Source organism: Aquamicrobium defluvii, from assembly GCF_004363725.1.
Lineage (GTDB): Bacteria > Pseudomonadota > Alphaproteobacteria > Rhizobiales > Rhizobiaceae > Mesorhizobium > Mesorhizobium defluvii.
Genome location: NZ_SNZF01000011.1, coordinates 92,492 through 139,734 on the forward strand (window position 1 = coordinate 92,492; position 47,243 = coordinate 139,734).

Below are 47,243 nucleotides of genomic sequence, written 5' to 3' on the forward strand. Positions count from 1 at the left end.
TGATCGTGCCGATCGCCATGGAAGAGCGCCTGCGTTTCGCTATTCGTGAGGGTGGTCGCACCGTCGGCGCCGGCATCGTCGCTGAAATCGTCGAATAAGAACAAACAATCGATCTGTCGCGGGCGGGTAAACGCCCGCGCCGCGCCAGAACAAGGAATAGACGAATGAACGGACAGAATATCCGCATACGCCTGAAAGCGTTCGACCATCGCGTGCTCGATGCTTCGACGCGTGAGATCGTTTCGACGGCCAAGCGCACCGGCGCCAATGTCCGCGGCCCGATCCCGCTGCCGACCCGCATCGAGAAGTTCACGGTCAACCGCTCGCCGCATGTGGACAAGAAGAGCCGCGAGCAGTTCGAGATGCGCACCCACAAGCGTCTTCTCGACATCGTGGACCCGACCCCGCAGACGGTCGACGCGCTGATGAAGCTCGATCTGGCCGCAGGTGTGGACGTCGAAATCAAGCTCTGAGAGCTGAAACATGAGCTCCCTGGGGCCACCCGGAGCTCCTCTGAAGGAAAATGAACCGATGCGTTCAGGTGTAATTGCACAGAAGCTGGGAATGACCCGCATCTACAACGATGCCGGCGAGCATGTCCCCGTTACGGTTCTCCGCATGGAGAACTGCCAGGTCGTCGCACAGCGTACGCAGGAAAAGAACGGCTACACGGCCGTTCAGCTCGGCGTCGGGCTTGCCAAGGTCAAGAACACGTCGAAGGCTATGCGCGGCCATTTCGCCGCCGCTTCCGTGGAGCCCAAGGCCCGGCTGGCCGAGTTCCGCGTCTCCGACGACAACCTGCTCGACATCGGTGTCGAGATCACTGCCGATCACTTCGTTCCCGGCCAGAAGGTCGACGTGACCGGCACCTCGACCGGTAAGGGTTTTCAGGGCGTCATGAAGCGCCATAACTTCGGTGGCGGTCGTGCCACGCACGGTAACTCCGTGTCGCACCGTTCGCACGGCTCGACCGGTCAGCGCCAGGACCCCGGCAAGGTGTTCAAGGGCAAGAAGATGGCCGGCCACATGGGTGCCACCCGCGTCACCACGCAGAATGTCGAGGTTGTTTCGACCGACGTCGAGCGTGGCCTTATCCTGATCCGCGGCGCCGTTCCCGGCACCAAGGGCGCCTGGATACTGGTGCGCGACGCCGTGAAGGCGGCTCTGCCCGAGAACGCTCCGAAGCCGGCCGCTTTCCGCGCCGCTGCCAAGGCTGCTGAAAAGAACGAAGCTCCGGCCAATGAGGGAGCGGAATAATGGACATCAACATCAAAACGCTCGCCGGCAAGGACGCCGGCAAGGTCGAACTCTCCGACGAGATTTTCGGTCTTGACCCGCGCGAAGACATCCTCCAGCGCGTCGTGCGCTGGCAGCTTGCCAAGAAGCAGCAGGGCACCCATCAGGCCAAGGGCCGTGCGGACATCGCGCGCACCGGCGCCAAGATGTACAAGCAGAAGGGTACGGGCCGCGCCCGCCACCATTCGGCCCGGGCTCCCCAGTTCCGCGGCGGTGGCAAGGCCCATGGTCCGGTTGCCCGCAGCCATGAGCACGACCTGCCCAAGAAGGTCCGCGCGCTCGGCCTCAAGCATGCCCTGTCCGCCAAGGCAAAGGCATCGTCCATCATCGTCATCGACGAGCTGAAGCTTGAAGAGGCGAAGACGAAGTCGCTGATCGCCAATCTGAAGTCGCTGGGCCTGACTAACGCGCTGGTCATTGGCGGTGCGGAGCTGGATGCCAACTTCAAGCTGGCGGCCACCAACATTCCGAACATCGACGTGCTGCCGGTTCAGGGCATCAACGTCTACGACATTCTGCGCCGCGGCACGCTGGTCCTTTCGAAGGCCGCCGTCGAGGCTCTCGAGGAGCGCTTCAAATGACCGACCTTCGTCATTACGATGTGATCGTCTCGCCGGCGATCACCGAAAAGTCGACCATCGCTTCCGAGCAGAACCAGGTCGTGTTCAACGTGGCCAAGAAGGCGACGAAGCCGGAAATCAAGGCTGCTGTCGAGGCGCTGTTCGGCGTCAAGGTTTCGGCCGTGAACACACTTGTCCGCAAGGGCAAGGTCAAGCGCTTCCGCGGCACGATCGGTCGCCAGGGTGATGTCAAGAAGGCGGTCGTGACGCTGGTCGACGGTCACTCCATCGACGTCGCGACGGGCCTGTGAGCGAAGCGGCGAGGACAAGAAAATGGCACTGAAACACTATAATCCGATCACGCCGGGCACGCGCCAGCTGGTCATCGTTGACCGCTCCGGCCTTCACAAGGGAAAGCCGGTCAAGGGTCTGACCGAAGGCCTCACCAAGTCCGGCGGTCGCAACAATGCCGGCCGTGTTACCGCCCGCTTCATCGGTGGCGGTCACAAGCGCACCTACCGTATCATCGACTTCAAGCGTCGCAAGCTTGACGTCGTCGGCACGGTCGAGCGTCTGGAATACGATCCGAACCGCACCGCCTTCATCGCCCTGGTGAAGTACGAGGACGGCGAGCTGAACTACATCCTGGCCCCGCAGCGTCTCGCTGCCGGCGACAAGGTTGTTGCCGGCGAATCCGTCGACGTCAAGCCGGGCAATGCGATGCCGCTGTCGGCCATGCCGGTCGGCACCATCGTGCACAACATCGAGCTGAAGCCCGGCAAGGGTGGGCAGATCGCCCGTTCCGCCGGTGCCTATGGCCAGCTCGTCGGCCGCGACCAGGGCATGGCGATCCTTCGCCTGAACTCGGGCGAGCAACGCATCGTGCACGGCTCGTGCTTCGCGACCGTCGGTGCTGTCTCCAACCCGGAACACGCCAACATCAAGGACGGCAAGGCCGGCCGCACGCGCTGGAGGGGCAAGCGTCCCCACAACCGCGGTGTTACGATGAACCCTGTCGACCACCCCCACGGTGGTGGTGAGGGCCGCACATCCGGTGGTCGCCACCCGGTGACCCCGTGGGGCAAGCCCACCAAGGGCAAGAAGACGCGGTCCAACAAGGCGACCGACAAGTTCATCGTGCGCTCGCGTCATCAGCGCAAGAGCTAATAAGAGGTAAGCCCCTGTGACTCGTTCTGTTTGGAAAGGCCCCTTCATCGACGGCTACCTTCTGAAGAAGGCAGACAAGGTTCGTGAAGGCGGTCGCAATGAGGTGATCAAGATGTGGAGCCGCCGCTCCACCATCCTGCCGCAGTTCGTCGGCCTCACCTTCGGTGTTTACAATGGCCAGAAGCATGTTCCCGTTTCGGTGAACGAAGACATGGTCGGCCATAAGTTCGGTGAATTTGCCCCGACCCGTACCTATTACGGTCACGGAGCGGACAAGAAGGCGAAGAGGAAGTAACGATGGGCAAGGCCAAAGCTCCGCGCAGGCTTGCTGACAACGAGGCGCGCGCCGTCCTGCGCACGATCCGCGTCAGCCCGCAGAAGCTCAATCTGGTTGCCGCGCTCATCCGTGGCAAGAAGGTTCAGACTGCGCTCAACGATCTGGAATTCTCGCGCAAGCGTATTTCCGAGACGGTGAAGAAAACACTGGAATCGGCGATCGCAAACGCAGAGAACAACCACGATCTCGACGTTGATTCGCTGATCGTCGCGGAAGCCTACGTCGGCAAGTCGATCATCATGAAGCGTTTCCACGCCCGTGGCCGGGGTCGCGCCAGCCGGATCGAAAAGCCGTTTTCGCACCTCACGATCGTCGTTCGTGAAGTGGAAGAGAAAGGGGAGGCCGCATAATGGGCCAGAAAATCAATCCGATCGGTCTCCGCCTCGGCATCAACCGGACCTGGGATTCGCGCTGGTACGCGAACACCGGAGAGTACGGCAAGCTGCTGCACGAGGACCTGAAGATCCGTGAATACCTGGAGAAGGAGCTGAAGCAGGCTGCCATTTCCAAGGTGGTGATCGAGCGTCCGCACAAGAAGTGCCGCGTGACCATTCACGCCGCCCGTCCGGGCCTCATCATCGGCAAGAAGGGCGCCGACATCGAGAAGCTTCGCAAGAAGCTGACCGAGATGACGCAGTCGGAGACGCATCTGAACATCGTCGAGGTGCGCAAGCCCGAGACCGACGCAACCCTGGTCGCGCAGTCCATCGCGCAGCAGCTCGAGCGCCGTATCGCGTTCCGCCGCGCCATGAAGCGCGCCGTCCAGTCGGCCATGCGCCTGGGCGCCGAAGGCATCCGCATCAACTGCTCGGGCCGTCTCGGTGGCGCTGAAATCGCTCGCATGGAATGGTACCGCGAAGGACGCGTTCCGCTTCACACGCTGCGTGCCGACGTGGACTACGGCACCGCCGAAGCGCAGACCGCCTATGGCATCTGCGGCGTCAAGGTGTGGGTGTTCAAGGGCGAGATCCTCGAGCATGACCCGATGGCGTCCGAGCGTCGCGCGACCGAAGGCGAGGCCAATACCGGCGATCGTGGCGGCCAGCGTCGTCGCGAAAACGCCTGATAATTGAGAATTTGGAGCAAGTAAGATGCTGCAGCCAAAGCGCACAAAGTTCCGCAAGCAGTTCAAGGGCCGTATCCACGGCACCGCCAAGGGCGGCACCGATCTGAATTTCGGTGGTTTCGGACTGAAGGCGCTGGAGCCGAACCGCGTCACCGCGCGTGAGATCGAGGCGGCCCGCCGTGCGATCACCCGTGAAATGAAGCGCGCCGGCCGCGTGTGGATCCGTATTTTCCCGGATCTGCCCGTGACGAGCAAGCCCACCGAAGTCCGCATGGGCAAGGGCAAGGGCTCGGTCGACTACTGGGCGGCACGGGTGAAGCCCGGCCGCATCATGTTCGAGATCGACGGCGTTCCGGAAGATGTCGCGCGTGAGGCGCTGCGTCTGGGTGCGGCCAAGCTTTCGGTGCGCACGCGTTTCGTGCAGCGCATTGCTGAATAAGGAAGAGCAGAGATGAAAGCTTCAGATATCCGCTCGAAGACGCAGGATCAGCTCTCTGACGAACTGGCTTCCCTGAAGAAGGAGCAGTTCAACCTGCGCTTCCAGAAGGCCACCGGCCAGCTTGAGAAGACCGCCCGCGTAAAGCAGGTCCGCAAGGACATCGCTCGCATCAAGACCATCGCCGCGGAAAAAGCCGCGGCCAAGAAGGCATAAGGAAAAAACCATGCCGAAGCGTATTCTGCAGGGCGTCGTCGTCAGCGACAAGAATGACAAGACCGTCGTCGTGAAGGTGGAGCGCCGCTTCACCCATCCGGTGATGAAGAAGGTCGTGCGCATGTCGAAGAAGTACAAGGCGCATGATGAGAACAACGTCCACAAGGTTGGCGATACCGTCCTGATTCAGGAATCGGCGCCGATCTCCAAGGATAAGCGCTGGGTCGTCGTGGCCCAGGACCAGGCTTGATTGGGCGTTTAGCGAATTTTGGACAGACCGGGGAGGGGCAGGGCCTCTCCCAATAGAGAAGAAAAAGGCGGCCAGTCATGATTCAGATGCAAACAAACCTCGACGTGGCGGATAACTCCGGCGCCCGTCGTGTCATGTGCATCAAGGTGCTGGGCGGTTCGAAGCGGAAGTACGCCTCCGTGGGCGACATCATCGTGGTGTCGATCAAGGAAGCCATTCCGCGCGGCCGCGTTAAGAAGGGCGATGTGATGAAGGCGGTCGTGGTTCGCACGGCCAAGGACATCCGCCGTCCCGACGGCAGCGTGATCCGGTTCGACAAGAACGCAGCGGTTCTGGTCGACAACAAGAAAGAGCCGGTCGGCACGCGTATCTTCGGGCCGGTTCCGCGCGAGCTTCGCGCGAAGAACCACATGAAGATCATTTCGCTTGCGCCTGAAGTGCTGTAAGGAGCCGCAACCATGCAGAAGATCCGTAAAGGCGACAAGGTTGTCGTTCTGGCCGGCAAGGACAAGGGCCGCTCCGGCGAGGTCCTCTCCGTACAGCCGAAGGAAGACACCGCCATCGTGCGTGGCGTGAACCTCATCCGCCGCCACCAGAGGCAGACCCAGTCTCAGGAAGGCGGCATCATCACCAAAGAGGCGCCGATTCATCTGTCGAATCTCGCGCTGGCCGATCCCAAGGATGGCAAGCCGACCCGCGTTGGCTTCCGCGTCGAGCAGGACGGCAAGAAAGTGCGCTTCGCCAAGCGCTCGGGAGAAACGATCAATGGCTAAGGCAGCACAGGCAGAAGCCAAGAACACGCCGCGCCTGAAGAAGGTCTACAACGAGACCATCCGCAAGTCGCTTCAGGACCAGTTCAACTACTCGAACGAAATGCAGGTTCCGCGCATCGAGAAGATCGTGCTGAACATGGGCGTCGGCGAAGCGACTGCGGATTCCAAGAAGCCCTCCGTCGCTGCCGAGGATCTTGCGCTCATCACCGGCCAGAAGGCTGTCGTGACCCGCGCGCGCAAGTCGATCGCCGGCTTCAAGGTTCGCGAAAACATGCCGATCGGCGCGAAGGTTACCCTCCGCAATGAGAAGATGTATGAGTTCCTGGATCGTCTCGTGAACATCGCGCTTCCGCGCGTTCGCGACTTCCGCGGCCTCAACCCGAAGAGCTTTGACGGCCGTGGCAACTATGCCATGGGCCTCAAGGAGCACATCGTGTTCCCCGAGATCAACTACGACAAGGTTGATCAGATGTGGGGCATGGACATCATCGTTTGTACGACTGCGAAGACGGACGACGAAGCCCGGGCACTGCTCAAGGCTTTCAACTTCCCCTTCCGCCAGTAACGGCAGCGAGCAAAGGAAAATCTGAAATGGCAAAGACCAGCTCAGTCGAGAAGAATAACAGGCGCCGTAAGCTTGTCGACCAGTACGCAGCCAGGCGTAAGGCGCTGAAGGACATCGTGATGGACCAGTCGCTGCCGCTTGAGGAGCGCTTCCGCGCCCAGCTCAAGCTGTCGGCCCTGCCGCGCAATTCGGCGAAGGTCCGTATCCGCAACCGTTGCGAAGTCACCGGCCGCCCGCGCGCCTTCTATCGCAAGCTTAAGCTTTCGCGTGTCGCGCTGCGCGATCTGGGCAACACGGGCAAGATCCCGGGCCTGGTCAAGTCGAGCTGGTAAGGAGTAGACGAGATGTCCCTGAGCGATCCTCTCGGCGATATGCTGACCCGTATCCGTAACGCCTACGGCCGCAAGAAGAACAGCGTTTCGACGCCGGCTTCTCGCCTCCGCGCCCGCGTCCTCGACGTGCTGAAGGCGGAAGGCTACATTCGCGACTACAGCCAGACCGACTTCGGCAACGGCAAGTCCGAGCTCGAGATCGAGCTGAAGTATTTCGATGGCAGCCCGGTTGTGCGCGAGATTTCGCGCGTTTCGAAGCCCGGCCGCCGCGTCTATGTTTCGGCGAAGTCGATCCCGCAGGTTGCCAACGGCCTTGGCATCGCCATTCTTTCGACGCCCAAGGGCGTTATGGCCGATCACGAGGCCCGTGAGCAGAATGTCGGCGGGGAAGTTCTCTGCCAGGTCTTCTGATCCCGTAACCGTTCCGATAGGAATTGCCGGTGAGACACGGTTCTCCCGACGAGACCTGAAACAATAAGAGTGACGAGGACAACACCATGTCTCGTATTGGTAAGAAGCCCCTGTCCGTACCGCAGGGCGTCACCGCGACCATCGATGGTCAGACCGTGACGGCGAAGGGTCCGAAGGGCGAACTGAAGTTCGTCGTCAACGACGAGGTTCTGGTCAAGCTTGAGAATGGCGAGATCAGCGTCGAGCCGCGCGACGGGTCCAAGGACGCGCGTTCGAAGTGGGGCATGTCCCGCTCGCAGATCGAGAACATCCTGGTGGGCGTCAAGGACGGCTTCGAGCGCAAGCTCGAAATCCAGGGCGTCGGTTATCGTGCCGCCATGCAGGGCAGGAACATCCAGCTTTCGCTGGGCTTCAGCCATGAGGTGGTCTACGAGGCCCCCGAGGGCATCACGCTTGCCTGCCCGAAGCCGACCGAGATCAGCATCACCGGCATCGACAAGCAGAAGGTTGGCCAGGTTGCCGCCGAGATCCGCGAATATCGCCAGCCGGAGCCCTACAAGGGCAAGGGTGTGCGCTACGCGGGCGAAAAGGTCTTCCGCAAGGAAGGCAAGAAGAAGTAATAACGTCAACGCCACGGGAAGATGCCGCGGGAGACATGGTCTACCGCACAGGGTATCTCCCGTTTTACAAGGCAGGAAATACCAATGGCTTCCAAGGAATCCACCCAGCGCCGCGCGGCGCGCGTTCGCCGCCAGCTCAAGGCCGTCTCCAACGGGCGTCCGCGCCTTTCGGTTCATCGCACTTCCAAGAACATCTATGTTCAGGTGATCGATGACGCGCAGGGCCGCACGCTGGCCGCTGCCTCGACCCTTGAAAAGGAATTCAGGGCTTCGAAGAAGACGGGCGCCGACACCGCTGCTGCCGCTGAAGTCGGCAAGCTGATCGCCGAGCGCGCCGTCAAGGCCGGCGTCAAGGAAGTGGTGTTCGACCGCGGCGCCTACATCTACCACGGCCGCATCAAGGCTCTGGCTGAGGCTGCCCGCGAGGGTGGACTGAGCTTCTAGGACGTTTCGGGAGAAGTCGGCGACAAAAAAGTTGCTGACTTTTTCGCTCGGATCGTTCACAGGAGACGTGAATTTCGCCGCCGGCATCCCAGAACAGGGCTGCCGGCATTCAGCAATCCGTGCTTCCGGAAAAAAACAAGGATCAGGATATGGCACAGGAACGTAGGGAAGGCGGCCGCGATCGCAATCGTGACCGCGAAGAGCGCGACGACGGCATTGTCGACAAGCTCGTTCATATCAATCGCGTCGCCAAGGTGGTGAAGGGCGGCCGTCGCTTCGGTTTCGCCGCGCTCGTCGTCGTCGGCGACCAGAAGGGCCGCGTCGGCTTCGGCCACGGCAAGGCGCGCGAAGTGCCGGAAGCCATTCGCAAGGCTACCGAGTCCGCCAAGCGCGACATGATCTTCGTGCCGCTGCGTTCGGGCCGCACCCTCCATCACGACGTGGAAGGCCGTCATGGCGCCGGCCGCGTTCTGCTGCGCACCGCCAAGCAGGGTACCGGCATCATCGCCGGCGGTCCGATGCGCGCTGTGTTCGAGACGCTCGGCATGCATGACGTCGTCGCCAAGTCGATGGGCTCGTCGAATCCGTACAACATGATCCGCGCCACGTTCGATGCGCTCAAGAAGCAGATGCATCCCAAGGACGTGGCCGCCGCTCGTGGCATCAAGTACTCGACCCTCCAGGCTCGTCGCGGCACTGCCGTGGCTGCCGAGGAATAGTCGGCGCTGACGAGGGACCATCATCATGGCAAAGAAAGCTACCAAGACCATCACCGTTGAGCAGATCGGCTCGCCGATCCGCCGTCCGAAGGAACAGCGCGCGACGCTGGTCGGCCTCGGCCTCAACAAGATGCACAAGCAGCGTACGCTGGAAGATACGCCTTCCGTGCGCGGCATGATCGCTTCCGTCTCGCATCTCGTCCGCATTGTGGACGAGGGCTGAGCGACAGCGCAGGAGACTGGACATGAAACTCAACGAACTGCGTGATAACGAAGGCGCAACGCCCTCGAAGAAGCGCGTGGGCCGTGGTATCGGCTCGGGCCTCGGCAAGACCGGCGGCCGCGGCGTGAAGGGTCAGAAGTCGCGTTCCGGCGTGGCCATCAATGGCTTCGAAGGCGGCCAGATGCCGCTTTACCGTCGCCTGCCCAAGCGCGGCTTCAAGAATATCTTCGCCAAGAGCTTTAATGCCGTGTCGCTCGCCCGCATCCAGGCGGCGATCGATGCCAAGAAGCTCGACTCCAAGGAGACCGTGACGGTCGAGACGCTGGTCAAGGCCGGTATCGTGCGTCGCCCCAAGGACGGTGTCCGCATTCTGTCCGACGGCGAACTGAAGGCGAAAGTGTCCTTCGACGTTGCCGGAGCTTCCAAGGCTGCGATCGAGAAGATCGAGAAGGCCGGCGGCTCCGTCAAGCTGCCCGAAGCTGCGGCAGCGGAATAATACCGGAATAATGAAGCGGCCGCGTCAATGCGGCCGCTTGCATCTTGGCCACGCCGGGCCTATCTCGGGTCTTCGGTGATACGCGCCGCCCGAAGCGGGCCCCCGCGTCGTCCAGCGGAGAAATTTGCATGGCTTCGGCTGCTGAACAACTGGCATCCAATCTCAATTTTGCGGCCTTTGCCAAGGCCGAGGATCTCAAGAAGCGCATCTGGTTCACGCTCGGTGCGCTCTTTGTGTATCGACTTGGCACCTATATTCCCCTGCCGGGTATCAACCCCGACGCTTTCGCGCAGGCTTTCCAGCAGCAGAGCGGCGGCGTGCTCGGCATGTTCAACATGTTTGCCGGCGGTGCCGTGGAGCGCATGGCGATCTTTGCGCTGGGCATCATGCCCTACATTTCAGCATCGATCATCATGCAGTTGATGACGTCCGTGATTCCCACGCTCGAGGCCCTGAAGAAGGAAGGCGAGCAGGGGCGGAAGATCATCAACCAGTACACCCGCTACGGCACTGTGCTTCTCGCTCTGGTGCAGTCGTACGGCATCGCCGTGGGCTTGCAGGGCGGCAACAACATCGTCACCAATCCGGGCCTTTTCTTCCAGATTTCCACGGTCATCACGCTGACCGGCGGCACCATGTTCCTGATGTGGCTGGGCGAACAGATCACCGCCCGCGGCATCGGCAACGGTATCTCCCTGATCATCTTTGCCGGTATCGTCGCCGGCATGCCCGCCGCCATCAGCGGTACTCTGGAACTCAGCCGCACCGGCGCTCTCTCGACGGGTCTTGTGCTCGCCATCATGGTGCTGGCGGTCGTCGTGATCGCGATCATCGTCTTCGTGGAACGAGCCCAGCGCCGGCTCCTGATCCAGTATCCGAAGCGCCAGGTTGGCAACCGCATGTTCCAGGGCGATACCTCGCACCTGCCGCTGAAGCTCAACACGGCCGGTGTCATCCCGCCGATCTTCGCGTCCTCGCTGCTGCTGTTGCCGGCCACGCTTGCAGGCTTCTCGAACACGCAGAACCTGCCGTCCTGGGCGTCGACGATTCTGACCGCGCTTGGTCACGGACAGCCGATCTACATGTTCCTGTACGGCGCGATGATCGTGTTCTTTGCCTTCTTTTACACCGCCATCGTCTTCAATCCCAAGGATACCGCGGACCAGCTCAAGAAGCATTCCGGCTTCATTCCCGGTTACCGCCCGGGTGAACGCACCGCGGAATACATCGACTATGTGCTTACCCGCATCACGGTGATCGGTGCCATCTATCTTGTCGCCATCTGCCTCTTGCCGGAATATCTGATTGCGGCGACGGGCGTTCCGTTCTACCTCGGCGGCACCTCGCTTCTGATCGTTGTCAGTGTGACGCTTGATACTGTCGCGCAAATCCAGGGCCATCTGATCGCGCACCAGTACGAGGGGTTGATCAAGAAGTCGAAGCTGCGTGGAGGAAAGAGGGGACGATGAGGCTTATTCTGCTGGGCCCGCCGGGGGCGGGCAAGGGGACGCAGGCTCAGAGGCTTGTAAGCAAGTATGGCATCCCGCAGCTTTCCACGGGGGACATGCTGCGTGCCGCCGTTGCCGCGCAAACGCCGGTCGGCCAGCAGGCCAAGGCTATCATGGATGCGGGCGAGCTCGTTTCCGACGCGATCGTCAATGCGATCGTCGCGGAACGAATCGATCAGCCGGATTGCGCCCGTGGCTTCATTCTCGATGGCTATCCGCGCACGCTTGCGCAGGCCGATGCGGTCGAGACCATGCTCCGGGAGCGCGGCCTGAAGCTGGATGCGGTGATCGAGCTGGTTGTCGATGACAGGGCGCTTGTCGGCCGCATCGTCAAGCGTGCAGAAGAGGCAGCGGCCGCTGGCGAGCCGGTTCGCAAGGACGACAATCCCGAGGTTTTCGAGGAGCGTCTGCGCGAATACTACAAGAAAACCGCTCCGCTGATTGGCTACTATCACGCCAAGGGCATGCTCAGGGGCGTTGACGGCATGGCTGCGATGGACGAAGTGACGGCCCAGATCGGGGCGCTGCTGCCGGAGACCGTTGGCTGAAACTTCCTGACCTTCACTTGACGGCAGCGGTCATGTGGAGTATGGCGACCCCTCATTCCCACAAGGCGTGAGGTGGGCGTGCTTTTTTGGCGCGTCTGCTGAATTCTGAGTAAACACCCGCAGGGGCCGGCCTCCACCGGACGCGGGTAATTGCAACAGCGCCGGCTATGGCCGGCCCACATGGAGAACTGAAGATGGCTCGTATAGCCGGCGTTAATATCCCGACCAACAAGCGCGTCGTCATCGCGCTTCAGTACATTCACGGCATCGGCAAGAAGTTTGCCCAGGAAATCGTTGACAAGGTCGGTATCCCGGCTGAGCGTCGCGTCAACCAGCTCACCGACGCCGAAGTTCTGGCCATCCGTGAGACCATCGACCGCGATTATCAGGTCGAGGGCGACCTGCGCCGCGAAGTTTCGATGAACATCAAGCGCCTGATGGACCTCGGCTGCTACCGTGGTCTGCGTCATCGCCGCTCGCTACCGGTTCGCGGCCAGCGCACGCACACCAATGCCCGCACCCGCAAGGGTCCGGCCAAGGCGATTGCCGGCAAGAAGAAGTAATTTTTGGAACGTGTGGGCGAGGGCGGCGGCGCTTGGCGCTGTCCTGTAACTTAGCCGCATGGCTCAAAAGGTGTAGCCGCTGGCATTACGGCGGTGCAGAGATCAACGGAAAGGACAAAAATGGCCAAGGAAGCCGCTCGCGTTCGCCGCCGCGAACGTAAAAACATTTCGTCGGGTGTCGCTCACGTCAACTCGACCTTCAACAACACCATGATCACCATCTCCGACGCGCAGGGCAATGCTATCGCCTGGTCGTCGGCTGGTGCCCGGGGCTTCAAGGGCTCGCGCAAGTCGACCCCGTTCGCCGCCCAGATGGCTGCTGAAGACGCCGCGAAGAAGGCGCAGGAGCATGGCATGCGCACGCTCGAGGTCGAGGTTTGCGGTCCCGGTTCCGGCCGTGAGTCGGCTCTGCGCGCGCTTCAGGCTGCCGGTTTCACCATCACCTCGATCCGTGATGTGACGCCGATCCCGCACAATGGCTGCCGCCCGCGCAAGAAGCGTCGCGTCTGACATTTCATTTCTCTCCGCTTGAGCGCCCACGGGCGCTTTTGCGGTTTTCCAGGTCGCCCGCCACGATTGGATGGTGGTGGGGAAACGGAAGGAAGGCAATATGATCCAGAAAAACTGGCAGGAACTGATCAAGCCGAACAAGGTGGAGTTCTCGTCAAGGAACAAGACGGTGACCACGCTGGTCGCCGAGCCTCTGGAGCGCGGTTTCGGTCTTACGCTGGGCAACGCCCTGCGCCGTGTTCTGCTGTCGTCGCTGCGCGGCGCCGCCGTTACGGCTGTCCAGATCGATGGCGTTCTGCATGAGTTCTCGTCGATCGCCGGCGTTCGCGAGGATGTGACCGACATCGTCCTCAACATCAAGGAAATCGCCATCAAGATGGAAGGCGATGGACCCAAGCGCATGGTCGTTCGCAAGCAGGGCCCGGGTGCGGTGCTCGCCGGCGACATCCAGACTGTGGGCGACGTCGAGATTCTGAACCCCGACCATGTCATCTGCACCCTCGACGAGGGCGCCGAGATTCGCATGGAGTTCACTGTCGACACCGGCAAGGGCTATGTGCCTGCCGAGCGTAACCGCGCCGAGGATGCCCCGATCGGTCTCATTCCGGTCGACAGCCTCTACTCTCCGGTCAAGAAGGTCTCCTACAAGGTCGAGAACACCCGCCACGGCGAGGAGCTCGACAAGGACAAGCTGACCATGACCATCGAAACCGATGGGTCGGTTACCGGCGAGGACGCGGTGGCTTTCGCTGCCCGCATCCTGCAGGACCAGCTTGCCCTGTTCGTCAACTTCGAGGAGCCGCAGAAGGAAGCCGCCGCCGAGCAGGTGACGGAACTCGCCTTCAACCCGGCGCTTCTGAAGAAGGTGGACGAGCTGGAGCTTTCGGTCCGTTCGGCCAATTGCCTTAAGAACGACAACATCGTCTACATCGGCGACCTTATCCAGAAGACCGAGGCGGAAATGCTCCGCACTCCGAACTTCGGCCGCAAGTCGCTGAACGAGATCAAGGAAGTTCTGGCTTCCATGGGTCTGCACCTCGGCATGGAGGTTCAGGACTGGCCGCCGGAGAACATCGAAGATCTCGCCAAGCGTTACGAAGACCAGTACTGAGCCTGAATAGAGCATGGTACCAAGGACCGGGTCGCCCGGTCCGACGGCCATGCGGAAAACCATCGGAGGCCGTGGCCTCCTGAACATCTGAAGAAGGAAAGAGCCATGCGCCACGGTTTCAAAGGCCGTCGTTTCTCCCGCAGCGCGAGCCACCGCAAGGCGATGTTCGCCAACCTCGCAGTCTCGCTCATCGAGCATGAGCAGATCGTGACCACCCTGCCGAAGGCGAAGGACCTGCGCCCGATCGTCGAGAAGCTCGTCACCCTCGGCAAGCGCGGCGACCTGCATGCCCGCCGTCAGGTGATCGCGCAGATCGGCAACGAGGACGTTGTGAAGCGCCTGTTCGACACCATTGCCCCGCGCTACGCCACCCGCAACGGCGGCTATCTGCGTATCATGAAGGCGGGCTTCCGCCGTGGCGACAACGCCCCGCTGGCAGTCATCGAGTTTGTCGATCGCGACACCTCGGCCAAGGGCGCTGGCGACCGCGCCCGCCTCGAGGCCGAAGGCGTCGAAGAGGCTGAAGCAGCCTGATCCTTCGGACAGGACGTTGCATCGAAAAGGCCGGGAGATCGCTCTCCCGGCCTTTTTGCTTTCAGATCTGGTCCGGCGTGACGCGTTGTCCGCCGGCCCCCGCGCGCTTGCGGCGCATGAACAGGGGGCGTAGCGGCCGCCACGCCAGAAGCAGGGCGATGCAGGCGATGTAGAACCACTGCTGTGCCCCGACCACCTTGACCGACATCGCGTAGTGCAGCGCGCCGGCCGCGGCTATGACATAGACCAGCCGGTGCAGCTTGCCCCAGCGCCTGCCCAGCTTGCGGATCGACCACCTGTTCGACGTCAGTGCCAGCGGTATCAGCATGGCCAACCCGGCCATTCCGATGGTGATGAAGGGACGCCGGGCGATGTCTTCGAGGATGGCCGCGAAATTCAGATACTGGTCGAGCACCATATAGGCCGTGAAGTGCATCAGCACATACCAGAAGGCGAGCAGGCCAAGTGCGCGCCGATAGCGCAGGGCATTGATGCCGAAAAGGTCGCGCAACGGCGTAATCGCGAGTGTCGCGATGAGGAAGCGCAGCGCCCACAGGCCCAGAAGATGCTCGAATTCCTTGACCGGATTGCCCGGCAACCGCCCGGTAGCTCCCAGCCAGAAGCCCCACGTGGCAGGAATAAGGCCCACGGCATAAAGCGCCCATACGGAAACCCTGCGCAAGCGCTGCGGCAACGCTGCCTGAAGCTGGGCCATCAGAAGTTGGCCTTCAGGTCCATGCCGGCATAGATGCCTGAAACTTCCTGCTCATAGCCGTTGAAGGGCAGGGTAGGCCGCCGGTTCGCGCCGAAAAAACCGCCTTCGCCGATGCGGGTTTCGCTGGCCTGGCTCCATCGCGGATGGTCGACCTCCGGATTGACGTTGGCATAGAAGCCATACTCGTTCGGGGCTGTCATATTCCATGTGGCTGGCGGCTGCCTTTCGGTGAGCGTGATGCGCACGATCGACTTGATGCCCTTGAAGCCGTATTTCCATGGCACCACCAGCCGCACCGGTGCGCCATTCTGGTTCGGCAGTGTCTTGCCGTACAGGCCGAGCGCCAGAATCGTGAGCGGATGACGCGCCTCGTCCAGCCGCAGGCCCTCCACATAGGGCCAGTCGAGCGGCTGGAAGAAACCGCTCTGGCCGGGCATTTCCTCTGGCCGAACGACGGTTTCGAACGCGACATATTTAGCCGAGCCGAGCGGCTCGACCGTGTCGAGGAGAGCGGCCAGCGGAAAGCCGGTCCAGGGAATCACCATCGACCACGCCTCGACACAGCGCATGCGGTAGATGCGTTCCTCCAGCGGAAACGAAAGAAGCTCCTCCAGCCCGAATTCACGAGGCTTCGAGACCAGCCCGTCGACCTTGACGGTCCAGGGGGTGGGTTTGAATTTGCCGGATCGAGCCTTCGGGTCGCCTTTGCCGAGACCGAATTCGTAGAAATTGTTGTAGGAGGTCGCATCGCTTTCCGGCGTCAGCTTCTCATCGGTGGATAACGGGCTTTCCGTGGATTGGAGCGGCCGGGCCAGCGATCGTGAAGAGGCCCCGAAAGCCAGCAGTCCCGCAGCGCCGGCAAGGAAATGCCGCCGGTTGAGAAATATGGATTCAGGTGTGATTTCCGATGCGGGGATCGAAGGAGGGCGGTAGGCGGGCATGGCCATTGCCTTGCTGGCGTTGTTGCAACATCGACTATATAACCTTCGTTCCGTGCTGTTTCGACCGTCATGAAGAAAAGGGCCGACCACATTTTCGTGTCCTGCTTCACGTCCGGACGAAAGGGCAGCCCAAAACCGGTTGAACGGGGCTGCATTCCTGAAATCTTTTTCACCGTCTTGAAGCGGTCGAAAAATCGGGCTTTGTAAGCCTTTCATTTTGCACAATCGTCACGACAATACGCGGCAACTATGCCGGAGGATTCGTTCATGGCTGCCAAGCGCCTCTCCATTGCCTTTGTCGGAGCCCTGTCGCTGCTTCTTGCGACGCCTTTTGCGTCGCAGGCTGTTTCTCAGGAGAAGAAGGAGTCGCCCGGCCTGTCCGAGGTGTTGACGGATCTGCTTCAGGGGGCCGGCAGTGACGACACGACCGCCGGTCCCGATCGCCGGGTGCCGTTCGGCCGCGAGGAAGTGCAGCTTTCCTATGCGCCGCTCGTCAGGCAGACCGCGCCCGCCGTGGTCAACGTCTATGCGTCCCAGACTGCGCGGGTGCGCTCGCCTTTCGATGGCGATCCGTTCTTCGAGCAATTTTTCGGCCGTTCCATGCCGCGTTCGCAGTCTTCCCTGGGGTCCGGCGTTCTGGTTGACGAAGCTGGCTTTATCGTCACGAACTTCCACGTCATCAAGGATGCGGACGAGGTCAAGGTGGCCATGTCCGACGGACGCGAATTCTCCAGCAAGGTCCTTATGAAGGACGAGTCGCTCGACCTTGCCGTGCTCAAGATCGAATCCGACAAGCCTTTCCCCACCATTGCCATCGGCGATTCCGACGCCCTGCAGGTGGGCGACCTCGTGCTGGCCATCGGCAATCCCTTCGGTGTCGGCCAGACCACCACCTCCGGCATCGTCTCGGCGCTGGCGCGCAGCCATATCGGCATTTCCGACTCCGGATTCTTCATCCAGACGGATGCTGCCATCAATCCGGGCAATTCCGGCGGCGGATTGATCAACATGGGTGGCCAGCTCGTTGGCATCAACACGGCGATCTACAGCCGCAGCGGCGGCTCGATCGGCATCGGATTCGCCATTCCCTCCAATATGGTGCGCGCTTTCGTGGAGGCTGCAAAGACCGGTCGCGACTTCTTCGAGCGCCCCTATATCGGCGCAACCTTCGACGTGATCACGCCGCAGATCGCCGAGTCGCTCGGCATGGAAACGCCCTATGGCGCGCTGGTATCGGCGGTCGAAGCCGGCGGACCCTCCGAGCAGGCCGGCCTGAAGCCCGGCGACGTGGTGCTGACTTTCAACGGCGCGCGCATCGAGGGCGTTGACGCCCTGGGCTACCGCCTGGCGACGCAGCCCATCGGCACGCAGGCCGAACTTGGGGTGTTGAGCAAGGGCGAGGAGAAGAAGGTGGATATTGCTCTCGTGCGCGCACCGGAAGGCGCTTCGGTCACGCAGGTCCAGTTGCGCGGGCGCAGCCCGTTCGCAGGTGCGAAAGTGGCCGATCTGTCGCCGCGTCTGGCACAGCGCCTTGGCATGAGCGCCGACACAAAGGGTGTGGCGGTCGTGGAGGTGGAGCGCAACTCGCCCGCCGGCGGGTTTGGTCTCCTTCCCGGCGACATCGTGCGCGAGGTCAACGGCCAGACGATAGACAGTGCCCGCAAGCTGTCTGACGCATCGCAGCAGAATGCGCGCTGGTGGCGTTTCACCATAGAGCGCGATGGCCAGTTGATGCGTCAGGTTCTGCGTTACTGAGTTCGCAGGCATGACGGACCTTTTCAGTTCCGGCAAGCCGGAAGGAGGGCCGGTCGGCCAGCCGCTCGCCGACCGGTTGCGGCCGAAGAGTCTTTCCGAGGTTGTCGGGCAGGAGCATCTGACCGGGCCCGACGGGGCGCTGACGCGCATGATCCGGTCCGGCTCGCTCGGCTCCATGATCTTCTGGGGGCCGCCAGGGACGGGAAAGACCACGGTGGCGCGGCTGCTGGCTGGCGAAACCAGCCTCGCGTTCGAGCAGATTTCGGCGATCTTCACCGGTGTCGCGGACCTCAAGAAGGTCTTCGAGACCGCCCGCCTGCGCCGTGCCAACGGTCGCCAGACCTTGCTGTTCGTGGACGAGATCCACCGTTTCAACCGGGCCCAGCAGGACAGCTTCCTGCCGGTGATGGAGGATGGCACCGTCATTCTCGTCGGCGCCACCACCGAAAACCCGTCCTTCGAGCTGAACGCGGCGCTGCTCTCCCGCGCCCGCGTGCTGACCTTCCGTTCCCTCGACGAGGAAAGCATAGCAAAGCTTCTGGCGCGTGCCGAGGAAGCCGAAGGCAAGCCCCTGCCGCTCGACGAGGAGGCGAGGGCGTCGCTTATACGCATGGCGGATGGCGACGGCCGCGCTTCGCTCACGCTGTCCGAGGAAGTATGGCGCGCGGCGGGGCCGGGTGAAGTGTTCGATGCCGGGGGCCTGCTTGCCGTGGTGCAGCGGCGCGCGCCGATCTACGACAAGGGGCAGGACGGCCACTACAATCTGATTTCGGCTCTGCACAAATCCGTGCGCGGTTCCGATCCGGACGCGGCGCTCTATTACCTTGCGCGCATGTTCGACGCGGGCGAGGACCCGCTTTATCTCGGCCGTCGGCTGGTGCGCATGGCGGTGGAAGACATCGGCCTTGCCGATCCGCAGGCGCTCGTCGTCGCCAATGCCGCCAAGGATGCCTACGATTATCTCGGCTCGCCCGAAGGCGAACTGGCCTTTGCGCAGGCCTGCGTCTACCTCGCCACGGCGCCGAAGTCGAACGCCGTCTACACCGCCTTCAAGGGGGCTATGCGGGCGGCGAAGGAACATGGCTCGCTGCTGCCGCCCAAGCACATCCTCAATGCGCCGACCAGGCTGATGAAGGAAGAAAGCTACGGTGCCGGCTATCGCTACGATCACGACGAGCCGGATGCCTTTTCCGGACAGGATTACTTCCCGGAGAAGATGGGCCGGCAGACATTCTACGATCCGCCAGAGCGCGGTTTTGAGCGCGAAATCAGGAAGCGCCTTGAATATTGGGCCAAGCTGCGCAAGGAACGCGGCTGACACAGGAATTTTCCCGTGCGGCGCACGGCTCGCAATGGCGGGCGCTTGGTGCTATCTGGCGGCCGGGATCAATGGACAGGCTCATGGCAGGCGTAGAACAGATAACGGTTGAGGCCGGCGAGGCCGGCATGCGGCTCGACCGCTGGTTCAAGGCTCACTATCCGGGCCTCGGCTTCGGCCATTTGCAGAAGCTGTTGCGTTCGGGCCAGGTCCGGGTCAATGGCGGGCGCGCCAAGGCCGACACCCGGGTCGAGCCCGGCCATGTCATCCGCATTCCGCCACTCGACGTCGATCGCAAGGCGAGCGACCAGATGACCGGCTATTCGATCCGCAATCAGGACGATGGTGACGTGCTGGCGCGTATGCTGCTGCACGAGGATCCGAAAGTCTACGTCTTCAACAAGCCGGCCGGACTGGCGGTGCAGGGCGGCTCGGGCGTGACCCGCAATGTCGACGACATGCTGGAAGCCCTGCGCAACAAGAAGGGCGAGAAGCCGCGTCTGGTCCACCGCCTCGACCGGGACACGTCCGGCGTTCTCGTCGTGGCGCGCACGCGATTGGCGGCGATGAAGCTGTCGGAGTCCTTCCGTGCGCGCGAAACGAAAAAGACCTATTGGGCGCTGGTAAAAGGTGTCCCGCCCAAGCGCGAGGACAAGATCTCGACTTGGCTGGTCAAGGAGCAGACTCCGGACGGGGACCGAATGCGGGTCGCGAAACATGGCGAGAAGGGCGCGGATCACGCCGTTTCCTTCTACCGTGTGGTGGAGCAGGCTGCGCAGTCCTTGTCCTGGCTGGAGATGGAGCCCTATACGGGGCGCACGCACCAGCTTCGCGTTCACGCCGCCCATATCGGCTGTCCGATCATCGGCGATCCGAAGTATTTCGAGGCCGATACAAACTGGGATTTCCCCGGCGGTATGCAGAACCGTCTGCATCTGCATGCGCGCCGCATCGTCATTCCGCATCCCGATGGCGGCAAAATCGACGTGACCGCGCCCATGCCGCCGCATATGCGCCAGAGCTGGAACCTGCTCGGTTTGGACGAGCAAAGCGCCGAGGACTAGAGCATTTTGCAGTCGGGTGGGATCGTCTGACGTCGCATGAATGCGGCATGGAAAAGAAGCCGGAGCAGCGGCAGCACGGTTCGTCAGAATGCCCGCCGCTCCAGACCGGGACTACGCGTCGTGCCCTTCGGGCGAGACAGGAGATCGACATGCGCGACATGCTGAATGACATCGAGGCCGGCGCACATCTTTCGGACCCCGATCCCACCCGGCGCGCCCAGATCCAGATGCGCACGCCCTTGCCGAAGCGCTTCTACAGCCAGGCCGGCGTGGTTCAGGAGGCGGAGGGCTTTGCCGTCCAGCTCGATGGCAAGCCGGTGCGCACGCCCGGCCGCAATCTGCTCAAGCTTCCGACACAGGCGGCAGCGAAGCTGGTTGCCGGCGAGTTCGAGGCGCAGGGCGAGACCATCGATCCGGTGACCATGCCGGCGCTGCGGCTGGTCAACACGGCGATCGACGGCGTGGCGAGCGATCCGCAGGCCGTGCTGGAGGACATTCTGCGCTTCGCCTCTTCGGATATGCTTTGTTATCGCGCCGAGGGTCCGCAGGGGCTTGTCGAGCGCCAGAACACGCATTGGGACCGGGTGCTCGACTGGGCGCAGTCCGCGATCGGAGCGCGCCTGAACCTTGCCGAAGGTGTCATGCATGTCGAGCAGCCGCGCGAGTCCATAGCCGTTCTCGGAGCATGGCTTGCGCGCCGCAACGACGCTTTCCGGCTGGCTTGCCTGCATGTGATGACCTCGCTTACGGGATCGGCCCTGCTGGCGCTGGCGGTCGAGGCGCATGAACTCGATGCCGGTGCCGCATGGCTTGCCGCGCATGTCGATGAGGACTGGCAGGTCGAGCACTGGGGGCAGGATGCCGAGGCCGTTGCCCGCCGCTCGCAGCGCCATCGCGATTTCCGTGCGGCCGCCGAACTGCTTCAGGCGCTCTGAGCGCAGGGCGAGACAGCGTTTATTCACTTTCGCTTTATTAGACCAAAGTCATAATTCCAAAGGATTGGTGCCGCTTTTCGCGGGTTTCTGTCACTTTTTGCGTGATGGCGCTCACTTTTTGAGTCCGCGTCCATTCGCCTTCGACGACGACAGGAGGGTTGTCGCGAAGGCTGCAAAAATGGAGGAGACCCCCAATGGCAATGGCATCCACTGCCGGCGGCTCAAGCCGCGGCATGACGCGGGAGGAGAAGAAAGTCATCTTCGCCTCTTCGCTCGGTACCGTGTTCGAATGGTACGATTTCTATCTCTACGGATCACTGGCCGTATTCATCGGTTCGACTTTCTTCAGTCCGGCAATTCCGGAAGCGACACGCAACATCTTCGCGCTGCTTGCCTTCGCAGCCGGCTTTCTGGTGAGGCCGTTCGGCGCACTGGTGTTCGGCCGTCTGGGAGATCTGGTCGGGCGCAAGTACACCTTCCTCGTCACCATGATCATCATGGGCATGTCGACCTTCCTCGTCGGCATTTTGCCCGGCTATGCAAGCTGGGGCATTGCCGCGCCGGTCATCCTGATCTTCCTGCGCATGCTGCAGGGCCTTGCGCTCGGCGGCGAATATGGCGGCGCCGCGACCTATGTTGCGGAACACGCACCGGACGACCGCCGCGGCTTCTACACGTCGTGGATCCAGACCACGGCGACGCTCGGCCTGTTCCTGTCGCTGATCGTCATCCTGATTGTCCAGGCTTCGCTCAGCGCGCAGGACTATGCTGCGTGGGGCTGGCGCATTCCGTTCATCGTGTCGTTCCTGCTGCTCGGCATTTCGATCTGGATCCGGCTTTCGCTCTCGGAATCGCCGACGTTCAAGCGAATGAAGGAGGAAGGCAAGACCTCCAAGGCTCCGCTCTCGGAAGCCTTCGGCCAGTGGAAGAACGCCCGGATCGCGCTGCTGGCGCTGCTCGGCCTCACTGCCGGTCAGGCGGTGGTGTGGTACAATGGCCAGTTCTATGCGCTGTTCTTCCTCACCAACGTGCTCAAGGTCGACGCATGGTCGGTCAATATCATGATCGCCGTAGCTCTTGCCGTGGGATCGATCTTCTTCGTTGTGTTCGGATGGCTGTCGGACAAGATCGGCCGCAAGCCGATCATCATGGCCGGCTTCGTTCTCGCCATCCTGACGACGTTCCCGCTGTTCAAGGCGCTGACCTGGGCTGCCAACCCAACGCTTGCCGCAGCACAGGAGAACGTTCGTGCAACGGTGACGGCAGCCCCCGGCGACTGCAAGTTCCAGTTCAACCCGGTCGGAACGGCGAAGTTCACCACGTCGTGCGATATCGCCACGTCGTTCCTGACCCGCAACTCGGTGCCTTATGACGTGGTGGTAAGTGCGGCGCCGGGGACTGCGGCCACAGTCACGATCGGCGACGAGACCGTGGAATCCTTCGACGCCATCGCCGCGGGCGATGACGCCAAGGCAAGGGAAGCGGCTTTCGCCAAGGGCATCAACATTGCCCTTCTGGACGGCGGCTATCCCATGCGGCGCGCCACAAGCGTGGTTCCCGACCAGAAGCTCGACGCTTTCGTTGCGGCAAATCCGGAGCTGAACCTCGACGCTGCGGCGATCCGTGCCGGGGAGGCGAAGACGCTTCCGGTTGCGCAGGCCATTGTCGACAAGGTGATCACCGCGGAAGAAGCTGGTGGCGCCACCGAGGTTACGGCCTACAGCATACCCAACTCCGGTGCGTTCGCCATGTATGCCGATCCGGACAAGGTGAACTGGCCGCTGACCATCGGCATCCTGTTCATCCTCGTCATCTATGTGACGATGGTCTACGGGCCGATTGCGGCGATCCTGGTCGAAATGTTCCCGACCCGCATCCGCTACACCGGCATGTCGCTGCCCTACCATATCGGCAATGGCTGGTTTGGAGGTCTGCTCCCGGCCACGGTGTTCGCGCTCAGTGCCTACAAGGGCGATATCTACTTCGGCCTGTGGTATCCGGTGGCAATTGCCGCCATGTCCCTGATCGTCGGCCTGCTGTTCGTAAAGGATACGCTGGGAACCAACCTGTCCGCCAACGACTGACATCGACGCTGGAAATACGGTGTCGCCCCGCCTCATTGGCGGGGCGCCGCTTTTTTGGGGGGCACGCTTATGGTTAGGGGCGTCCCGGATCGGAAATGCCTAGATCATTTCATCGTTTCTCCGAATCGATGAAATGACCTAACTATTTGTTTATAGTGCATTTGTGCGACGCCAAATGTTTCCATTTGGCTGCAAAATGCTCTAGTGGCTCGAACCGATCACGGCTCCGAGCGCTGCCCCTCCAAGGCCGCCGACCACCGCGCCGCCGGTTCCACCTACCGCCGCGCCGGCAAGCGCGCCCGATCCGGCTCCGATGGCAGCGCCGCTGGCCGTCCTCATCGCCTGCGAGGAACCGCAGGCGGACAGCGACAGAGCGGCCAGGGAAATGATCAAAATCCTGCTCATATCGTTTCTCCAGACGTGCTGACTTCGGCAGAAACTCCGCAATGAGGGTTAAAAATTCACTTCTTTGCTGCGTTCACGCACCTGCCGTTGTGGCAGGTTGCGTCAGCCGGCGATGAGTGCCTTCACGCCATCGGCGACGAATTGCACGGCGAGCGCCGCGAGGATCACGCCGAGCAGGCGGGTGAGAATGGAGCGGCCGGTCTCGCCCAGAATGCGGTCGATGCGCTCGGCAAGCAGGAACACCAGATAGGTGACGGCCAGACATACGAAGATTATGCCGACAAGCGCTGCCTGACCGGTAAAGCCCCGGAACGAGCCGGACAGCAGAACGGTGGCGGAAATGGCGCCGGGGCCTGCGATCAGCGGAATGGCAAGCGGGAAGGCTGCGATGTTGTGAATGTGGTCGCGGGTGATGGCGACATCCGAAATTTTCTCCTTGCGATCGTTCCGCTTCTCGAAAATCATCTCGAAGGCGATGAAAAACAGCAGAAACCCGCCTGCAACGCGGAAGGCTGCCAGCGTGATGCCGAACACGGAAAGAATCGCCGCACCCGCCACCGCGAAAACGGCGAGCAGCACAAAGCCGATCACGCTTGCGCGGATGGAGACCTGCTTGCGCTCGGCGCGGTTCATGTTGCGCGTTACCGCCAGAAAGATGGGCGCCAGTCCAGGCGGGTCGATCGTCACGAGAAGGGTGACGAACGCATTGAAAAGACTGTCGAAATTTGGCATCTGGATATGTCCCCTGTTATTTCAGGCTACCGGAATGCAGTCGCTGGCGCCAGTTGCCGGGCAGGCTTATTCGGGCAGATGGCACCCAACTGGTCCGCGGCTGTCGTGACGATTTCCCCAAAAATCGCATATCCATTTGAAATAACGTCGAAAATCAGTTCTGGAAAAGATCGTTCGATGTTGGAGAATCCGGCCCCGTTCCTATATAAGACGGGAATGATTCCCAACACGTGTGACCTGATTTGACCGACCACAAAACACCGAGCGGTGCCGACGGCGATCCGAACGGCATCGAACCGATTTCCATCGTCGAGGAGATGCAGCGCTCCTATCTCGATTACGCCATGAGCGTGATCGTCAGCCGCGCCCTGCCTGACGTTCGCGACGGCCTCAAACCTGTCCACCGGCGCATTCTTTACGCCTCGCATGAGAGCGGCTACCACTGGAACCGCAAATATGTGAAGTCGGCCCGTCCCGTTGCCGACGTGATGGGTAAATACCACCCGCATGGCGACGCCTCGATCTATGACGCTTTGGTGCGCATGGCTCAGGACTGGTCGATGCGCGTTCCGCTCATCGACGGACAGGGCAATTTCGGCTCTATCGACGGCGATCCGCCGGCGGCGATGCGCTACACCGAGGCGCGCCTCGCCAAGGTCGCGCATGAACTTCTGGAGGACATCGACAAGGATACGGTCGATTTCCAGGACACATATGACGCCTCGGGAGCGGAGCCGCGTGTCATCCCGGCGCGGTTCCCGAACCTTCTGGTCAACGGTTCCGGCGGTATCGCGGTCGGCATGGCGACCAACATCCCGCCGCACAATCTTGCCGAGGTGTGCAACGGCGCCATTGCCATCATCGACAATCCCGCCATCGAACTGACCGACCTGATGGAGATCATTCCCGGTCCGGATTTCCCGACCGGCGGCATCGTTCTCGGCCGTTCGGGCATCTATAATGCCTACTCGACCGGGCGCGGCTCCATCGTCATGCGCGGCAAGGTCGATATCGAGCCGATCCGCGGCGACCGCGAGGCCATCGTCATCACCGAGGTTCCCTTCCAGGTGAACAAGGCCTCGATGATCGAGAAGATGGCCGAGCTGGTGCGCGACAAGCGCATCGAGGGCATCTCCGACATTCGCGACGAAAGCGACCGGCAGGGCTACCGTGTCGTCATCGAGCTGAAGCGTGACGCCAATGCCGAAGTGATCCTCAACCAGCTCTACCGCTACACGCCGCTGCAAACCTCGTTCGGCGCCAATGTGGTGGCGCTGAACGGCGGCAAGCCGGAAGTGCTGACCCTCATCGACATGCTGAAGGCTTTCGTGACCTTCCGCGAGGAAGTCATCAGCCGGCGCACCAAATATCTGCTGCGCAAGGCGCGTGAGCGTGCGCATGTGCTGGTCGGTCTGGCGATCGCGGTGGCCAACATCGACGAAGTGATCCGGTTGATCCGCACCGCGCCCGATCCGCAGACGGCGCGCGAGCAGTTGATGGAGCGCCGCTGGCCGGCAGCCGATGTGGAATCGCTGATCCGCCTGATCGACGATCCGCGCCACCGCATCAACGATGACGGCACCTACAACCTTTCCGAGGAGCAGGCGCGCGCCATCCTCGAACTGCGCCTTCAGCGCCTGACCGCGCTCGGCCGCGACGAGATCGGCGACGAGCTGAACACCATCGGCGAGGAGATCCGCGACTATCTGGACATCCTGTCGTCCCGCGCGCGCATCCAGCAGATCGTCAAGGACGAACTGGCTGCGGTGCGCGACGAGTTCGGCACGCCGCGTCGCACCGAGCTTGCCGATGGCGGCGCGGACATGGACGACGAGGATCTGATCCAGCGTGAGGACATGGTCGTCACCGTCAGCCATTCCGGCTACATCAAGCGCGTGCCGCTGTCGCTCTACCGGGCGCAGCGTCGGGGCGGCAAGGGCCGCTCGGGCATGTCGACCAAGGACGAGGATTTCGTCACCCGGCTGTTCGTGGCCAACACCCACACGCCGGTGCTGTTCTTCTCCTCCCGCGGCATCGTCTACAAGGAGAAGGTGTGGCGCCTGCCGGTGGGCAGCCCGCAGTCGCGCGGCAAGGCGCTCATCAACATGCTGCCCCTGCAGCAGGGCGAGCGCATCACCACCATCATGCCGCTGCCCGAGGACGAGGCAAGCTGGGGCGAACTGGACGTGATGTTCGCGACCACGCGCGGCACGGTTCGCCGCAACAAGCTGTCGGATTTCGTTCAGGTCAACCGCAACGGCAAGATCGCCATGAAGCTCGACGAGGGCGACGAGATCCTCGGCGTCGAGACCTGCACTGAAAACGACGACGTGCTGCTCACGGTGGCGTCGGGCCAATGCATCCGCTTCTCCGTTTCGGACGTGCGGGTGTTCGCCGGCCGCAACTCGGTCGGCGTGCGCGGCATATCGATGGCTCAAGGCGACCGCGCCATCTCCATGACCATTCTCGAGCATGTCGATGCCGATGCGTCGGAGCGCGCTGCCTATCTGAAGCGTTCGACCGCCGAGCGGCGCATGTTGTCCGGCAATGGCGACGAGGAGGAAATCGCGCTCACCAATGAGGATGTTGGCGAGGATGCCCAGCTTTCCGAGGAACGCTACGAATTCCTGAAGATGCACGAACAATTCGTGCTGACGGTCACCGAATTCGGCTACGGCAAGCGCTCGTCATCCTACGACTTCCGGCTGACCAATCGTGGCGGCAAGGGTATCCGCGCCACCGATGTCTCCAAGGTCGATGAAATCGGCCCGCTGGTGGCGGCGTTCCCGGTCGGCAACGAAGATCAGATCATGCTGGTGTCCGATGGCGGAACGGTCATCCGCGTGCCGGTGCACGGAATCCGTTTCGCCAGCCGCGCCACCAAGGGCGTTACCATCTTCAACACGGCCGAAGGCGAAAAGGTGGTGTCGGTCGAGCGCATTTCGGAGCCGGGTTCCGACGAGGACAATGGCGACGGGGAGGGCGAGAGTGCCGAGGCTCCCGTGTCCGGCGCAGAGGGCGGGCCGCAGGTGGAGTAATCCGCTGCGGCTCAATCTGCTCCCCTACATCTGGTAGGGATTGCGCGAGCGCAGGGGAAAGCCACGGTTGCGGCGAGGGGAACGGCTGCGCTCGGCTTCCTGATGCAATCCGAAAACCGTGGCGATCAGCATGGCGATGGTCATGGCGGCGGCAAGCATATAGATGATCATGAGCGTATCTCCTGCGATTGTAACGCACGGGTGCGGCTTTGGTTTCATCCTGTTGCCGGGCAAGGTCGTCGATTCGGCTTGAATGGCTTCCGACACTTCCGTTCATCCTGCGTTCATCTGCCGGAAACCTCTTTGGCCAGGCCAATGCGTTGCGTTTGGCCTCGGCTGTCTCTAGAAGCGAATGCCATGACCGAACGCATCGCCATCTACGCAGGGTCGTTCGACCCGCTCACCAACGGACACCTGGACGTGCTGAAGGCGTCGCTCGCCATCGCCGACCGGATTTACGCCGCCATTGGCATTCACCCCGGCAAGAAGCCTCTGTTCTCTTTCGAGGAGCGCGTTGGCCTGATCGAGACCGTGGCCGCGCAGGAGTTCGGTCCCGATGCGAAGCGTCTGGCGGTGGTTGCATTCGACGGACTTGTCGTGGATGCGGCGCGCAAGCACGGCGCCTCCATCATGATTCGGGGCCTTCGTGATGGCACCGACCTGGATTACGAAATGCAGATGGCGGGCATGAACGAGGTCATGGCGCCGGAATTGCAGACGATCTTCCTCCCGGCGAGCCCGTCGGTACGAACCATTACCGCCACACTCGTGCGCCAGATCGCTTCCATGGGCGGCAATATCGAGCCGTTCGTGCCGGCTGCGGTCGTGGAACCGCTGACCGCCAAATTCGCGAAATAGCTGGAGACACCCAATGATGCTCAAGAAGCTCGCGGCCTTAGCCATCGTGGTCGGCGGTCTTGCCGCTGCCGCGTCGCCGGCCTTTGCCGCCGAACCGGAGGATACGCTGGTCCTCACCCTCAAGGACGGCGACGTGACCATTGCGCTGCGCCCCGATCTTGCGCCGAAGCATGTCGAGCAGATCAGGAAGCTGGTGCGCGACGGTGCCTATGACAACGTCGCCTTCCATCGCGTGATCGACGGTTTCATGGCGCAGACCGGCGACGTGCAATATGGCGACATGGAAGACGGGTTCAATCCGCGTGCCGTCGGCACCGGCGGTTCGGACCTGCCGGATCTGCCGGCCGAGTTCTCGAACGAGAAGTTCGAGCGCGGCATCGTCGGCATGGCCCGCGCGCAGGATCCGAATTCCGCCAATTCGCAGTTCTTCATCATGTTCGCGCCGGCTTCGTCGCTGAACGGCAGCTACACCGTGATCGGCAAGGTCGAGAGCGGCATGGACAAGGTGGATAACATCAAGAAGGGCTCCGCCGCGCAGAATGGCTCGGTGGCCGACCCCGACCGCATCGTCAAGGCGCGCATCGCCGCCGACAACTGATCATTTCCAGGAAAGGATTTTTGACATGGCCGAGATCAAGGACCGTGAAAACGCGCTCATCATGGAAACCACGCAAGGGCAGGTGGTGATCGAACTCTTGCCCGACCTGGCTCCGGGGCACGTCAACCGCATCAAGGAACTGGCGCGCGAAGGGGCCTATGACGGCGTCGTCTTCCACCGCGTCATCGAAGGCTTCATGGCGCAGACCGGCGACGTGAAGTTCGGCAAGACCGATTCAAAGGACTTCAATCCGGGCCGCGCAGGCATGGGCGGCTCCGACAAGCCGGATCTCAAGGCCGAGTTCTCGAACGTCAACCATGGTCGCGGCACCTGTTCCATGGCCCGCGCCCAGAACCCCAATTCCGCAAACTCGCAGTTCTTCATCTGCTTCGAGGACGCCTCGTTCCTGAACCGCCAGTACACGGTCTGGGGTCAGGTCATCGAAGGCATGGACAATGTCGACAAGATCAAGCGCGGCGAGCCGGTGCAGAACCCCGACAAGATCGTATCGATGAAGGTGGCGGCGGACGTCGCCGCCTGAAGCTGAAGGATAAGAGCGGTGGCGGGTATTTTCTGGGCGTTGCTCGGCGTCATGGCTGGCGCTTTCGTCGCCATTCAGGCGCCTATCAATGCCGATCTGGCGCGGAGCCTCGGCTCCCCGCTGGCCGCCGCCGCCATCTCCTTCCTTTCGGGGGCCATCGTTCTGGGCGTGGTCACCTTCATTGTCACCCGCTTTCAGGGCGTTTCCATTGGCTGGCGCGAGCCGGAGCCCTGGCTGTTCGTAGCCGGCGGCGTGCTTGGTGCCGTCTATGTCACCACCAATATCCTCCTCATTCCGCGCATTGGCGCTGCGGCGCTGATAGCCTTCTTGATCACCGGGCAGCTCATTGCAGGCATGATTATCGATCGTATCGGATTCATGGGCATCGCGGTGCGTGAGATTTCCCTCGGTCGTCTCGGCGGTGCCTGCCTGCTGATCGTCGGCGCCGTGATGGTGCGCTATCTCTGATGCGTGTCGATCTGTTCGATTTCGAGTTGCCTGACGAGCGCATCGCCTTGCGCCCCGCCGAGCCGCGCGACAGCGCACGGCTGTTGAAGATTCTGCCCGGTGCACCGCCCGAAGATCTGACCGTGCGCGATCTGCCGTCCTTGCTTCGGGCAGGCGATGTGCTTGTCTTCAACGATACCAAGGTCATACCGGCGCAGCTTAAAGGAATGCGCCGGCGCGCAGAAGCCGTCGCACAGGTCGACGCGACGTTGCATATGCGCGTCGGTCCCGACCGCTGGCTGGCCTTTGTGCGTCCCGGCAAGCGCATCGCCGAGGGCGACCGCATCCATTTCGGCCATGACGGAAACTCCTGTTTCCTCGGCCAGCTCGACGCAACCGTGCTGGAAAAGCGCGAGGGTGGTGAGGTGCTGCTGGGCTTCGACGTTTCCGGGCCGTTTCTGGACGAGGCGCTGCACAGCGTCGGCCATATTCCGCTGCCACCCTACATCGCCTCGAAGCGGAGCGACGACGAGCGCGACCGCTGCGATTACCAGACCATCTATGCGCGCGAGGAGGGCGCGGTGGCCGCGCCCACGGCGGGCCTGCATTTCACGCCTGAATTGTTCGCCGCGCTGGATGAAAAGGGTGTCGAGCGCCGTTTCGTGACCCTGCACGTCGGTGCCGGCACTTTCCTGCCCGTGAAGACCGATGACACGGACGAGCACAGGATGCATGCCGAAAGCGGCTCCGTATCGGCGGAAACGGCCACTGCGCTGAATGCGGCGCGGGCGCGGGGCGGGCGCATCGTTGCGGTCGGCACGACCTCGCTGCGCCTGCTGGAAAGCGCTGCGGCGGAAGACGGCACCGTGAAGGAATGGTCCGGAGCCACGGACATCTTCATCACCCCCGGTTACCGTTTCAGGACGGCGGACATGCTGATGACCAATTTCCACCTGCCGCGCTCCACGCTGTTCATGCTGGTTTCCGCCTTTTCGGGGCTGGATACGATGCGGGCAGCCTATGCGCACGCGATTTCGACGGGCTACCGGTTCTATTCCTACGGCGACGCCAGCCTCCTGTTCAGGCAGATGACATGACCACGAGTTTTTCCTTCCGGCTGATCGCCACCGATGGCGGTGCGCGGCGCGGCGAAGTCTCCATGCCGCGTGGCACGGTGCGCACCCCGGCATTCATGCCCGTCGGCACTGGCGGCACCGTCAAGGCCATGTATATGGATCAGGTGCGCGGCACGGGCGCCGACATCATCCTTGGCAATACCTATCACCTCATGCTGCGGCCGGGTGCGGAGCGGGTGGCGCGGCTGGGCGGCCTGCATGAGCTGGCGCGCTGGCCATGGCCGATCCTCACCGATTCCGGCGGCTTTCAGGTCATGTCGCTGTCGAAGCTGAGGAAGCTGACGGAAAATGGCGTGACCTTCCGCTCGCACATCGACGGCGCGCCCTATGAAATGACGCCGGAGCGCTCGATCGAGATTCAGGGCCTGCTCGATTCCGACATCCAGATGCAACTGGACGAATGCACGGCGCTGCCGGCGAAGCATTCCGAGATCGAGCGCGCCATGGAATTGTCGTTGCGCTGGGCGGAACGCTGCAAGGTGGCGTTCGGCGACCAGCCCGGCAAGGCGATGTTCGGCATTGTGCAGGGCGGTGACGATGCCGGTTTGCGGGTGCGTTCCGCGCAGGCACTGAAAGTGATGGACCTCAAAGGCTATGCGGTCGGCGGGCTTGCCGTGGGCGAGCCGCAGCCGGTTATGCTGGACATGCTTGAAATCACCTGTCCCGAGCTGCCAGGCGACAAGCCGCGCTATCTGATGGGCGTCGGCACGCCGGACGACATACTGAAGTCGGTGGCGCGCGGCATCGACATGTTCGATTGCGTGATGCCGACGCGGGCAGGGCGGCACGGTCTTGCCTACACGCGGCGCGGCAAGGTCAATCTGCGCAATGCCCGCCATGCCGACGATCATCGTCCACTGGATGAGGAGAGCGATTGCCCCGCGGCGCGCGATTATTCCAGGGCCTACCTGCACCATCTGGTGCGCTCGCAGGAGGCGTTGGGCGCCATGCTGCTGACCTGGAACAATCTTGCCTATTATCAGCGCCTGATGCAGGACATCCGCGACGCCATCGAAGCCGGGCAGTTTGCCGATCGGGCTGCCTCAATCACCGAAGGCTGGGCGAGAGGCGACATCCCGGCGCTGTAGGCCCCCGGCTGGCCGGCTTGCAAGCCGCCAGCCAAACTGCGACAACAGATCATCACAACGGAATGCGGACTGGACAGGCGATGAAGACGTTTTTCGTGCAGATCAAGTGCGATCTCGGCAAAGCCTATGAGGTTGCAAGCGAACTTGCTGATGCCGAGATTGCGTCCGAGATCTATTCCACCGCCGGCCAGTACGATCTGCTCGCCAAGTTCTATGTCGACGATGACGAGGACATTGGTCACTTCGTGAATCAGCGGGTGCAGATCATTCCTGGTATCAAGGATACCTTCACGATGGTGACCTTCCGCGCTTTCTGAGCTGACCGTTTTTGCGGCAGATATTGCCCTGAAACCTGCTGTTGTGCCTTGTGCGCCGGCAATACTCTCCTGTTTTGCCCATTCGTGCCGGCTAAGTTGCGATTGCGCTTGATTTTCTCCCCGCAGGTCATGTCAAATGATGCCGATGGGGAGAACGCGCTTGGCGGCATTCGATGAGATGCTTCCGGATGCATCATCCGGACCTAGAAAGCCCTACACGGCCTATGAGCGCTGGCTCAGGGAACAGGATTCTGCAAGACTGACGGAGAAAATGGAGGATGCCGAGCGGGTGTTCCGCAAGACCGGCATCACTTTTGCCGTCTACGGAGAGCAGGAGGCATCGGAGCGCCTCATCCCCTTCGATATCGTTCCACGCATTATCTCGGGCCGCGAATGGCGGCGCCTGACGCAAGGCATCGAGCAGCGCGTCCAGGCGCTGAACGCTTTTCTGGACGACATCTACCACCGGCAGGAAATCCTGCGCGCGGGCCGCATTCCGAAGGAACTGATTGCCAGAAATGCGGCCTTCCTGCCGGAAATGATCGGCGTGCGGCCGCCGGCGGGCGTCTACACGCATATCATCGGTGTCGACATCGTGCGCACCGGCGAAGATGAATTTTATGTGCTGGAGGACAATGCCCGCACTCCGTCCGGCGTCTCCTATATGCTGGAGAACCGCGAGACGATGATGCAGCTCTTCCCGGAGCTTTTCCAGAAAATCCGGGTCTGCCCTGTCGAGAACTATCCGCAATTGCTGCGCCAGTCGCTTGCGGAAGTGGCTCCATCCGGAGCGGGCAGCGAGCCCACCATCGCAGTGCTGACGCCCGGCAGCTACAATTCCGCCTATTTCGAGCATGCCTTCCTGGCTGACCAGATGGGCGTGCAACTTGTCGAAGGGCAGGATCTGCGCGTGGTAAACGGCCATATCGCCATGCGCACCACCGAGGGCTACAAGCAGATCGACGTGCTCTATCGCCGTGTCGATGACGCGTTCCTCGATCCGCTGACATTCCAGCCGGACTCCGTGCTCGGCGTGGCCGGCATCATGGACATCTACCGGGCCGGCAACATCACCATCGCCAATGCACCCGGCACCGGCATAGCCGACGACAAGGCCATCTATTCCTACATGCCGGAGATCGTGGAGTTCTACACCGGCCGCAAGGCGATCCTCGGCAACGTACCGACCTGGCGCTGCTCGGAACCGGACAGCCTGAAATATGTGCTTGAGCACATTGCCGAACTGGTCATCAAGGAGGTTCACGGTTCCGGCGGATACGGAATGCTGGTGGGGCCGGCCGCCGCTAAAGCCGAACGGGAAGCCTTCGCCGCCAAGCTCGCTGCCAACCCCGGCAACTATATCGCCCAGCCGACGCTGGCGCTCTCGACCTGCCCAGTGCTGACGGAAAAGGGGCTGGCGCCGCGTCATGTCGACCTGCGGCCCTATGTGCTGGTCTCGGATCGCATCCGTATCGTGCCGGGCGGGCTGACGCGGGTGGCGCTGAAGGAAGGATCGCTGGTGGTCAACTCCTCCCAGGGCGGTGGCACCAAGGACACCTGGGTGCTGGATGACTGAAGAAAGGATGGCGAAACCGATGCAGCATGTTGCCGGAACAGGAGACATGAAACCGCGCCGGAGCCCCGTTTGCCACCCAATGTCAGCTTGTTGCGGGTAAACCTCATGCTCCTCGGCCGCACTGCAAACGGACTCTACTGGATGAACCGCTATATCGAGCGGGCCGAGAACATGGCGCGGCTTGTCGATGCGGGACTGCGTATGGCGCTTACCCGCACCGAGGACGCGTCCGGGGAATGGCATTCGGTCGTTGTGAGCGCCGGTTCCGATGCCGCATTCGCAAACAGAAATACCGAGTACAGCGCCGCTACCGTTACCGATTTCCTGCTGCGGGACACCTCGAATCCTTCCTCGGTCATGTCGTCCATGGAAACCGCCCGCAACAATGCGCGGATGGTGCGCACGGCGCTGACGCGCGAGACCTGGGAAAGCATCAACGAAGCCTGGATGGCGCTGAAGCGCATGCTTGCCGCCCCGATTGACGACCGTGAGCTGCCGGCCGTTCTGGATCGCATCAAGCGCGAGACAGCCCTGATCCGCGGCGCTTTTTATGGAACCATGCTGCGCAACGAGATTTTCGATTTTTCACAGCTCGGAACCTATGTGGAGCGCGCCGACAACACCGCACGCATTCTCGACGTCAAATATTATGTGCTGCTGCCGTCGATTTCATGGGTGGGCTCGACCATGGACAATTACCAGTGGGAGTCGATCCTGCGGTCGGTTTCGGCGCACCGGTCCTACCGCTGGAACTACGAGGCCACCTACCGGCCGGCCAATATCGCGGATTACCTGATCCTCAACGGTCGCATGCCGCGTTCGCTCGCTTTCTGCTACCGCTTCATCAACGAGCATCTCGAACTGCTGGCCGAGGATTACGGCCAGCGCCATGCCTGCCACGAGACGGCGCACAAGACCCGGTCGTTGCTGAAGGCAGGCTCGATCAAGGACATATTCGACTCCGGCCTGCATGAATTTCTGGTCGACTTCATCCGGGACAACATACGGCTGGGCGACGAAATCGCCGCCGACTACAGCTTCTGTTGAGGTGCGGCATGAGGCTGAAGATCGTTCACCGGACCGAATATGCATATGACGCCCCGCTGCACTATGCGTTGCAGCGCCTGCGTCTTACACCTGCAAGCGGACCGACGCAGACCGTCCACTCATGGTCGCTGGATATAGAAGGCGCGCGCGAGGAAGTTTGCTTCAGGGACCAGTTCGAGAATGAAACGAGGCTGGTCAGCGTGGAAGGCGCACCGCACCGCATCGTCGTTCAGGTCAGCGGCGAGGTCGATACGCTCGATACGGCGGGCGTCTTCGGCACGCGCTGCGGTTTCGCTCCTTTATGGCTGTTTTGCCATGAAACGCCACTGACCCGGCCGGGTAAAGGCGTTGAGGAGCTTGCCGTCATGGCCGGGGACGGTCCGGAACTGGACAGGCTGCACCGCCTGATGGCGCTGATCCGCGACCGCGTCAGCTATACGACGGGAACGACCACGACGCATACGACCGCCGAGGAGGCGCTTGCCCAGGGTGCCGGCGTTTGTCAGGATCACAGCCATGTCTTCGTCTCGGCCGCCCGTGCCATGGGTTTCCCGGCACGCTACGTCAGCGGCTACCTGATGATGGAGGGGACCGTCGAGCAGACGGCCAGCCATGCATGGGCCGAAGCCTTTGTGCCGAAGCTGGGATGGGTGGGATTCGATGCATCCAACGGTATTTCACCCGACCAGCGCTATGTGCGCATTGCCGTGGGACGTGACTATCAGGATGCCATGCCCATCTCCGGCATACGGTTGGGTCAGGCGGAAGAACGGCTTGCGGTTGCGATCACAGTGGAGCAGTAATGCCGCCTAAAGCATGTCGCCCGAAAGTGGGAACCGGTTTCGGGACAACGACATGCGCAACAACAAGAACTTAAAGCGTAAGGAGCGAATCTGGAAGATCGCGACACGCTTCATAATGCCGCCGGAACAGATTCCATGACCTATTGCGTAGGATTGCAGATCGATCGCGGGCTCGTGTTCATGTCGGACACGCGCACCAATGCAGGCATGGATTCCATCTCCAGCTTTCGCAAGATGCATGTATGGGAAGAGCCCGGTGAACGTGTCATCGTGCTGATGTCCGCCGGAAACCTCGCCACCACGCAGGCGGTTGTCAGCCTGCTGGAGGAGCGCAGCAAGGCCGTTCCCGACCGTCATTCCACGGTTATGGAAACACCGTCCATGTACCAGACCGCCAGGCTGGTTGGCGATACGGTGAAGGAGGTGATCGCAGGATCTGCCCCCGCCGGGCAGAACGCCGACGCATTCGGCGCATCCTTTATTCTGGGTGGCCAGATTCGCGGCTCCGAGCCGCGCCTTTTCATGATCTATCCGGAGGGGAATTTCATCGAGGCAACGGAGGATACGCCGTTCTTCCAGATCGGGGAAACGAAATACGGCAAGCCGATCCTCATCCGCGCCTACGACCGGCAGATGACTTTCGCGGAAGCCGCGAAGCTCATGCTCGTTTCCTTCGATTCCACCCTGAAGTCGAACCTCTCGGTCGGTTTGCCGCTGGATCTGCTTTTCTACGGGCGCGACAGCTTCAGGGTGAGCCTGAAGAAGCGCATCGGGCAGGACGACACCTATTACCGCACCGTTTCGGACGGGTGGTCAGCCGCCCTGAAGGCTGCTTTCCAGCAACTTCCGGATTTTCCGGACCAGGCTCCGTAACGTAAGCCTTTTTGCTGTTCATCGATTTCGCTTTCGTTTAAAAACGAAAAAACGAAAAGGAGCTGAAGCAGCATGCTGGATGTGTATCTGCCGCCACGCCACGCCGAGATCCTGCAAATGGCGAAAGACAAGGGCAGGGTGCTGGTTGACGACCTTGCCGCCCATTTTGCGGTGACGCCGCAGACCATCCGCAAGGATCTCAACGATCTGTGTGAGCGGCGCCTGCTCAGCCGCGTCCACGGCGGCGCCTTGTTCCCGTCTGGCATCGAGAACATGGAATACGAGGCCCGCCGCAAGATCGCGGCTGATGAAAAGGACGCCATCGGCAAGGCCGCCGCCGCCCTCATTCCAGACAGTGCCTCTCTGTTCATCAACATCGGCACCACCACGGAGGCCGTCAGCAAGGCGCTTCTCGATCATTCCGGCCTTATGGTGATTACCAATAACATCAATGTTGCCAACAGGATGCGTGTATATCCTTCCATAGAGGTGGTGATCGCAGGCGGCGTGGTGCGGGGCTCGGACGGGGGCGTGGTCGGCGAGGCCGCGGTGGATTTCATCCGGCAGTTCAAGGTCGATTATGCGGTGATCGGCGCTTCCGCCATCGACCATGACGGAGCTCTGCTCGACTTCGATTTTCGTGAGGTGAAAGTGGCGCAGGCTATTATTGCCAATGCCCGCCATGTCATTCTCGTGTCGGACCGCACCAAGTTCGAGCGCACCGCCCCGGTTCGGATCGGGCATCTCTCGCAGGTCAATACCTTCATCACCGATCGTTGCGATATCGATTCCGTGCGCAGGATCTGCACGGAATCCGATGTCAGCCTGATCGAGACTGACAGGTCCGGTGGATGAGTGCCGGATTTTCGTCATATTTCGTTTGACATTCGTATTTAGTTCGAAATAATTCTCTTACGGTCGCGGCGGGGGTTGAATTGCTGCGCTGCGAAACCGTGGGAGGCATCTGGTGGACCACACCCCGATTTATGACATTTTTGTCGTCGGCGGCGGCATAAACGGCTGCGGTATCGCCCGTGATGCGGCCGGAAGGGGCTATTCCGTGTTTCTGGCCGAGATGGACGATCTGGCCAGCGGCACGTCCTCCGGTTCCACCAAGCTGATCCATGGCGGGCTTCGTTATCTCGAGCATTACGAGTTCCGGCTGGTGCGCGAGGCACTGATGGAGCGCGAGGTGCTTTGGCGCAACGCGCCGCATATCATCTGGCCGATGCGCTTCGTGCTGCCTTATGCCAGGGGCCTGCGGCCTGCCTGGATGCTGCGGCTCGGCCTGTTCATTTACGATCACATAGGCGGACGCAAGCTGCTGCCACCCACGCGCACGCTCGACATGCGCACCGATCCGGCCGGAAAACCGCTGAAGCCGATTTTCTCGAAGGCTTTCGAATATTCCGATGGCTGGGTCAACGACGCCCGTCTCGTGGTGCTCAATGCGCGCGACGCCGCCGACCGCGGTGCGCAGATACGCACCCGCACCGAGCTCGAGGACGCCCGTTTCGAGGATGGCGTGTGGACCGTCCTGCTGCACGATCGCACCGGCGAAACCCATTACGAGGTCAGGGCGCGGCTGATCGTCAATGCTGCCGGCCCGTGGGTCGATCATGTGCTGTCGCAGGCGCTCGGCCGTAATGACGTTCACAATGTGCGGCTCGTGCAGGGCAGCCATATTGTCGTTGCCAGAAAGTTCGACGATCCGCGCGCCTATTTCTTCCAGAACGCCGACGGTCGCATCATCTTCGCCATTCCCTACGAGGAAGATTTCACCCTCATCGGCACGACCGATCAGGACTACACCGGCGATCCGCATGGCGTGAAAATCACGGACCACGAGGTGGATTACCTCTGCTCCGCCGCCAGCGAATACTTCACGGAACCGGTAAGGCGTTCGGATATCGTCTGGACCTATTCCGCGGTTCGGCCGCTCTATGATGACGGCGCATCGAAAGCGCAGGAAGCCACGCGTGACTATGTTTTGCGTGTGGAGCCGGGTGAGGGGCCCATCGTCAACGCATTCGGCGGCAAGATCACCACCTACCGGCGCCTGTCGGAGGCCATGCTCGACAAGATCGGGGACATTCTCGGCAAAAAGGGCAGGCCATGGACGGTGAAGGCGCCGCTTCCGGGCGGTGACTTCCCGGCTACGGCTTATGACGCGCAGGTGGAAAAGCTTAAAAAGGCTTATCCTTTCCTTGAGCTTCGTCACGCGCGCCGTCTGGTGCGTCTCTACGGTACGCGGGCAGGCGATCTGCTCGGCCTTGCAAGATCGGTCTCCGATCTCGGCCGCCATTTTGGCGCCGACCTGTACGAAGCGGAGGTGCGTTATCTGATTGCCAACGAATGGGCGATGACGGCCGAGGACATATTGTGGCGCAGGACCAAGCGTGGCCTCAGGCTGACATCCGGCGAGGCTACGGAACTGGATGAATTCATGAAGGGCCTTGGCCGCCGGCATTCGGCCGCGGCAGAGTGACGGGAGGGGTCCAATGCTTGAATTGCGTAATGTTTCAAAGGTGGTAGGAGGCGAAACTCACATCGATGATGTGTCGCTTTCACTTGTCCATGGATCGCTCAACGTGCTGCTGGGGCCAACGCTTTCCGGCAAGACAAGCCTGATGCGGCTGATGGCGGGCCTGGATACGCCAAGCTCTGGCTCGGTCTGGTTCGACGGCAAGGATGTGACCGGCATTCCGGTGCAGAAGCGCAACGTCGCCATGGTCTACCAGCAGTTCATCAACTATCCGGCGATGACCGTCTACGAGAACATCGCATCGCCGCTGCGGGTGGCCGGCAGGGACAGGGCCACGATCGACCGCGAGGTGCGACGGGCTGCCGAACTGCTCAAGCTTACGCCTTATCTGGATCGCACGCCGCTCAATCTCTCCGGTGGCCAGCAGCAGCGCACGGCGCTCGCGCGCGCCATCGTCAAGAACGCCAGCCTCGTGCTCCTCGACGAGCCGCTGGCCAACCTGGACTACAAGCTGCGTGAGGAACTGCGGCTTGAGCTGCCGCGCATTTTTGCGGAGGCAGGCACAATCTTCGTCTACGCCACCACGGAACCGCACGAGGCGCTGCTGCTGGGTGGCAACACGGCGACCCTTTCGCAGGGGCGAGTGACACAATTCGGACCGACGGTGGAAGTGTTCCGCAAGCCGGTCGATCTGTTGACCGCGCGAACCTTCGCCGATCCGCCCCTCAACACCATCGTATTGGTCAAGAAGGGCGAGAGCTTCCTTCTCGATGGAGGCATCAGCCTGCCCGTTCCCGCCGATATCGCGTCCATAGCGGATGGTAACTACACGATCGGCTTCCAGCCGCACCATCTGTCGCTGGAACGGACGGATGCCGCTTCAGTTCCGGTGCGCGCAAAGGTGTCGGTTACTGAAATCACCGGCTCGGAGAGCTTCGTCCATCTCGATTTCGCGGATGCACGCTGGGTCATGCTGGCGCATGGCATCCATCAGTTCGAACCGGACGAGGAGATCGAGGTCTTCATCGATCCCCGCCACGTCCTGGTTTTCGATGCCGCCGGCCGTTCCGTCGCGGCTGCGCGGCAGGCGGCATAGGAGCGCGCGACATGGCACGCATCGATCTCGACCACATCCGCCACTCTTACCTGCCCAATGCCACGAGGGAGGAGCATTTCGCGCTTCGCGAAGTGCATCACAGCTTCGAGGATGGCGGCGCCTACGCGCTGCTCGGGCCTTCCGGATGCGGCAAGACCACGCTGCTCAACATCATTTCCGGATTGCTGAAGCCCTCGCATGGCAAGCTTCTGTTCGACGGCAAGGACATCACAAGGCTGTCGACGCAGGAGCGCAACATCGCGCAGGTTTTCCAGTTCCCCGTCATCTACGACACCATGACCGTCTACGACAATCTGGCCTTCCCGCTGCGCAATCGCGGTGTGCCGGAGGCAGAAGTCAATCACAAGGTGCGCGAGACGCTGGATATGATCGACCTTGTCGACTGGGCGAAGCGCAAGGCGCGCGGCCTGACAGCCGATCAGAAGCAGAAGATTTCGCTGGGCCGCGGGCTGGTGCGCTCCGACGTCAATGCGATCCTGTTCGACGAGCCGCTGACGGTCATCGACCCGCATATGAAATGGGTGCTGCGCTCGCAGCTCAAGCAGCTTCACCGGCGCTATGGCCACACGATGATCTATGTCACCCATGACCAGACCGAGGCGCTGACCTTCGCCGAACATGTGGTGGTCATGTACGACGGCCAGATCGTGCAGATCGGCACGCCGGCGGAGCTGTTCGAACAGCCGCGTCACATCTTCGTCGGCTACTTCATCGGCTCCCCGGGCATGAACTTCCTGCCTGCCGAGATCGAGGGCAGGGCAGCGAAAATCGGCGGGCAGCGCATCGAACTGCCCGGCGCGCCGGCCCTGAACGGCGGCAAGGTGGAGCTTGGCATCCGCCCCGAATATGTGCGTGTGGGCAGGGAAGGCATGCCGGTTTCCATCACGCGGATCGATGATGTCGGCCGCCACAAGGTGCTGCGCGCCGATCTCGAAGGTCAGGCGATAGCGGCGATCGTGGGTGAGGATGCGGAGATTCCGGCGGAGCCGCGCATCCGTTTCGAACCTGCCGGCATCAATATCTATGCCGATTCATGGCGGGTGGAGATGCAGGGCGGGCCGGCAAGCCATGGCGGGAAGGGGGGCTGATATGGACAAGACCTGGAACAACAAGGCGTGGTTCCTTGTGCTGCCGGTGCTGGTTCTGGTGGCCTTCTCGGCCGTCATCCCGCTGATGACGGTGGTGAACTATTCGGTTCAGGATACCTTCGGCAACAACCAGTTCTTCTGGGCCGGAACCGAGTGGTTCGAGGAACTGCTGCACTCCGACCGCTTCTGGGCGGCGATGGGCCGCAATCTCATCTTCTCCTTCATCATCCTCGCTATCGAGGTCCCGCTCGGCATATTCATTGCGCTGAACATGCCGCGCAAGGGATGGGGCGTTCCCGTCTGCCTGGTTCTGATGGCCCTGCCGCTGCTCGTTCCCTGGAACGTGGTCGGCACCATCTGGCAGGTGTTCGGCCGCACCGATATCGGCCTGCTCGGCTACACGCTCAACGCCATCGGCATCGATTACAATTATGTGCGCGATCCGTTCGATGCATGGATGACGGTCATCGTCATGGATGTCTGGCACTGGACCAGCCTCGTGGTCCTGCTGTGCTATGCCGGTCTGGTGTCCATTCCCGACGCCTTCTATCAGGCCGCAAAGATCGATGGCGCGTCGCGCTGGTCCGTGTTCCGCTACATCCAGTTGCCCAAGATGCAGCGCGTGCTGCTCATCGCCGTGCTGCTGCGCTTCATGGACTCTTTCATGATCTACACGGAACCCTTCGTCGTTACCGGCGGCGGCCCCGGCAACTCGACGACATTCCTGTCCATCGATCTCGTCAAGATGGCGCTTGGCCAGTTCGATCTGGGGCCTGCTGCGGCAATGTCGCTGGTCTACTTCCTGATCGTGCTGCTCCTGTCCTGGGTGTTCTACACCGTGATGACCAACTACGATGCGGAGCGCTGATATGGCTGGTGTCAACGAACGCACTGAACAGGCGGTAGCGGCGCAGGCCGGCTCGCAAAAATCGTCATCCGGCATGTCGCAGGACGCCATCGCCCGCCTGATGAGGCGCCGCGGCGAGGAATCGAAATGGTGGTGGGTCGTTCCCACGCTTTACATCGTGTTCCTGATGCTGCCGATCTACTGGCTCATCAACATGAGCTTCAAGACGAACAGCGAGATCATCTCCTCGCTGACGCTCTATCCGCATGAGCCGACGCTCAGGAACTATCGCATCATATTCACCGATGCATCCTGGTATTCCGGATACATCAACTCGATCATCTATGTCGTTATAAACATGGTGATCTCGGTGGCTGTCGCTTTGCCGGCCGCCTATGCTTTCTCACGCTATCGGTTCCTTGGCGACAAGCACCTGTTCTTCTGGCTGCTGACCAATCGCATGGCGCCACCGGCGGTGTTCGCGCTGCCCTTCTTCCAGCTCTATTCGGCATTCGGGCTGATCGATACCCACATTGCCGTGGCGCTGGCACACTGCCTGTTCAACGTGCCGCTGGCGGTGTGGATCCTTGAAGGCTTCATGTCGGGCGTGCCGAAGGAGATCGACGAGACCGCCTATATCGACGGCTATTCCTTCCCGCGCTTCTTCGTGAAGATCTTCATGCCCCTGATCGCCTCGGGCATCGGCGTGGCCTGCTTCTTCTGCTTCATGTTCTCATGGGTGGAACTGCTGATCGCGCGCACGCTCACCACCACCGATGCAAAGCCCATCGCCGCGGTCATGACCCGCACGGTCTCGGCGTCGGGCATGGACTGGGGCCTGCTCGCCGCTGCCGGCGTGCTGACGCTGATCCCCGGTGCGCTCGTCATCTGGTTTGTCCGCAACTACATCGCCAAGGGCTTCGCCCTGGGGAGGGTCTGATCATGAACCTCGATCTGTCCTGGATGGCGTGGACCTGGCCGACCGCCACCTTCTTCATCGTGATTGCCCTGCTGCTCGCCGGCATGAGCGTGTGGGAATATGTCTCGCCGGGAGGAAACCCGCGTGTTGGCGTGCTGCGCTTCGAGACGACACGCGGCGACCGCCTCTTCATATCGCTGCTCGGCAGCGCATTCATCCATCTCGCATGGCTGGGGCTCGTCGGTCCCAGCCTGTGGTGGGCTCTCGCTCTCTCCGTGGTCTACGCCATTCTGGTGTTTCGCTACGCATAGGGGGAGAAACTGTTGGTTCGGCCGCATGCCGGCGGCCGCTCCGGGCATACGCATAACTTTTAACAGTGGAGGAAACTCATGCGACGGCAGCTTCTAACATCGACGACAGCGCTCGTCCTCCTGCTTGGCGCCGGCAGCGCCTATGCGGGCATGGACGAAGCCAAGGCATTCCTGGACAAGGAGATCGGCGACGTCTCGTCGCTCTCCCGTGCCGACCAGGAAGCCGAGATGCAGTGGTTCATCGACGCCGCCAAGCCTTTCGCGGGCATGGAGATCAAGGTCGTCTCGGAAACCATCACGACGCACTCCTACGAGTCTGAAGTGCTGGCCCCGGCATTCTCGGCCATCACCGGAATCAAGGTGACGCACGACCTGATCCAGGAAGGCGATGTGGTCGAGAAGATCCAGACCCAGATGCAGACGGGTCAGAACCTCTACGATGCCTGGGTCAACGACTCCGACCTGATCGGCACGCACTGGCGTTACCAGCAGGTGCGCAACCTGACCGATTTCATGGCCAACGAAGGCAAGGATGTCACCAATCCGAACCTCGACCTCGAAGACTTCATCGGCCTGTCATTCACCACCGCGCCGGACAAGAAGCTCTACCAGCTTCCCGACCAGCAGTTCGCGAACGTCTACTGGTTCCGCTACGACTGGTTCAACGACGAGAAGAACAAGGCCGACTTCAAGGAGAAGTACGGTTACGACCTTGGCGTTCCGGTCAACTGGTCGGCTTATGAGGACATTGCCGAGTTCTTCACCGGCCGCGAAATCGACGGCAAGAAGGTCTATGGCCACATGGACTACGGCAAGAAGGACCCGTCGCTCGGCTGGCGCTTCACCGACGCCTGGCTGTCCATGGCCGGCAATGGCGACAAGGGTCTGCCGAACGGCCTGCCGGTTGACGAGTGGGGCATCAAGGTCGACGAAAACAGCCGGCCGGTCGGCTCGTGCGTGGCGCGTGGTGGCGACACAAACGGCCCGGCCTCGGTCTATGCCATCCAGAAGTATCTGGACTGGCTGAAGGCTTACGCTCCGCCCGCCGCCCAGGGCATGACCTTCTCCGAATCCGGGCCTGTTCCGGGGCAGGGCGAGGTTGCGCAGCAGATCTTCATGTACACGGCCTTCACCGCCGACATGGTCAAGGAAGGTCTTCCGGTGATGAACGAGGACGGCACGCCGAAGTGGCGTTTCGCTCCGTCGCCGCATGGCGTCTACTGGAAGGAAGGCATGAAGCTCGGCTATCAGGACGTGGGCTCGTGGACGCTCATGAAGTCGACGCCTGACGACCGCGCCAAGGCCGCATGGCTTTATGCGCAGTTCGTCACCTCCAAGACGGTGGACGTGAAGAAGGCCCATGTCGGCCTCACCTTCATCCGCGAAAGCACGATCCGCCACGAAAGCTTCACCGAGCGTGCGCCGAATCTCGGCGGTCTGGTCGAGTTCTACCGCTCTCCGGCCCGCGTGCAGTGGTCGCCCACAGGCACCAACGTTCCTGACTATCCGAAGCTTGCCCAGCTCTGGTGGCAGGCGATCGGCGATGCTTCCTCGGGCGCCAAGACCGCTCAGGAGGCCATGGACTCGCTCTGTGCCGAGCAGGAAAAGGTGATGGAGCGTCTGGAGCGTTCGGGCGTGCAGGGTGATTTCGGGCCGAAAATGGCCGAAGAGCACGACCTCGAATACTGGAACAAGGATGCTGTGGCGAAGGGCAACATCGCGCCGCAACTCAAGATCGAGAACGAGAAGGAGCAGCCCCAGACCGTCAACTACGACGAACTGGTCAAGAGCTGGCAGGAATAATCCTTCACGCAGATACGACGGGGGCGGTTCAGCCGCCCCCGTACTGCATCTTCGATAAGTCATCCAACGCACAGCCTTGCATCTTCGCCGCCAAAGCGGAAAGGATGCCGCTACCGATTTGCATCAACGACGAGAGAACGCCGTGGACGGATTCATCCTCGCCATCGACCAGGGAACCACGTCGAGCCGGGCAATCCTGTTCGACAGGAAACGACAGGTCGTCGGTGTCGGCCAGAAGGAATTTGCCCAGCACTATCCCGCCTCCGGCTGGGTCGAGCACGATCCGGAGGAAATCTGGGAGACGGTTGTCGCGACTGTCAGGGAAGCTCTCGGCAAAGGCAACTGCCGCGCAGGCGATGTCGCGGCAATCGGCATCACCAATCAGCGCGAAACCGTCGTCATCTGGGACAAGGCAACGGGCAAGCCGATCCACAATGCCATCGTCTGGCAGGACCGGCGCACCGCTCAGATCTGCGCAAAGCTGAAGAAGAAGGGGCTTGAGCCGAAATTCACTCGCAAGACCGGCCTGCTTCTCGATCCGTATTTTTCTGGCACCAAGATCGCCTGGATGCTGGACAAGGTGAAGGGCGCGAGGAAACGCGCCGAGAAAGGCGAACTGCTCGCCGGCACCATCGACAGTTTCCTGATCTGGCGGCTTACCGGCGGCAAGGTACATGCCACCGATGCCACCAACGCCTCACGCACGCTTGTCTACAATATCGAGAGGAACGAGTGGGATTCAGAGCTTCTTCGTATTCTCGAAATTCCGTCCTCGCTCCTGCCCGAAGTGAAAGACTGCGCGGACGACTACGGCGTGACCGATGAAGGGCTGTTCGGAGCCGCCATTCCCATTCTCGGCGTTGCCGGCGACCAGCAGGCGGCGACCATCGGGCAGGCTTGTTTCCAGCCGGGCATGATGAAGTCCACTTACGGCACCGGCTGTTTCGCGCTGCTCAACACCGGCGGCGACCTCGTACGCTCGAAGAATCGGCTGCTGACCACCATCGCCTACCGGCTTGGCGGCCGGACGACCTATGCGCTGGAAGGGTCGATCTTCATCGCCGGAGCGGCGGTGCAATGGCTGCGCGACGGGTTGAAGATCGTCAGCCGCGCCGACGAGACGGGCCCGCTGGCGCGGCAGGCCGATCCGGCGCAGTCCGTCTATCTCGTACCGGCCTTTGTCGGGCTCGGCGCGCCGCACTGGGACGCCGAGGCGCGGGGGGCGATCTATGGTCTGACCCGCAACACCGGCCCGGCCGAATTCGCGATGGCCGCGCTCGAATCGGTTGCTTACCAGACCCGCGATCTGCTCGACGCCATGCACAAGGACTGGAAATCGAACGGTGCCGATACCGTCTTGCGGGTGGACGGCGGCATGGTGGCCTCCGACTGGACCATGCAAAGGCTAGCAGACATGCTCGACGCGCCTGTCGACCGCCCCACCATTCTGGAGACGACGGCTCTCGGTGCCGCGTGGCTGGCCGGATCGAAGGCGGGCGTGTGGCCGGGCATGGAGGAATTCGCCAGCAGCTGGGCGCTCGACCGGCGCTTCGAGCCTGAAATGGATGACGCAACGCGCACTGCGAAGCTCAGGGGATGGCGCGACGCGGTGCGGCGTACGCTAGGGTCGAGACTCAATTGATCCACCATGTGATGATTGCGGCAATGAAGATTGCTGCGGCGAAGTTTGTTGCCAGCTTGTCGTACCGTGTTGCGA

At 61.8% G+C, this 47,243-nt stretch carries 59 protein-coding genes; 54 read left to right on the forward strand and 5 right to left on the reverse strand.

Annotated features, from left to right (window positions below; all coding sequences use genetic code 11):
- From DES43_RS23340 to rplQ, 28 genes are all read left to right on the forward strand, one after another.
- On the forward strand, positions 1–98 hold a 98-nt coding region (locus DES43_RS23340), incomplete at its 5' end, for an EF-Tu C-terminal domain-related protein (protein ID WP_425359066.1).
- A 66-nt stretch (positions 99–164) separates the two neighbouring features.
- Positions 165–473 (forward strand): 30S ribosomal protein S10, encoded by a 309-nt coding sequence (gene rpsJ / locus DES43_RS10235; RefSeq protein WP_006205468.1) that lies wholly within the window; start codon positions 165–167, stop codon positions 471–473.
- A gap of 58 nt (positions 474–531) precedes the next feature.
- A complete protein-coding gene (gene rplC / locus DES43_RS10240) occupies positions 532–1,257 on the forward strand; it encodes a 50S ribosomal protein L3 (RefSeq protein ID WP_035032267.1) in 726 nt (241 codons plus the stop codon).
- Entirely contained in the window at positions 1,257–1,877 is a 621-nt protein-coding gene (gene rplD / locus DES43_RS10245) for a 50S ribosomal protein L4 (RefSeq protein WP_035032270.1), read from the forward strand. The genes rplC and rplD overlap by 1 nt, the downstream gene beginning before the upstream one ends.
- Entirely contained in the window at positions 1,874–2,167 is a 294-nt protein-coding gene (locus DES43_RS10250; protein ID WP_035032273.1) for a 50S ribosomal protein L23, read from the forward strand. Before rplD ends, DES43_RS10250 begins: the two co-directional genes overlap by 4 nt.
- Positions 2,168–2,189: 22 nt before the next feature.
- Positions 2,190–3,023: a 50S ribosomal protein L2 gene (gene rplB, locus DES43_RS10255; protein WP_035032276.1), complete on the forward strand. Its 834-nt coding sequence runs from the start codon at positions 2,190–2,192 to the stop codon at positions 3,021–3,023.
- A gap of 16 nt (positions 3,024–3,039) precedes the next feature.
- Positions 3,040–3,318: a 30S ribosomal protein S19 gene (gene rpsS, locus DES43_RS10260; protein ID WP_035032279.1), complete on the forward strand. Its 279-nt coding sequence runs from the start codon at positions 3,040–3,042 to the stop codon at positions 3,316–3,318.
- Between the two features lie 2 nt (positions 3,319–3,320).
- Positions 3,321–3,710 (forward strand): 50S ribosomal protein L22, encoded by a 390-nt coding sequence (rplV, locus tag DES43_RS10265; RefSeq protein WP_035032281.1) that lies wholly within the window; start codon positions 3,321–3,323, stop codon positions 3,708–3,710.
- Positions 3,710–4,426 carry a 30S ribosomal protein S3 gene (rpsC, locus tag DES43_RS10270; RefSeq protein ID WP_035032284.1) on the forward strand — a complete coding sequence of 239 codons (717 nt, stop codon included), beginning with the start codon at positions 3,710–3,712 and terminating at the stop codon, positions 4,424–4,426. The genes rplV and rpsC overlap by 1 nt, the downstream gene beginning before the upstream one ends.
- A gap of 25 nt (positions 4,427–4,451) precedes the next feature.
- The gene (gene rplP, locus DES43_RS10275) at positions 4,452–4,865 is read left to right on the forward strand and encodes a 50S ribosomal protein L16 (RefSeq protein ID WP_035032287.1); all 414 of its coding nucleotides are present in this window, start codon (positions 4,452–4,454) and stop codon (positions 4,863–4,865) included.
- A gap of 12 nt (positions 4,866–4,877) precedes the next feature.
- A complete protein-coding gene (gene rpmC / locus DES43_RS10280) occupies positions 4,878–5,078 on the forward strand; it encodes a 50S ribosomal protein L29 (RefSeq protein WP_035032290.1) in 201 nt (66 codons plus the stop codon).
- Positions 5,079–5,088: 10 nt separating this feature from the next.
- On the forward strand, positions 5,089–5,328 hold the full coding sequence (rpsQ, locus tag DES43_RS10285) for a 30S ribosomal protein S17 (RefSeq protein ID WP_035032293.1): 240 nt from the start codon (positions 5,089–5,091) through the stop codon (positions 5,326–5,328).
- Positions 5,329–5,405: 77 nt separating this feature from the next.
- Positions 5,406–5,774, forward strand: coding sequence for a 50S ribosomal protein L14 (gene rplN / locus DES43_RS10290; protein ID WP_024924768.1), 369 nt, complete (start codon positions 5,406–5,408; stop codon positions 5,772–5,774).
- Positions 5,775–5,786: 12 nt separating this feature from the next.
- Positions 5,787–6,101: a 50S ribosomal protein L24 gene (rplX, locus tag DES43_RS10295; RefSeq protein WP_035032298.1), complete on the forward strand. Its 315-nt coding sequence runs from the start codon at positions 5,787–5,789 to the stop codon at positions 6,099–6,101.
- Positions 6,094–6,666 (forward strand): 50S ribosomal protein L5, encoded by a 573-nt coding sequence (rplE, locus tag DES43_RS10300; RefSeq protein WP_035032301.1) that lies wholly within the window; start codon positions 6,094–6,096, stop codon positions 6,664–6,666. Before rplX ends, rplE begins: the two co-directional genes overlap by 8 nt.
- Before the next feature lie 26 nt (positions 6,667–6,692).
- Positions 6,693–6,998, forward strand: coding sequence for a 30S ribosomal protein S14 (rpsN, locus tag DES43_RS10305; protein ID WP_035032304.1), 306 nt, complete (start codon positions 6,693–6,695; stop codon positions 6,996–6,998).
- Positions 6,999–7,010: 12 nt separating this feature from the next.
- On the forward strand, positions 7,011–7,409 hold the full coding sequence (rpsH, locus tag DES43_RS10310) for a 30S ribosomal protein S8 (protein WP_035032307.1): 399 nt from the start codon (positions 7,011–7,013) through the stop codon (positions 7,407–7,409).
- Positions 7,410–7,495: 86 nt separating this feature from the next.
- Complete coding sequence (gene rplF, locus DES43_RS10315) at positions 7,496–8,029, forward strand: 50S ribosomal protein L6 (protein WP_035032310.1); 534 nt, start codon at positions 7,496–7,498, stop codon at positions 8,027–8,029.
- An 84-nt stretch (positions 8,030–8,113) separates the two neighbouring features.
- Positions 8,114–8,473 carry a 50S ribosomal protein L18 gene (rplR, locus tag DES43_RS10320; protein ID WP_035032313.1) on the forward strand — a complete coding sequence of 120 codons (360 nt, stop codon included), beginning with the start codon at positions 8,114–8,116 and terminating at the stop codon, positions 8,471–8,473.
- Positions 8,474–8,622: 149 nt separating this feature from the next.
- The gene (rpsE, locus tag DES43_RS10325) at positions 8,623–9,192 is read left to right on the forward strand and encodes a 30S ribosomal protein S5 (protein WP_035032316.1); all 570 of its coding nucleotides are present in this window, start codon (positions 8,623–8,625) and stop codon (positions 9,190–9,192) included.
- Positions 9,193–9,217: 25 nt separating this feature from the next.
- Positions 9,218–9,415, forward strand: a complete 198-nt coding sequence (rpmD, locus tag DES43_RS10330; RefSeq protein WP_035032319.1) for a 50S ribosomal protein L30 — start codon at positions 9,218–9,220, stop codon at positions 9,413–9,415.
- Between the two features lie 22 nt (positions 9,416–9,437).
- A complete protein-coding gene (gene rplO / locus DES43_RS10335) occupies positions 9,438–9,911 on the forward strand; it encodes a 50S ribosomal protein L15 (RefSeq protein WP_035032322.1) in 474 nt (157 codons plus the stop codon).
- 128 nt (positions 9,912–10,039) lie between these two features.
- On the forward strand, positions 10,040–11,380 hold the full coding sequence (secY, locus tag DES43_RS10340) for a preprotein translocase subunit SecY (RefSeq protein WP_035032336.1): 1,341 nt from the start codon (positions 10,040–10,042) through the stop codon (positions 11,378–11,380).
- Positions 11,377–11,967 (forward strand): adenylate kinase, encoded by a 591-nt coding sequence (locus DES43_RS10345; RefSeq protein ID WP_035032339.1) that lies wholly within the window; start codon positions 11,377–11,379, stop codon positions 11,965–11,967. Before secY ends, DES43_RS10345 begins: the two co-directional genes overlap by 4 nt.
- A gap of 194 nt (positions 11,968–12,161) precedes the next feature.
- Positions 12,162–12,530 carry a 30S ribosomal protein S13 gene (gene rpsM / locus DES43_RS10350; protein WP_035032425.1) on the forward strand — a complete coding sequence of 123 codons (369 nt, stop codon included), beginning with the start codon at positions 12,162–12,164 and terminating at the stop codon, positions 12,528–12,530.
- 120 nt (positions 12,531–12,650) lie between these two features.
- On the forward strand, positions 12,651–13,040 hold the full coding sequence (gene rpsK, locus DES43_RS10355) for a 30S ribosomal protein S11 (protein WP_133675074.1): 390 nt from the start codon (positions 12,651–12,653) through the stop codon (positions 13,038–13,040).
- A 100-nt stretch (positions 13,041–13,140) separates the two neighbouring features.
- Entirely contained in the window at positions 13,141–14,151 is a 1,011-nt protein-coding gene (locus tag DES43_RS10360) for a DNA-directed RNA polymerase subunit alpha (RefSeq protein ID WP_035032345.1), read from the forward strand.
- Between the two features lie 105 nt (positions 14,152–14,256).
- Positions 14,257–14,685, forward strand: coding sequence for a 50S ribosomal protein L17 (gene rplQ / locus DES43_RS10365; protein WP_035032348.1), 429 nt, complete (start codon positions 14,257–14,259; stop codon positions 14,683–14,685).
- 61 nt (positions 14,686–14,746) lie between these two features.
- Here rplQ and msrQ read toward each other — a convergent pair whose 3' ends face one another.
- Positions 14,747–15,400 (reverse strand): protein-methionine-sulfoxide reductase heme-binding subunit MsrQ, encoded by a 654-nt coding sequence (gene msrQ, locus DES43_RS10370; RefSeq protein WP_035032351.1) that lies wholly within the window; start codon positions 15,398–15,400, stop codon positions 14,747–14,749.
- Entirely contained in the window at positions 15,400–16,341 is a 942-nt protein-coding gene (gene msrP / locus DES43_RS10375; protein WP_035032428.1) for a protein-methionine-sulfoxide reductase catalytic subunit MsrP, read from the reverse strand. The genes msrQ and msrP overlap by 1 nt, the downstream gene beginning before the upstream one ends.
- A gap of 267 nt (positions 16,342–16,608) precedes the next feature.
- Between msrP and DES43_RS10380 the strand changes: the two genes are divergently transcribed.
- The 5 genes from DES43_RS10380 to DES43_RS10400 all read left to right on the forward strand — a co-directional run bounded on the left by DES43_RS10380 (position 16,609) and on the right by DES43_RS10400 (position 23,497).
- Positions 16,609–18,096, forward strand: coding sequence for a DegQ family serine endoprotease (locus tag DES43_RS10380; RefSeq protein WP_035032431.1), 1,488 nt, complete (start codon positions 16,609–16,611; stop codon positions 18,094–18,096).
- 10 nt (positions 18,097–18,106) lie between these two features.
- Positions 18,107–19,414 (forward strand): replication-associated recombination protein A, encoded by a 1,308-nt coding sequence (locus DES43_RS10385; protein ID WP_035032356.1) that lies wholly within the window; start codon positions 18,107–18,109, stop codon positions 19,412–19,414.
- A gap of 83 nt (positions 19,415–19,497) precedes the next feature.
- Positions 19,498–20,478 (forward strand): RluA family pseudouridine synthase, encoded by a 981-nt coding sequence (locus DES43_RS10390; RefSeq protein ID WP_035032358.1) that lies wholly within the window; start codon positions 19,498–19,500, stop codon positions 20,476–20,478.
- A 149-nt stretch (positions 20,479–20,627) separates the two neighbouring features.
- Positions 20,628–21,413 (forward strand): ATP12 family chaperone protein, encoded by a 786-nt coding sequence (locus DES43_RS10395; protein WP_035032360.1) that lies wholly within the window; start codon positions 20,628–20,630, stop codon positions 21,411–21,413.
- A gap of 194 nt (positions 21,414–21,607) precedes the next feature.
- Positions 21,608–23,497, forward strand: a complete 1,890-nt coding sequence (locus DES43_RS10400) for an MFS transporter (RefSeq protein ID WP_035032363.1) — start codon at positions 21,608–21,610, stop codon at positions 23,495–23,497.
- A 201-nt stretch (positions 23,498–23,698) separates the two neighbouring features.
- Here the strand turns inward: DES43_RS10400 and DES43_RS10405 are convergent, their stop codons facing one another.
- Positions 23,699–23,902, reverse strand: coding sequence for a hypothetical protein (locus DES43_RS10405; RefSeq protein ID WP_035032366.1), 204 nt, complete (start codon positions 23,900–23,902; stop codon positions 23,699–23,701).
- Between the two features lie 102 nt (positions 23,903–24,004).
- The gene (locus DES43_RS10410) at positions 24,005–24,634 is read right to left on the reverse strand and encodes a MarC family protein (RefSeq protein WP_035032367.1); all 630 of its coding nucleotides are present in this window, start codon (positions 24,632–24,634) and stop codon (positions 24,005–24,007) included.
- A 242-nt stretch (positions 24,635–24,876) separates the two neighbouring features.
- Between DES43_RS10410 and gyrA the strand changes: the two genes are divergently transcribed.
- Positions 24,877–27,672, forward strand: a complete 2,796-nt coding sequence (gene gyrA / locus DES43_RS10415) for a DNA gyrase subunit A (RefSeq protein WP_035032369.1) — start codon at positions 24,877–24,879, stop codon at positions 27,670–27,672.
- 24 nt (positions 27,673–27,696) lie between these two features.
- Here gyrA and DES43_RS22370 read toward each other — a convergent pair whose 3' ends face one another.
- Positions 27,697–27,843, reverse strand: coding sequence for a hypothetical protein (locus tag DES43_RS22370; RefSeq protein WP_166647727.1), 147 nt, complete (start codon positions 27,841–27,843; stop codon positions 27,697–27,699).
- Between the two features lie 186 nt (positions 27,844–28,029).
- On the opposite strand from DES43_RS22370, the gene coaD reads away from it, so the two are divergent.
- The 20 genes from coaD (at position 28,030) to glpK (ending at position 47,168) form a co-directional block, all read left to right on the forward strand.
- The gene (coaD, locus tag DES43_RS10420) at positions 28,030–28,530 is read left to right on the forward strand and encodes a pantetheine-phosphate adenylyltransferase (RefSeq protein ID WP_035032374.1); all 501 of its coding nucleotides are present in this window, start codon (positions 28,030–28,032) and stop codon (positions 28,528–28,530) included.
- Positions 28,531–28,543: 13 nt separating this feature from the next.
- The gene (locus DES43_RS10425; RefSeq protein ID WP_035032376.1) at positions 28,544–29,128 is read left to right on the forward strand and encodes a peptidylprolyl isomerase; all 585 of its coding nucleotides are present in this window, start codon (positions 28,544–28,546) and stop codon (positions 29,126–29,128) included.
- A gap of 25 nt (positions 29,129–29,153) precedes the next feature.
- Positions 29,154–29,669, forward strand: a complete 516-nt coding sequence (locus DES43_RS10430; protein ID WP_035032381.1) for a peptidylprolyl isomerase — start codon at positions 29,154–29,156, stop codon at positions 29,667–29,669.
- Between the two features lie 18 nt (positions 29,670–29,687).
- Entirely contained in the window at positions 29,688–30,137 is a 450-nt protein-coding gene (locus tag DES43_RS10435) for a DMT family transporter (protein WP_084496637.1), read from the forward strand.
- Positions 30,137–31,213: a tRNA preQ1(34) S-adenosylmethionine ribosyltransferase-isomerase QueA gene (gene queA / locus DES43_RS10440; protein WP_035032384.1), complete on the forward strand. Its 1,077-nt coding sequence runs from the start codon at positions 30,137–30,139 to the stop codon at positions 31,211–31,213. The genes DES43_RS10435 and queA overlap by 1 nt, the downstream gene beginning before the upstream one ends.
- Positions 31,210–32,340, forward strand: coding sequence for a tRNA guanosine(34) transglycosylase Tgt (tgt, locus tag DES43_RS10445; protein ID WP_035032387.1), 1,131 nt, complete (start codon positions 31,210–31,212; stop codon positions 32,338–32,340). Before queA ends, tgt begins: the two co-directional genes overlap by 4 nt.
- A gap of 80 nt (positions 32,341–32,420) precedes the next feature.
- Positions 32,421–32,657 (forward strand): Lrp/AsnC ligand binding domain-containing protein, encoded by a 237-nt coding sequence (locus DES43_RS10450; protein WP_035032390.1) that lies wholly within the window; start codon positions 32,421–32,423, stop codon positions 32,655–32,657.
- 160 nt (positions 32,658–32,817) lie between these two features.
- Positions 32,818–34,233 carry a circularly permuted type 2 ATP-grasp protein gene (locus DES43_RS10455; protein WP_035032392.1) on the forward strand — a complete coding sequence of 472 codons (1,416 nt, stop codon included), beginning with the start codon at positions 32,818–32,820 and terminating at the stop codon, positions 34,231–34,233.
- A gap of 105 nt (positions 34,234–34,338) precedes the next feature.
- The gene (locus DES43_RS10460; protein WP_035032395.1) at positions 34,339–35,280 is read left to right on the forward strand and encodes an alpha-E domain-containing protein; all 942 of its coding nucleotides are present in this window, start codon (positions 34,339–34,341) and stop codon (positions 35,278–35,280) included.
- Positions 35,281–35,288: 8 nt separating this feature from the next.
- Positions 35,289–36,083 carry a transglutaminase family protein gene (locus tag DES43_RS10465; RefSeq protein ID WP_035032398.1) on the forward strand — a complete coding sequence of 265 codons (795 nt, stop codon included), beginning with the start codon at positions 35,289–35,291 and terminating at the stop codon, positions 36,081–36,083.
- Positions 36,084–36,218: 135 nt separating this feature from the next.
- Positions 36,219–36,956, forward strand: coding sequence for a proteasome-type protease (locus DES43_RS10470; protein WP_035032401.1), 738 nt, complete (start codon positions 36,219–36,221; stop codon positions 36,954–36,956).
- An 81-nt stretch (positions 36,957–37,037) separates the two neighbouring features.
- Complete coding sequence (locus DES43_RS10475; RefSeq protein WP_035032437.1) at positions 37,038–37,811, forward strand: DeoR/GlpR family DNA-binding transcription regulator; 774 nt, start codon at positions 37,038–37,040, stop codon at positions 37,809–37,811.
- A 112-nt stretch (positions 37,812–37,923) separates the two neighbouring features.
- Entirely contained in the window at positions 37,924–39,444 is a 1,521-nt protein-coding gene (gene glpD, locus DES43_RS10480; protein ID WP_035032404.1) for a glycerol-3-phosphate dehydrogenase, read from the forward strand.
- Positions 39,445–39,457: 13 nt separating this feature from the next.
- Positions 39,458–40,537 carry an ABC transporter ATP-binding protein gene (locus tag DES43_RS10485; protein ID WP_035032407.1) on the forward strand — a complete coding sequence of 360 codons (1,080 nt, stop codon included), beginning with the start codon at positions 39,458–39,460 and terminating at the stop codon, positions 40,535–40,537.
- An 11-nt stretch (positions 40,538–40,548) separates the two neighbouring features.
- Positions 40,549–41,646, forward strand: coding sequence for an ABC transporter ATP-binding protein (locus DES43_RS10490; protein WP_035032410.1), 1,098 nt, complete (start codon positions 40,549–40,551; stop codon positions 41,644–41,646).
- A gap of 1 nt (position 41,647) precedes the next feature.
- Positions 41,648–42,514, forward strand: coding sequence for a carbohydrate ABC transporter permease (locus tag DES43_RS10495; RefSeq protein ID WP_035032413.1), 867 nt, complete (start codon positions 41,648–41,650; stop codon positions 42,512–42,514).
- 1 nt (position 42,515) lies between these two features.
- Entirely contained in the window at positions 42,516–43,433 is a 918-nt protein-coding gene (locus DES43_RS10500; protein ID WP_063608044.1) for a carbohydrate ABC transporter permease, read from the forward strand.
- A 2-nt stretch (positions 43,434–43,435) separates the two neighbouring features.
- Positions 43,436–43,723: a DUF2160 domain-containing protein gene (locus DES43_RS10505; protein WP_035032416.1), complete on the forward strand. Its 288-nt coding sequence runs from the start codon at positions 43,436–43,438 to the stop codon at positions 43,721–43,723.
- A gap of 78 nt (positions 43,724–43,801) precedes the next feature.
- A complete protein-coding gene (locus DES43_RS10510; RefSeq protein WP_035032419.1) occupies positions 43,802–45,526 on the forward strand; it encodes an ABC transporter substrate-binding protein in 1,725 nt (574 codons plus the stop codon).
- A gap of 142 nt (positions 45,527–45,668) precedes the next feature.
- Positions 45,669–47,168 carry a glycerol kinase GlpK gene (gene glpK / locus DES43_RS10515; protein WP_035032422.1) on the forward strand — a complete coding sequence of 500 codons (1,500 nt, stop codon included), beginning with the start codon at positions 45,669–45,671 and terminating at the stop codon, positions 47,166–47,168.
- The last annotated feature ends 75 nt before the right edge of the window (positions 47,169–47,243 follow it).

What these genes read in the sequence shown, in the direction of transcription:
- rpsE (WP_035032316.1), top strand. Translation starts at nt 8,623, where the DNA reads ATGGCACAGGAACGTAGGGAAGGCGGCCGCGATCGCAATCGTGACCGC.
- DES43_RS10360 (WP_035032345.1), top strand. Translation starts at nt 13,141, where the DNA reads ATGATCCAGAAAAACTGGCAGGAACTGATCAAGCCGAACAAGGTGGAG.
- rplR (WP_035032313.1), top strand. Translation starts at nt 8,114, where the DNA reads ATGGCTTCCAAGGAATCCACCCAGCGCCGCGCGGCGCGCGTTCGCCGC.
- msrP (WP_035032428.1), bottom strand. Translation starts at nt 16,341, where the DNA reads ATGCCCGCCTACCGCCCTCCTTCGATCCCCGCATCGGAAATCACACCT.
- DES43_RS10380 (WP_035032431.1), top strand. Translation starts at nt 16,609, where the DNA reads ATGGCTGCCAAGCGCCTCTCCATTGCCTTTGTCGGAGCCCTGTCGCTG.
- rpmD (WP_035032319.1), top strand. Translation starts at nt 9,218, where the DNA reads ATGGCAAAGAAAGCTACCAAGACCATCACCGTTGAGCAGATCGGCTCG.
- DES43_RS10505 (WP_035032416.1), top strand. Translation starts at nt 43,436, where the DNA reads ATGAACCTCGATCTGTCCTGGATGGCGTGGACCTGGCCGACCGCCACC.
- rplN (WP_024924768.1), top strand. Translation starts at nt 5,406, where the DNA reads ATGATTCAGATGCAAACAAACCTCGACGTGGCGGATAACTCCGGCGCC.
- rplP (WP_035032287.1), top strand. Translation starts at nt 4,452, where the DNA reads ATGCTGCAGCCAAAGCGCACAAAGTTCCGCAAGCAGTTCAAGGGCCGT.
- rpsQ (WP_035032293.1), top strand. Translation starts at nt 5,089, where the DNA reads ATGCCGAAGCGTATTCTGCAGGGCGTCGTCGTCAGCGACAAGAATGAC.
- DES43_RS10395 (WP_035032360.1), top strand. Translation starts at nt 20,628, where the DNA reads ATGCGCGACATGCTGAATGACATCGAGGCCGGCGCACATCTTTCGGAC.
- rpsM (WP_035032425.1), top strand. Translation starts at nt 12,162, where the DNA reads ATGGCTCGTATAGCCGGCGTTAATATCCCGACCAACAAGCGCGTCGTC.
- DES43_RS10425 (WP_035032376.1), top strand. Translation starts at nt 28,544, where the DNA reads ATGATGCTCAAGAAGCTCGCGGCCTTAGCCATCGTGGTCGGCGGTCTT.
- DES43_RS10510 (WP_035032419.1), top strand. Translation starts at nt 43,802, where the DNA reads ATGCGACGGCAGCTTCTAACATCGACGACAGCGCTCGTCCTCCTGCTT.
- DES43_RS10430 (WP_035032381.1), top strand. Translation starts at nt 29,154, where the DNA reads ATGGCCGAGATCAAGGACCGTGAAAACGCGCTCATCATGGAAACCACG.
- DES43_RS10490 (WP_035032410.1), top strand. Translation starts at nt 40,549, where the DNA reads ATGGCACGCATCGATCTCGACCACATCCGCCACTCTTACCTGCCCAAT.
- DES43_RS10495 (WP_035032413.1), top strand. Translation starts at nt 41,648, where the DNA reads ATGGACAAGACCTGGAACAACAAGGCGTGGTTCCTTGTGCTGCCGGTG.
- coaD (WP_035032374.1), top strand. Translation starts at nt 28,030, where the DNA reads ATGACCGAACGCATCGCCATCTACGCAGGGTCGTTCGACCCGCTCACC.
- rplX (WP_035032298.1), top strand. Translation starts at nt 5,787, where the DNA reads ATGCAGAAGATCCGTAAAGGCGACAAGGTTGTCGTTCTGGCCGGCAAG.
- DES43_RS10400 (WP_035032363.1), top strand. Translation starts at nt 21,608, where the DNA reads ATGGCAATGGCATCCACTGCCGGCGGCTCAAGCCGCGGCATGACGCGG.
- rpsN (WP_035032304.1), top strand. Translation starts at nt 6,693, where the DNA reads ATGGCAAAGACCAGCTCAGTCGAGAAGAATAACAGGCGCCGTAAGCTT.
- DES43_RS10410 (WP_035032367.1), bottom strand. Translation starts at nt 24,634, where the DNA reads ATGCCAAATTTCGACAGTCTTTTCAATGCGTTCGTCACCCTTCTCGTG.
- rplB (WP_035032276.1), top strand. Translation starts at nt 2,190, where the DNA reads ATGGCACTGAAACACTATAATCCGATCACGCCGGGCACGCGCCAGCTG.
- DES43_RS10250 (WP_035032273.1), top strand. Translation starts at nt 1,874, where the DNA reads ATGACCGACCTTCGTCATTACGATGTGATCGTCTCGCCGGCGATCACC.
- rpsJ (WP_006205468.1), top strand. Translation starts at nt 165, where the DNA reads ATGAACGGACAGAATATCCGCATACGCCTGAAAGCGTTCGACCATCGC.
- rpsK (WP_133675074.1), top strand. Translation starts at nt 12,651, where the DNA reads ATGGCCAAGGAAGCCGCTCGCGTTCGCCGCCGCGAACGTAAAAACATT.
- DES43_RS10500 (WP_063608044.1), top strand. Translation starts at nt 42,516, where the DNA reads ATGGCTGGTGTCAACGAACGCACTGAACAGGCGGTAGCGGCGCAGGCC.
- DES43_RS10485 (WP_035032407.1), top strand. Translation starts at nt 39,458, where the DNA reads ATGCTTGAATTGCGTAATGTTTCAAAGGTGGTAGGAGGCGAAACTCAC.
- rplF (WP_035032310.1), top strand. Translation starts at nt 7,496, where the DNA reads ATGTCTCGTATTGGTAAGAAGCCCCTGTCCGTACCGCAGGGCGTCACC.
- msrQ (WP_035032351.1), bottom strand. Translation starts at nt 15,400, where the DNA reads ATGGCCCAGCTTCAGGCAGCGTTGCCGCAGCGCTTGCGCAGGGTTTCC.
- queA (WP_035032384.1), top strand. Translation starts at nt 30,137, where the DNA reads ATGCGTGTCGATCTGTTCGATTTCGAGTTGCCTGACGAGCGCATCGCC.
- rpsH (WP_035032307.1), top strand. Translation starts at nt 7,011, where the DNA reads ATGTCCCTGAGCGATCCTCTCGGCGATATGCTGACCCGTATCCGTAAC.
- DES43_RS10470 (WP_035032401.1), top strand. Translation starts at nt 36,219, where the DNA reads ATGACCTATTGCGTAGGATTGCAGATCGATCGCGGGCTCGTGTTCATG.
- DES43_RS10405 (WP_035032366.1), bottom strand. Translation starts at nt 23,902, where the DNA reads ATGAGCAGGATTTTGATCATTTCCCTGGCCGCTCTGTCGCTGTCCGCC.
- rplQ (WP_035032348.1), top strand. Translation starts at nt 14,257, where the DNA reads ATGCGCCACGGTTTCAAAGGCCGTCGTTTCTCCCGCAGCGCGAGCCAC.
- DES43_RS10460 (WP_035032395.1), top strand. Translation starts at nt 34,339, where the DNA reads ATGCTCCTCGGCCGCACTGCAAACGGACTCTACTGGATGAACCGCTAT.
- DES43_RS10390 (WP_035032358.1), top strand. Translation starts at nt 19,498, where the DNA reads ATGGCAGGCGTAGAACAGATAACGGTTGAGGCCGGCGAGGCCGGCATG.
- DES43_RS22370 (WP_166647727.1), bottom strand. Translation starts at nt 27,843, where the DNA reads ATGATCATCTATATGCTTGCCGCCGCCATGACCATCGCCATGCTGATC.
- DES43_RS10465 (WP_035032398.1), top strand. Translation starts at nt 35,289, where the DNA reads ATGAGGCTGAAGATCGTTCACCGGACCGAATATGCATATGACGCCCCG.
- DES43_RS10450 (WP_035032390.1), top strand. Translation starts at nt 32,421, where the DNA reads ATGAAGACGTTTTTCGTGCAGATCAAGTGCGATCTCGGCAAAGCCTAT.
- rplO (WP_035032322.1), top strand. Translation starts at nt 9,438, where the DNA reads ATGAAACTCAACGAACTGCGTGATAACGAAGGCGCAACGCCCTCGAAG.
- DES43_RS10345 (WP_035032339.1), top strand. Translation starts at nt 11,377, where the DNA reads ATGAGGCTTATTCTGCTGGGCCCGCCGGGGGCGGGCAAGGGGACGCAG.
- DES43_RS10385 (WP_035032356.1), top strand. Translation starts at nt 18,107, where the DNA reads ATGACGGACCTTTTCAGTTCCGGCAAGCCGGAAGGAGGGCCGGTCGGC.
- rplC (WP_035032267.1), top strand. Translation starts at nt 532, where the DNA reads ATGCGTTCAGGTGTAATTGCACAGAAGCTGGGAATGACCCGCATCTAC.
- rpmC (WP_035032290.1), top strand. Translation starts at nt 4,878, where the DNA reads ATGAAAGCTTCAGATATCCGCTCGAAGACGCAGGATCAGCTCTCTGAC.
- rpsC (WP_035032284.1), top strand. Translation starts at nt 3,710, where the DNA reads ATGGGCCAGAAAATCAATCCGATCGGTCTCCGCCTCGGCATCAACCGG.
- rplD (WP_035032270.1), top strand. Translation starts at nt 1,257, where the DNA reads ATGGACATCAACATCAAAACGCTCGCCGGCAAGGACGCCGGCAAGGTC.
- tgt (WP_035032387.1), top strand. Translation starts at nt 31,210, where the DNA reads ATGACCACGAGTTTTTCCTTCCGGCTGATCGCCACCGATGGCGGTGCG.
- rplV (WP_035032281.1), top strand. Translation starts at nt 3,321, where the DNA reads ATGGGCAAGGCCAAAGCTCCGCGCAGGCTTGCTGACAACGAGGCGCGC.
- rplE (WP_035032301.1), top strand. Translation starts at nt 6,094, where the DNA reads ATGGCTAAGGCAGCACAGGCAGAAGCCAAGAACACGCCGCGCCTGAAG.
- secY (WP_035032336.1), top strand. Translation starts at nt 10,040, where the DNA reads ATGGCTTCGGCTGCTGAACAACTGGCATCCAATCTCAATTTTGCGGCC.